The 56,755-nt window shown below is 63.1% G+C and carries 52 protein-coding genes and 2 tRNA genes (2 of these 54 running past the window's edge); 20 read left to right on the forward strand and 34 right to left on the reverse strand.

Annotation, left to right across the window (positions count from 1 at the left end; translation table 11 throughout):
• Positions 1-16, forward strand: the 3' portion of a protein-coding gene (locus tag JAB4_RS19420; RefSeq protein ID WP_070224655.1) for a TonB-dependent receptor. 2,468 nt of this gene lie to the left of the window's left edge; 16 of the gene's 2,484 nt are visible here — the last part of the coding sequence; its start codon lies beyond the left edge, outside the window; its stop codon occupies positions 14-16.
• A gap of 6 nt (positions 17-22) precedes the next feature.
• Here the strand turns inward: JAB4_RS19420 and JAB4_RS19425 are convergent, their stop codons facing one another.
• From JAB4_RS19425 to JAB4_RS19440, 4 genes are all read right to left on the reverse strand, one after another.
• Positions 23-910 (reverse strand): pirin family protein, encoded by an 888-nt coding sequence (locus JAB4_RS19425; protein ID WP_070224654.1) that lies wholly within the window; start codon positions 908-910, stop codon positions 23-25.
• Positions 907-1,305, reverse strand: a complete 399-nt coding sequence (locus JAB4_RS19430; protein WP_070224653.1) for an OsmC family protein — start codon at positions 1,303-1,305, stop codon at positions 907-909. Before JAB4_RS19430 ends, JAB4_RS19425 begins: the two co-directional genes overlap by 4 nt.
• Before the next feature lie 159 nt (positions 1,306-1,464).
• Positions 1,465-3,777, reverse strand: coding sequence for an SUMF1/EgtB/PvdO family nonheme iron enzyme (locus tag JAB4_RS19435; RefSeq protein WP_070224652.1), 2,313 nt, complete (start codon positions 3,775-3,777; stop codon positions 1,465-1,467).
• 19 nt (positions 3,778-3,796) lie between these two features.
• Entirely contained in the window at positions 3,797-6,130 is a 2,334-nt protein-coding gene (locus JAB4_RS19440) for a hypothetical protein (protein WP_070224651.1), read from the reverse strand.
• Positions 6,131-6,430: 300 nt separating this feature from the next.
• Between JAB4_RS19440 and JAB4_RS19445 the strand changes: the two genes are divergently transcribed.
• The 3 genes from JAB4_RS19445 (at position 6,431) to JAB4_RS19455 (ending at position 8,767) form a co-directional block, all read left to right on the forward strand.
• Positions 6,431-6,679, forward strand: coding sequence for a hypothetical protein (locus JAB4_RS19445; RefSeq protein WP_070224650.1), 249 nt, complete (start codon positions 6,431-6,433; stop codon positions 6,677-6,679).
• 188 nt (positions 6,680-6,867) lie between these two features.
• Positions 6,868-7,623 (forward strand): YXWGXW repeat-containing protein, encoded by a 756-nt coding sequence (locus JAB4_RS31065; protein ID WP_343216318.1) that lies wholly within the window; start codon positions 6,868-6,870, stop codon positions 7,621-7,623.
• A gap of 115 nt (positions 7,624-7,738) precedes the next feature.
• Complete coding sequence (locus JAB4_RS19455; RefSeq protein ID WP_175444840.1) at positions 7,739-8,767, forward strand: transporter; 1,029 nt, start codon at positions 7,739-7,741, stop codon at positions 8,765-8,767.
• Between the two features lie 56 nt (positions 8,768-8,823).
• On the opposite strand, the gene rnk is transcribed toward JAB4_RS19455, so the two are convergent.
• Positions 8,824-9,231: a nucleoside diphosphate kinase regulator gene (gene rnk, locus JAB4_RS19460; protein ID WP_162835757.1), complete on the reverse strand. Its 408-nt coding sequence runs from the start codon at positions 9,229-9,231 to the stop codon at positions 8,824-8,826.
• 184 nt (positions 9,232-9,415) lie between these two features.
• Between rnk and JAB4_RS30970 the strand changes: the two genes are divergently transcribed.
• Positions 9,416-9,544 (forward strand): hypothetical protein, encoded by a 129-nt coding sequence (locus tag JAB4_RS30970; protein ID WP_256267358.1) that lies wholly within the window; start codon positions 9,416-9,418, stop codon positions 9,542-9,544.
• 276 nt (positions 9,545-9,820) lie between these two features.
• Positions 9,821-11,713: an EAL domain-containing protein gene (locus JAB4_RS19465; protein ID WP_070224649.1), complete on the forward strand. Its 1,893-nt coding sequence runs from the start codon at positions 9,821-9,823 to the stop codon at positions 11,711-11,713.
• Between the two features lie 92 nt (positions 11,714-11,805).
• Here the strand turns inward: JAB4_RS19465 and JAB4_RS19470 are convergent, their stop codons facing one another.
• The gene (locus tag JAB4_RS19470) at positions 11,806-12,765 is read right to left on the reverse strand and encodes an IS110 family transposase (RefSeq protein WP_121668350.1); all 960 of its coding nucleotides are present in this window, start codon (positions 12,763-12,765) and stop codon (positions 11,806-11,808) included.
• A 280-nt stretch (positions 12,766-13,045) separates the two neighbouring features.
• Positions 13,046-14,722: a peptide chain release factor 3 gene (locus tag JAB4_RS19475; protein WP_070218005.1), complete on the reverse strand. Its 1,677-nt coding sequence runs from the start codon at positions 14,720-14,722 to the stop codon at positions 13,046-13,048.
• Between the two features lie 174 nt (positions 14,723-14,896).
• Between JAB4_RS19475 and JAB4_RS19480 the strand changes: the two genes are divergently transcribed.
• Positions 14,897-16,954: a methyl-accepting chemotaxis protein gene (locus JAB4_RS19480; RefSeq protein WP_070217959.1), complete on the forward strand. Its 2,058-nt coding sequence runs from the start codon at positions 14,897-14,899 to the stop codon at positions 16,952-16,954.
• 282 nt (positions 16,955-17,236) lie between these two features.
• Positions 17,237-17,989 carry a Crp/Fnr family transcriptional regulator gene (locus JAB4_RS19485; protein WP_162995832.1) on the forward strand — a complete coding sequence of 251 codons (753 nt, stop codon included), beginning with the start codon at positions 17,237-17,239 and terminating at the stop codon, positions 17,987-17,989.
• A gap of 64 nt (positions 17,990-18,053) precedes the next feature.
• Here JAB4_RS19485 and JAB4_RS19490 read toward each other — a convergent pair whose 3' ends face one another.
• The 12 genes from JAB4_RS19490 to JAB4_RS19545 form a co-directional block, all read right to left on the reverse strand.
• On the reverse strand, positions 18,054-19,469 hold the full coding sequence (locus JAB4_RS19490) for a CHASE3 domain-containing protein (RefSeq protein WP_070217961.1): 1,416 nt from the start codon (positions 19,467-19,469) through the stop codon (positions 18,054-18,056).
• A gap of 151 nt (positions 19,470-19,620) precedes the next feature.
• Positions 19,621-20,253, reverse strand: coding sequence for a response regulator transcription factor (locus JAB4_RS19495; protein WP_034783185.1), 633 nt, complete (start codon positions 20,251-20,253; stop codon positions 19,621-19,623).
• Positions 20,254-20,463: 210 nt separating this feature from the next.
• Positions 20,464-20,871: a MerR family transcriptional regulator gene (locus JAB4_RS19500; RefSeq protein ID WP_070217963.1), complete on the reverse strand. Its 408-nt coding sequence runs from the start codon at positions 20,869-20,871 to the stop codon at positions 20,464-20,466.
• A gap of 10 nt (positions 20,872-20,881) precedes the next feature.
• The gene (locus JAB4_RS19505; protein ID WP_010399205.1) at positions 20,882-21,229 is read right to left on the reverse strand and encodes an integration host factor subunit alpha; all 348 of its coding nucleotides are present in this window, start codon (positions 21,227-21,229) and stop codon (positions 20,882-20,884) included.
• A 172-nt stretch (positions 21,230-21,401) separates the two neighbouring features.
• Positions 21,402-23,828 carry a phenylalanine--tRNA ligase subunit beta gene (pheT, locus tag JAB4_RS19510; RefSeq protein ID WP_070217966.1) on the reverse strand — a complete coding sequence of 809 codons (2,427 nt, stop codon included), beginning with the start codon at positions 23,826-23,828 and terminating at the stop codon, positions 21,402-21,404.
• 78 nt (positions 23,829-23,906) lie between these two features.
• Positions 23,907-24,923: a phenylalanine--tRNA ligase subunit alpha gene (gene pheS, locus JAB4_RS19515; protein WP_070217968.1), complete on the reverse strand. Its 1,017-nt coding sequence runs from the start codon at positions 24,921-24,923 to the stop codon at positions 23,907-23,909.
• Positions 24,924-25,069: 146 nt separating this feature from the next.
• Positions 25,070-25,429, reverse strand: coding sequence for a 50S ribosomal protein L20 (rplT, locus tag JAB4_RS19520; RefSeq protein WP_010399214.1), 360 nt, complete (start codon positions 25,427-25,429; stop codon positions 25,070-25,072).
• Between the two features lie 26 nt (positions 25,430-25,455).
• Complete coding sequence (gene rpmI / locus JAB4_RS19525) at positions 25,456-25,653, reverse strand: 50S ribosomal protein L35 (RefSeq protein ID WP_038493025.1); 198 nt, start codon at positions 25,651-25,653, stop codon at positions 25,456-25,458.
• A gap of 227 nt (positions 25,654-25,880) precedes the next feature.
• A complete protein-coding gene (infC, locus tag JAB4_RS19530; RefSeq protein ID WP_071650129.1) occupies positions 25,881-26,402 on the reverse strand; it encodes a translation initiation factor IF-3 in 522 nt (173 codons plus the stop codon).
• Positions 26,403-26,453: 51 nt separating this feature from the next.
• Positions 26,454-28,361: a threonine--tRNA ligase gene (gene thrS, locus JAB4_RS19535; protein WP_070218007.1), complete on the reverse strand. Its 1,908-nt coding sequence runs from the start codon at positions 28,359-28,361 to the stop codon at positions 26,454-26,456.
• 215 nt (positions 28,362-28,576) lie between these two features.
• Positions 28,577-28,653, reverse strand: a tRNA-Val gene (locus JAB4_RS19540).
• Positions 28,654-28,742: 89 nt separating this feature from the next.
• Positions 28,743-28,819 (reverse strand) — tRNA-Val (locus JAB4_RS19545).
• A gap of 148 nt (positions 28,820-28,967) precedes the next feature.
• Between JAB4_RS19545 and JAB4_RS19550 the strand changes: the two genes are divergently transcribed.
• Positions 28,968-29,432: a hypothetical protein gene (locus tag JAB4_RS19550; RefSeq protein ID WP_070217970.1), complete on the forward strand. Its 465-nt coding sequence runs from the start codon at positions 28,968-28,970 to the stop codon at positions 29,430-29,432.
• Between the two features lie 3 nt (positions 29,433-29,435).
• Here JAB4_RS19550 and JAB4_RS19555 read toward each other — a convergent pair whose 3' ends face one another.
• Positions 29,436-30,548 (reverse strand): acyltransferase, encoded by a 1,113-nt coding sequence (locus tag JAB4_RS19555; protein ID WP_070218009.1) that lies wholly within the window; start codon positions 30,546-30,548, stop codon positions 29,436-29,438.
• Between the two features lie 147 nt (positions 30,549-30,695).
• On the opposite strand from JAB4_RS19555, the gene JAB4_RS19560 reads away from it, so the two are divergent.
• Positions 30,696-31,649 carry a succinylglutamate desuccinylase/aspartoacylase family protein gene (locus JAB4_RS19560; RefSeq protein ID WP_070217977.1) on the forward strand — a complete coding sequence of 318 codons (954 nt, stop codon included), beginning with the start codon at positions 30,696-30,698 and terminating at the stop codon, positions 31,647-31,649.
• On the opposite strand, the gene JAB4_RS19565 is transcribed toward JAB4_RS19560, so the two are convergent.
• Complete coding sequence (locus JAB4_RS19565) at positions 31,650-31,979, reverse strand: SMR family transporter (protein ID WP_070217979.1); 330 nt, start codon at positions 31,977-31,979, stop codon at positions 31,650-31,652.
• A 23-nt stretch (positions 31,980-32,002) separates the two neighbouring features.
• Positions 32,003-32,323, reverse strand: coding sequence for a quaternary ammonium compound efflux SMR transporter SugE (gene sugE, locus JAB4_RS19570; protein ID WP_070217981.1), 321 nt, complete (start codon positions 32,321-32,323; stop codon positions 32,003-32,005).
• 212 nt (positions 32,324-32,535) lie between these two features.
• Between sugE and JAB4_RS19575 the strand changes: the two genes are divergently transcribed.
• The 5 genes from JAB4_RS19575 (at position 32,536) to JAB4_RS19595 (ending at position 35,636) form a co-directional block, all read left to right on the forward strand.
• On the forward strand, positions 32,536-32,895 hold the full coding sequence (locus JAB4_RS19575; protein ID WP_083287000.1) for a DUF1304 domain-containing protein: 360 nt from the start codon (positions 32,536-32,538) through the stop codon (positions 32,893-32,895).
• A 123-nt stretch (positions 32,896-33,018) separates the two neighbouring features.
• The gene (locus JAB4_RS19580; protein ID WP_070217983.1) at positions 33,019-33,315 is read left to right on the forward strand and encodes a helix-turn-helix transcriptional regulator; all 297 of its coding nucleotides are present in this window, start codon (positions 33,019-33,021) and stop codon (positions 33,313-33,315) included.
• A gap of 57 nt (positions 33,316-33,372) precedes the next feature.
• On the forward strand, positions 33,373-34,437 hold the full coding sequence (locus JAB4_RS19585; RefSeq protein ID WP_070217984.1) for an alkene reductase: 1,065 nt from the start codon (positions 33,373-33,375) through the stop codon (positions 34,435-34,437).
• 83 nt (positions 34,438-34,520) lie between these two features.
• On the forward strand, positions 34,521-34,820 hold the full coding sequence (locus tag JAB4_RS19590; protein WP_139143561.1) for a hypothetical protein: 300 nt from the start codon (positions 34,521-34,523) through the stop codon (positions 34,818-34,820).
• Between the two features lie 204 nt (positions 34,821-35,024).
• Positions 35,025-35,636 (forward strand): 1-acyl-sn-glycerol-3-phosphate acyltransferase, encoded by a 612-nt coding sequence (locus JAB4_RS19595; RefSeq protein ID WP_070217985.1) that lies wholly within the window; start codon positions 35,025-35,027, stop codon positions 35,634-35,636.
• Positions 35,637-35,641: 5 nt separating this feature from the next.
• On the opposite strand, the gene JAB4_RS19600 is transcribed toward JAB4_RS19595, so the two are convergent.
• The 12 genes from JAB4_RS19600 to tssK form a co-directional block, all read right to left on the reverse strand.
• The gene (locus tag JAB4_RS19600; RefSeq protein ID WP_070300510.1) at positions 35,642-36,202 is read right to left on the reverse strand and encodes a HupE/UreJ family protein; all 561 of its coding nucleotides are present in this window, start codon (positions 36,200-36,202) and stop codon (positions 35,642-35,644) included.
• Positions 36,199-36,837 (reverse strand): urease accessory protein UreG, encoded by a 639-nt coding sequence (gene ureG, locus JAB4_RS19605; RefSeq protein ID WP_070217989.1) that lies wholly within the window; start codon positions 36,835-36,837, stop codon positions 36,199-36,201. Before ureG ends, JAB4_RS19600 begins: the two co-directional genes overlap by 4 nt.
• 22 nt (positions 36,838-36,859) lie before the next feature.
• Complete coding sequence (locus JAB4_RS19610; RefSeq protein ID WP_070217991.1) at positions 36,860-37,540, reverse strand: urease accessory protein UreF; 681 nt, start codon at positions 37,538-37,540, stop codon at positions 36,860-36,862.
• A complete protein-coding gene (ureE, locus tag JAB4_RS19615) occupies positions 37,540-38,055 on the reverse strand; it encodes an urease accessory protein UreE (RefSeq protein WP_070217993.1) in 516 nt (171 codons plus the stop codon). Before ureE ends, JAB4_RS19610 begins: the two co-directional genes overlap by 1 nt.
• Before the next feature lie 12 nt (positions 38,056-38,067).
• The gene (gene ureC / locus JAB4_RS19620) at positions 38,068-39,768 is read right to left on the reverse strand and encodes an urease subunit alpha (protein ID WP_070217995.1); all 1,701 of its coding nucleotides are present in this window, start codon (positions 39,766-39,768) and stop codon (positions 38,068-38,070) included.
• A gap of 1 nt (position 39,769) precedes the next feature.
• The gene (locus JAB4_RS19625) at positions 39,770-40,099 is read right to left on the reverse strand and encodes an urease subunit beta (RefSeq protein WP_034751935.1); all 330 of its coding nucleotides are present in this window, start codon (positions 40,097-40,099) and stop codon (positions 39,770-39,772) included.
• A 29-nt stretch (positions 40,100-40,128) separates the two neighbouring features.
• Complete coding sequence (locus JAB4_RS19630) at positions 40,129-40,431, reverse strand: urease subunit gamma (protein ID WP_034751936.1); 303 nt, start codon at positions 40,429-40,431, stop codon at positions 40,129-40,131.
• A 41-nt stretch (positions 40,432-40,472) separates the two neighbouring features.
• Positions 40,473-41,315, reverse strand: a complete 843-nt coding sequence (locus tag JAB4_RS19635; RefSeq protein WP_070217997.1) for an urease accessory protein UreD — start codon at positions 41,313-41,315, stop codon at positions 40,473-40,475.
• Positions 41,316-41,468: 153 nt separating this feature from the next.
• On the reverse strand, positions 41,469-43,679 hold the full coding sequence (locus tag JAB4_RS19640; protein ID WP_070217999.1) for a GGDEF domain-containing response regulator: 2,211 nt from the start codon (positions 43,677-43,679) through the stop codon (positions 41,469-41,471).
• A 175-nt stretch (positions 43,680-43,854) separates the two neighbouring features.
• Complete coding sequence (locus JAB4_RS19645; RefSeq protein WP_070218001.1) at positions 43,855-46,020, reverse strand: ATP-binding protein; 2,166 nt, start codon at positions 46,018-46,020, stop codon at positions 43,855-43,857.
• Positions 46,017-49,082, reverse strand: coding sequence for a PAS domain-containing hybrid sensor histidine kinase/response regulator (locus JAB4_RS19650; protein WP_070308403.1), 3,066 nt, complete (start codon positions 49,080-49,082; stop codon positions 46,017-46,019). The genes JAB4_RS19645 and JAB4_RS19650 overlap by 4 nt, the downstream gene beginning before the upstream one ends.
• 162 nt (positions 49,083-49,244) lie before the next feature.
• Positions 49,245-50,591, reverse strand: a complete 1,347-nt coding sequence (gene tssK, locus JAB4_RS19655) for a type VI secretion system baseplate subunit TssK (protein ID WP_070219426.1) — start codon at positions 50,589-50,591, stop codon at positions 49,245-49,247.
• A 174-nt stretch (positions 50,592-50,765) separates the two neighbouring features.
• On the opposite strand from tssK, the gene tssF reads away from it, so the two are divergent.
• The 5 genes in view from tssF to JAB4_RS19680 are tightly spaced (at most 30 nt apart) and all read left to right on the forward strand, a layout consistent with a single transcriptional unit that may run on beyond the window.
• Positions 50,766-52,571 (forward strand): type VI secretion system baseplate subunit TssF, encoded by a 1,806-nt coding sequence (gene tssF, locus JAB4_RS19660; protein ID WP_070219427.1) that lies wholly within the window; start codon positions 50,766-50,768, stop codon positions 52,569-52,571.
• Entirely contained in the window at positions 52,571-53,560 is a 990-nt protein-coding gene (gene tssG, locus JAB4_RS19665) for a type VI secretion system baseplate subunit TssG (RefSeq protein ID WP_175444701.1), read from the forward strand. The genes tssF and tssG overlap by 1 nt, the downstream gene beginning before the upstream one ends.
• Positions 53,561-53,590: 30 nt before the next feature.
• Positions 53,591-53,845: a PAAR domain-containing protein gene (locus JAB4_RS19670; protein WP_070219429.1), complete on the forward strand. Its 255-nt coding sequence runs from the start codon at positions 53,591-53,593 to the stop codon at positions 53,843-53,845.
• A 12-nt stretch (positions 53,846-53,857) separates the two neighbouring features.
• The gene (locus tag JAB4_RS19675) at positions 53,858-56,452 is read left to right on the forward strand and encodes a type VI secretion system Vgr family protein (RefSeq protein WP_070219430.1); all 2,595 of its coding nucleotides are present in this window, start codon (positions 53,858-53,860) and stop codon (positions 56,450-56,452) included.
• Positions 56,449-56,755, forward strand: the start of a protein-coding gene (locus JAB4_RS19680) for a hypothetical protein (protein ID WP_071650176.1). It continues 1,547 nt past the right edge of the window; only the first 307 of its 1,854 coding nucleotides appear in the window; its start codon is at positions 56,449-56,451; its stop codon lies off the right edge, out of view. Before JAB4_RS19675 ends, JAB4_RS19680 begins: the two co-directional genes overlap by 4 nt.

Here is a 56,755-nt window from a genome sequence, read left to right on the forward strand (position 1 = left end):
GCGCGCGCGCTTCTAAGCCAGCTTATGCCGGAGGACGCAATGGCGCCTTCGGCAACGGGATGAATTCCGTCTCGCCCGGCACTTGTCCCATGCGCTGGGCGCTCCAGTCGTCGGCCGCCTGCGACAGGCGCTCCTTGCTCGACGAGACGAAATTCCAGAACAGGTAGCGGTGGCCGTCCAGCGGTTCGCCGCCGATCACGACGAACTGCACCGGGCCGCCGCCTGCCGTCACCACGGGCACGGCGCCCGCTTGCAGCAAGGCCATGGTGTGTGGCAGCAGCGCCACGCCGTCGACCAGCACCTCCCCGCTGATCGGATAGATCGCCGCTTCCGCCGGCAAGTCCTCCAGCCGCAACTCGCGCCCCGCCTGCAGCGCCACGTCCAGGTACAGCGTGGGCATGTAGGTGCGCACGGGCGAAGTCTGGCCAAACGCCGTGCCAATGAGGACTTTCACGACGGCGCCATCGAGCGTCACGACGGGAATGTCGGCCTGCGGCGTGTGCGTGAAACTCGGCGCATCTTCCTCGTGCGCCTTTGGCAGCGCGGCCCACAGCTGCAAGCCGTGCGTGCGGTGCGGCTGCCCGGCCAGGTCGTGCGGCGTGCGCTCCGAATGCACGATGCCGCGCCCGGCCGTCATCCAGTTGATGGCGCCCGGTTCGATGCGCTGGCAGGAGCCGATGCTGTCGCGGTGGTCGATCGCGCCCTCGAACAGATAAGTGACGGTGGCCAGGCCGATATGCGGATGCGGGCGCACGTCGTGGTTGGCGTCGGGCGCCACATCGATGGGGCCGAAATGGTCGAAGAAGATGAAGGGGCCGACGGCCTGTTTTACTGCGGAAGGCAGCAGGCGCCGCACGATGAAGCCGCCGCCCAAGTCCTTCTCGTGGCTTTTCAGGATGGCCGCGCTCATGCCAGCACCGTCGTGATTTCCGTGGTGACGGCCGTCATCAGCTTGTGGATCGGGCATTTGCCGGCCACGGCCAGCAATTCCTGGCGCTGCGCATCCGTCAGTTCGCCCGTCAGGTGCAGGGTGGCGGCCAGGCGGTACACGCCCTTGCGCTCGTCGCTGGCATCGCGCTCGGTCGACACTTCCACGTGTTCCAGCGCGATGCCCTTGTGTCTGGCGTACCAGACGACGGTGAGCGCCTTGCAGGCCGACAGGGCCGCATCGTACAAGTCGTGCGGCGAAGGGCCGGCGTCGCCGCCGCCCTCCTCCACCGAGGCGTCGGCGGAAATGATGTGATCGCGCACGTGCACGATGTGGCGCATGGGTTGCGACTGGTCGCGGATGGCTTTGATGGTCATGGCGTTCCTTGGTGCGTTTGGAAAGCCACAATTTACACCGTTTGCCCGCTTGGCGCAGCCCGCTCTCCTGCTACCTGGTCATATGATACGGAAGACGGCGTCGGCCATCAGCGCCATTTCTTCCGGGTCCGGCGTGACGACGCCAGGCGCCGTACTTGCCTAATCGAGCGTGCGCGCCACGCGGAAGCCCACGATGTCGTTCGACAGCACGGTGGAAAAACCGTTGCGCAGGGCCGAGCGCAGGTAGCGCGGGTGGTACAGCCACGAGCCGCCGCGCAGGATGCGCCGGCTGCTGTCGCTGCCCTCTTCCCATGCGCTGCCATCGACGGGCGCGCCTTCGTAATTGTCGTGCACCACGTCCTGCACCCATTCCCACACATTGCCATGCATGTCGAACAGGCCCCAGGAATTCGGCGCGAAGGTGCCCAGCGGGCTGGTGCCGCCCCGGTACACGCCGCGCGGGCCGCCGTTGTACACATACAGACCGTCGTAGTTGGCTTGCTCGGTGCTGATCGTATCGCCCACGTTGAAGGCCGTGCGCGTGCCGGCGCGGCATGCGTATTCCCATTCCGCTTCGCTGGGCAGGCGGTACTTGCGCCCGGTACGCTCGCTGAGCCACCCCAGATACAGCTGCGCGTCATTCCAGCTCACGCCCACCACCGGGTGCTGGTCGTTCTGCACGAAGCCGGGATTGTCCCAGTCCGTCTCGGAACCGCCGGCCCAGCCGGTCGCCTTGACGAAGGCGCGCCATTCGCCCACGCTGACGGGATGCCGGGCCAGCGCGAACGGGCGCGAGATGCCGACCCAGTGCTGCGGCATCTCGCGCTCGAGCCAGGCCTGTTGCGAGCCGGCCTGGATGGCGGCCTTGTGTTCCGTCTCGTGCGCGCCCATCTGGAAACGGCCGCTGGGAATGAGCACCAGTTCCGGCCCCTGTCCCGAGCCATCGAGAAAATCGTCGCGCAAGACGCCTTCCGCATTGGGCACCGGTTCCACGTGGTCCGCTTCCGGCACAGGCGCGGAAGCCGGCGCCGGGACAGCGGCCGCGGCGGCGCGGCTGGCCTCTTCGCGGCGCGCGCGTTCCTGCTCGGCGCGGTAGGCTGCCTCCGCCTTGGCGACGATGGCCTTGCGCTGCAATTCCTGGTGTTCCTGCAAGGCGGTGGCGGCATCGGCTTCGCGGCGCGCGCGCAGCTGGCCGCGCAGCGCTTCCTTGCGCAGCTTGCGCGCCTCTTCCGCTTCGAAATGGCGCTGCGCCTCCTGCTCGCGGCGCAGTTTGTCCAGTCGCTGCTTTTCCAGCGCCGCCGCCTGGATTTCCGCCTTGCGGCGCTGGTCCAGTTCTTCCTGGCGCGCACGTGCCTCTTTGAGCGCCGCCTCGCGGGCCTGTTCGGCGGCCAGCGCCGCCTCCTTTTGCTGCTGCGCCGCGCGCGCCTGCTGCTGGCGCGCCTGCTCCGCCAGTTCTTCGGGCGACGGCCCGGCCGCGCGCTCCAGGTTTTCCAGCAAGGCTTGCACCGATTGCGGACGCAATTCCGGCGTCAGCGAAAACCCGTTCTGCAGCACCTGCCACTGCTGCGCGTTGAGCGCTTGCGGCGCCGACGGCAGATGGCTGGCGCTGCGCGCGTCGTCGAACGGCATGCGCCCTTCGAGCATCTGATAGATCATCACGGCCACCGCATACACGTCCAGGCGCGGGCTGGGCTGGCGCTGGTTGGCGCCGGCCTCGGGCGCCCGGTAGCCGTGCGTGCCCGCATTCGGCATGTCCAGTGCCAGGCTGCTGTCCGCATTGCGCACGCGCGAAGCGATGCCGTAGTCAAGCAGCTTGACGTCGCCTTTCGCCGTCAGGAAGACGTTGCCCGGCTTGATGTCGCGGTGCACCAGCTTGTGCTTTTCCCACGCATACGACAGGGCGTCGGCCACCGGCTGCAGCAGTTGCTGCACCGTGGACAGAGGCAGCGCGCCCTCGCGCGCCAGATAATGCTCGAGGTCTTCGCCATCGAGGCATTCCATGATGATGAAATAGCTGGCCGTGGCCGGGTCCTGCGCCCACTCGTAGACGCGCACGATGTTTTCATGCGCGAGCTTCCTCGCCTGGGTCGCTTCCTCGATCAGCAGCTTGGCATGCGTGGCGCTTTGCGTCAGCTGCGGCGGCAAGATCTTCAGCGCCACCATTTCGCTGCTGCCCAGCTCCGCGTGCGTGGCCAGGTCGGTCGCTTGCCATACCTGCCCCATGCCGCCCGTGCCGATCAGCCGTTCGAGCCGGTAGCGGCGGTTCTGCGGGCCGATTTCCTGGCCCGTCATGAAGCCCAGCTCCGTGCCCTGGCGCACGGGCAACGGCGCGGCCACGGGAGCGGCGCCGGGCGGCGCGTACTCGGCGTCGAGGATGGCGTTCTTGCGGCGTTCAAATTCCTGCTCGCTGAGCAGCCCGTCGTCGTGGAGGGCGCGCAGTTCCCGCAGTTTGTCTCGTGCTTTTTGCATCATCTGGGGTGAAACGCTTCCATCAAGGCTGCAGGGCGACACCGCAGGCGGCGCAGAATTTATCTTCCGGGTGACCCGCGCGCTGCGCATGGCCGTTCTTGCAGCGGGCCGGCGCCGATGCCGGTGCGGCGGAAGCCGCACCCGGCTGCAGCGCCTGCGCCACGGCCACGCCCAGCTGCGCCTGCGCCGACAGGCCGTGCGCGTGCGCCGCGTTCTGCAGGTTGATCAGGTCGAGCTGCTGGCGCCGTTCGCGCTCCGCCTGGCCTTCCAGGTAGCTGCGCTCCTGCGCCACGCTGTCCTGCGCCATGCGCAGCACGTCCAGCGGCGCGACGCTGTTCTCGGCCGCCGCCAGCGCCGCCAGCGCGTGGATCTGCTCGGCGCTCATGCCCGCCTGCAGCTGCACCTTGAGCACTTGCGCCAGCGCGGCCGCGTTCTGCCCGGCGGCCATGGCCACCTTGCCCGTGTCGCTCAGCGAACCGATTTTCTCGATGCGGTCGATATCGATGCGCGCCAGTTCGGCCGCATGCGCCTGCTGCGCCAGCAACGCCTCATATTCTCCCTTCCAGCGCGCGTAATCGCTTTCGCGCTGCTGCGCCATGGCCAGCAAGTCGCGCTGCCATTGCGCTTCCTGTTCCAGCTGGCGCAGCTGCTGGCGCTGTTCCTCGATGGCCAGCGCGTCGAGCTGCGCCAGCTGCGATTGCTGCTGCAGCTGGCGCGCGTGCACGCCGTCGGCCTCGATGGTGCGCAGCAGCTTTTCCTGCTGCGCGACGGCCTCCTCGCGCGCGCCGCCGCGCCGCAGCGCCGCCACCTTTTCCGCGATCTCCGCCGCCTGCACCTGGGCCGCTTCATCCTTGTGCGCCTCGGCGCGCAGCAGTTCGCGCTGGCGCGCCAGCTGCATCTGGTCTTCCCACTCCTGCACCCGCTCGGCCTCGCGCTTGCGCGCCGCGTTGGCCAGCATCAGGCCCTGCCAGGCCGCCTGGTGCTGCTCCGCCTCCAGCTGCGCCTCGCGCTGGGCCGCATCCGCTTCCGCCTGGCGCAGGCGCGCCAGCTGGGTGCGGCGGCCCGTCTCGTCGTCGATCAGCAGCGCGCTTTCCACCTGCTGCGCGATCGACTGCAAGTGGACCTGGTGGGTAAAGCGCTGCTGCGCCATCTGGATCTGTTCGCGTCCGTGCAGCTGCGACAATTCCAGCTCGCTGCGCATCTTGATGGCGGCCAGCGCGCGCACGTGTTCCCAGTTGGCCGCTGCATCGGCGCGCTGCGCGCCCTTTTGCGCCAGTTCCTGTTCCAGCTCGCCCAGCGCCAGCGCGGCGCCATGGTCGAGCGCCTGGCGCCGCGACTTCGCTTCCAGGATGCGGCCATACAGGTCGATCTGGCGTCCGCGCAGCGCTTGCAGGCGTTCTGCCTCCTGGTGGCCCAGTTCCGCCTTTTCCAGCGTCGCGTCCTGCCGCAGTTCGGCGCGCCGGTGCGCGTGGCGCGCCGCCAGTTCCTCGCGGCGGATGCGCTGCCATTCTTCCTCGTCATACAGCTGGTCGAGCTGCTTCATGCGCTCCAGGCTGTGCTGTTCCAGTTCCTGCGCCGGCAAGCCGCCCAGCCACAGGGTGCCGATGCTGGTGCCAGCATCGCCCTCGCCCGCGCGCTTGTCGTGTCGCAAACTGAGCGTTTCCACGCGCGCCACGGCCAGGCCGGACGGCGCCAGGCGCTGCGTCAGGGCCGATTGCAGGCGCTCGTTCAATTCGGGCCGCAGGTCGCCATTCGCGTCCATCTCGCGCAGTGCGCGGCTGCCGATGAATTCCAGCGCGATCTGGCGCACGGACGGCAGCAGCAAGGCGTGCAGGTGGGCGCGCGTGACGGCGCCCGGCGCGCGCATGAACTGGCGCGCGAACGCATCGGGCTGGCCCAGCGCGATGTCCACGCGCAGCGCGGCGGCGACGTCCAGCAGCTCCGTGCTGGCCAGGGCGGGCAGATCGAATTCCAGGCTGACGGCGTCGGCGCGCGCGATCAGCACTTCGGCCGGGCGCGCCGGCAGCAGCGCCGGCAGGCGCGCGAAGAAGGCGGCGCTGTCGTAGTCGCCAGCCGGTATCAAGGTGAAAGCGTCCGATTGCACGATCCAGGCGCGCGACTCGGCGGGCACCTGCAGGCGGCGCGCGGCGCTGCCGAACAGCGAGGACAACTCGCGCACGCCGAAGAACAGGGCCAGTTGCCCATCAGCAAGATGCCATTGATTGGCATGCAGCACCGCGTCGCTGTCGGGGGCGCCCAGCGACAAGCCGCATTGCGCGCAGTAGCCGGCGGCAGCGCCGTTCTTGTGCTCGCAGCGCGGGCAGCGGGCGCCGCCAAAACCAAACAATTGGAACATGTGTGACTCCTGATGAGAATGATTGCGTGCGCGCTGGCTACCGTAGCGATTCTAGCAGGAGCGCCGGCGGCGCACGCTACACCGCGCAGTATCAAATAATGCCACGCGGCAAGTACATTCATATGCACGGATACAGGGCTAATTAGGCCTCAATTCAAGCGGTCGCCCGCGCAGGCATTTCAGCGCCGTTTTTTTGCAGGCCATCCCGCCAAAACCACGGCTGGTCGCATGCGCATGGCGGGCCGGCGGGCGCTTGGCTACAGTGCATGCATACCCACCCGCCACACGAAAGGAACGATCATGAACACGCAAAAAAACGCCCTGAAAAACATGGAAGCCATCTTCACCGTCGCCGTCGCCATCGCCTGCGGTGCCAGCTATGCCAGCTTCACCAGGCCACAGGCGGCAGAAACCGGCAATACGGCGCAGGCGAACGCCATCCCCGTCGTCGTCGTCAGCGCCAAGCGCCTGACGGAACAGGAAAAGAAAATCTCGCTGATCGAGGAACGCCAGGCCTTGCTGGGCAACACCACCGCCAGCGCCCTGTGAGTCACCGATGCTGACCCCACGCCGCCTGGCGCCAGTTTGAATGCGACCGCGCCAGGCCGCCATTTGTATCGGCCACGGATACACGGACACACAGCATTGTGTCAATTGTAATAAGTTGAATCAAAGGCGAAAAACCGCCGGCAAGCGCCTATAGTCCATTTCACGCAATCACCGAAATGGAGCACATCATGAAACCCATCACACTCTACGCAGCAGCCATGCTTGCCATCAGCGCCGCAGCCTTCCTGCCCGCGCAGGCCATGGCACAGAATCAGCTCGGCGTCAGCATTGTCGTCGGCAACGCCCCGCCTCCGCCACGGTTTGAAAGCGTGCCGGCACCGCGCGCCGGCTATGTCTGGGCGCCAGGCTACTGGAACTGGGATGGCCAGCGCCATGTGTGGAACGACGGAGAATGGCTGCGCGAACGCGGCGGCAACCAGTACCGCCGCGCCGCCTGGATACAAGAGAACAACCGCTGGCGCCTGGACCGTGGCGGCTGGGTCGCCGCACAGGTGCAGCCGGTGCGCTATGACGACATCCGCATCGCTCCGCCGCCGCCGCGCCGCGAAGCCATCCCGCGCGCCCGCCACGGCTACGCCTGGGTGCCCGGCCACTGGGAATGGCGCAGCCAGCGCTACGCCTGGACACCTGGCGTATGGATCGCCGAACGCCCCGGCTACGTGTATGCGCCGCCCGCATGGAACCAGCGCGACGGCCGCTGGCAGATGGAGCAAGGCCGCTGGTCGCCACGCGGCCCGAACGGCGACCGCGACCACGACGGCATCCCCAACCGTTATGACCGCGACAATGGCAACCGCCACGACCGTGACGGCGACGGCATCCCCAACCGCTATGACCGCGACAACGGCAACCGCCACGACCGCGACGGCGACGGCGTTCCGAACCGCGACGACCGCCGTCCCGATAATCCCCATCGCAATTAATATGCAGCCGTAGTCCGGACAAGGCCACCCATCGCGGTGGCCTTGTCATTTTCCGGACACATCCGTGTATTAACATCGCGCGACGATCAATCACACTGCGCGAGAAAGATTCACGATGGCGATGGAAACTGCCGGTTTTACCTACGGCTCGGACACCTCGGGCCTGGTCTGGGGCTTCCTGTTTGGCCGCGAGGCGCAGCCGCTGGCGCTCGACTCGACGGCCGCGCTGGCCTGGCTGGCCGATGGCGCGGCGCGGCCGGCGCAGGAATTCGTCTGGCTGCATTTTAATTTGTCGCATGCGGCCAGCGAAAAATGGCTGATGACGCACACGCAGCTGGCCGACGAATTCTATGAAACCCTGCACCAGGGTTCGCGTTCCACGCGCATCGAGCAGGCGGAAAATACCCTGATCGCCGTGGTCAACGATGTGGTGCACAATTTCTCGTTCGAAGCGTCGGACATTTCCACCATGTGGGCCAGCGTGGCGCAAAACCTCGTCATCACGGCGCGCCGCGCGCCGCTGCAGTCGATCGAACGGCTGCGCCAGGCCGTCATCAAGAACCACGAACCGATCCGCTCGTCGGTGGAACTGCTGATCCACCTGCTGCGCGACCAGGCCGACGTGCTGGTCAACATCGTGCGCGATGCCGTGGCACGGGTCGACGATATCGAGGATCACTTGCTGGCCGGGCGCCTGGTGCCGAAACGCGAAGACCTGGGCGCCATGCGGCGCGTGCTGGTGCGGCTGCAGCGCCTGCTGGCGCCGGAACCGGCCGCCCTGTTCCGCCTGCTGCAGCGTCCGCCCGCATGGGTGTCGGAACTGGACAGCCTGGAACTGCGCCAATCGACGGAGGAATTTTCGGTGGTGCTCAGCGATATGTCCTCGCTACAGGAACGCATCAAGCTGCTGCAGGAAGAGATCGCCGCCAGCGTCAACGAGGAAAACAGCCGCAGCCTGTTCGTGCTGACCATCGTCACCGTGCTGGCCCTGCCGATCAATATCATCGCCGGCATGCTGGGCATGAATGTGGGGGGTATTCCGCTGGCCCAGCATCCGCAGGGCTTCTGGATCATCGTCGCCATCATCGTCACATTTACGGTCGTGGCGGGATGGCTGGTGGTGCGCGTGCAGCGAAACAGTTAATTTCCGTCCTGGCACGGCCTGGCAGGCGAACGGCAGGCGCCGTCCGCCGTCATTGCTTATCGGTGGTACTCGCCGGCCCGTTCAGGCTGATAGACGATTTCCTCGATCTTGACCTTCACCACGCCGCCCGGCATGGGCCAGGCGATGCTGTCGCCCACGGACAGGCCCAGCAGCGCGCTGCCGACGGGCGCCAGCACGGAAATGCGGTCGGCCTGGCCTTCCACATCCTTCGGATAGACGAGCGTGAGGCAGAATTCCTCCTTGTTTTCCACCGTGAAGCGCACGGTGGAATTCATCGTCACGACGGTCGGGGGAATCTCTTGCGGTTCGAGCACCTCGGCGCGGCCCAGCTCATCGAGCAAGGCGGCCTTGTCCGGCGATAAGTTATTACCCAAGGCATACAACAACGCTTCCAGTCGTTCCAGGTCTTGTGACGACAAAATAATTTTTGGTTTTTTTTCCAAGATATCCTCACTATTGATCATTAGGGCGGCGTCCGGTTTTGCTGGCGGCGACTTGCTTGGCCGCGGCAGACAAAACAAACAGCATCAGAACGTCCATCATCAGCGGATTATGGACGAACTCGCGAAGCAAGGCCATAGCGTTCGCGCATTCTTCATTAAAATTTATTAAAATCAATGACTTGCAATGGCCGATACAGTCAAAAAGTTAATCCGTGCCGGAATGGCCGGGCACATTGAAGTTATTCTTGGCGGTATTTTGTTTACCTTCAGCATGTTTTTAGAGAAAAAAACCGGCAGGCAAAAAAAGGATTAAACTTCAGTATGTATTATTATTAGAAAGACACGCCCGCCTTTTCCGCCTGTCTTGTCGCCTTGTCTACCGCCAGCGGTGCCCGGCATGGATACTAAATTGCCGCACGCCCTGTACTTTCACGCTGCAAAATGACAATATGTCGGCCTTAGCAACACTTAGCAACACGTTGAGAGTTCCGGCTCACTTCGGTTTTCTTCAGACTGGAACGTAAAGTATGGCAGGGCGAGGCGCGATCACACGGGGCGGCGGCAAGCGGGGCCGGCAGGAGGAAGCGTCATGATGACGCCATTGATACTGCCGTCCGTGCAATTACGCGGCGACCGGATAGCCCGGCTGAACTTGCTGGCCGCGGCGGCCATGCTGGCCATGGCCAGCCTGCTGCTGATCCTCTTCCAGTTGTTTTCCCTCCAGGCATCCCTCCAGCGCAGCCTGCAGATCCAGGCCGACATGCTGGCGCCCGCCACCACCGAGGCCATGCGCCAGGACAATCGCCTGGCGGCGCAACAACTGCTCGCTCCCCTCGCCGCCGCCCCGCATATCCGGCAAGCCCTGCTCTACAGTCCCTATGGCGCGCCGTTTGCCCGCTATGCGCGCAGCAGCGTCGATAGCGTGCCTGCGGCGCCGCGCAACGGCGTGCACCTCGATTACCTGGACGGCAGCGCCGCCATCCTCAAGACCTTGCCCGGCGGCGGCGCCCTGTACCTGCGCGCCAGCCTGGCGCCGCTGTACGCCAGCCTGGCACAATTTGCCGCCTTCACCCTGCTCGTCTGCCTGTGCGCATTCGGCCTGACGTTCCTGATGGTGCGCCGCACGCGCACCGCCGCCCAGCATGCGGAAAGCCATTTGCACTACCTGGCCCACGTCGACTCCGTTACGCAGCTGCCGAACCGCCATGAATTCAACGACGCGCTGGCCTACGCGCTGGCGCGCGCCGACCGCCAGGACAGCAGCGTGGGCCTGCTGCTGCTGGACCTGGACAACTTCAAGATCGTCAACGATACGCTGGGCCACCACTGCGGCGACCAGTTGCTCAAGCTCGTCGCCGAGCGCCTCGTGGCCATCCTGCGCGGCACCGACATCATCTGCCGCATCGGCGGCGACGAATTCGTCGTCATCGTCGAACCGGCCGACGACGCCTCGGAAATGGCCAGCGTGGCGAGCAAGATCCTCGCCGTGCTGGCCGAACCGTTCGACCTCGAAGGCCACCAGTTGTATGTCAGCGCCAGCATCGGCGTGAGCCTGTACCCGTTCGACGCGCAGGACGTGGCCACCCTGACGCGCAATGCCGATACGGCCATGTACCACGCCAAGCACCAGGGCAAGAACCGCTACGCCGTGTTCAAGGCCGAAATGGAATTTCGCGCCCAGCGACGCCTGCGCATGGAAGCGAACCTGCGCCGCGCGCTGCAAAACGAGGAACTGTATCTGCACTACCAGCCGCAGATCGACTTGCGCAGCGGGCGCATCGTCGGCGTGGAAGCGCTGGTACGCTGGAACTGCCGCGAGATGGGTCAGCTGAGCCCTGCCGAATTCATCCCCGTGGCAGAGGAAAGCGGCATCATCGTCGATCTGGGACGCTGGGTGCTGCAAAGCGCCTGCCGCCAGGCCGCCGTCTGGTGCAAGGCGGGGCTGCTCGACTCGCTCGAGCACGTGGCCGTCAACCTGTCGGCATGTCAGGCGCGCGACCCGGGCCTGATGGACGACATCCGCGCCATCCTGCACGAAACGCAGCTGCCGCATGGCTTGCTGGAGCTGGAAATCACGGAAGGGGTCTTGATGGACAACGTCCACGCCAACGTGGAACTGATGCGGCGCCTGCAGGAGACGGGCATCCACCTGTCGATCGACGATTTCGGCACCGGCTATTCGTCGATGTCCTACCTGAAGCGCCTGCCGATCGACCAGCTGAAGATCGACCGCAGCTTCGTGCACGACCTGCCCGGCGAGGGCGAAGCCATCGTCACGGCCATCATCGCCATGGCGCACAGCCTGCACCTGAAAGTGGTGGCCGAAGGGGTGGAGACCTTGCAGCAGGTGGAATTTTTAAGAACAGCGGGCTGCGACAACGTGCAGGGCTACTTCTTTGCGCGACCGATGACGGCGGCGCAGCTGACGGCATTGCTGCTGGAGCGGCGCGACTGGAGCACGCGGACGATTTTGCCGGCTTGAGTTGCTGCCAACGATGGTGTCGGATTACGGCCGTTGGCCTAATCCGACCTACGCCATGCACAGGCAGGTCGGCGTAGATACTGTTATCCCCGTCAAGCGGCGTGCAAGGCCGGATCAAATATTTTTCCCGACCTGAGCACGCCGAATGCCACGTGCACCAGCTTGCGCATCATGGCGCCAATGATCAGCTTGGGCGCTTTGCCGGCGTCACGCAGGCGCTGACCGAAGCGCTTGCCCCAAGGCGTCTTATGCACTGCCACCATGGCCGGCATGTACAGTGCCTTGCGCAGGAAACTGTGGCCGACCTTCGACATGCGTGGCTTGCCACGCACGCTGGAACCCGACTCGTGCTGGCGCGGATCGAGGCCCGCAAACGCCACCGCCTGCTTGGCGCTGTCGAAGCGCTCAGGATTGGCGTAGTAGGACAGCAGCACGGGAATCGTGCGCTCGCCCAGGCCAGGGATGCTATCGAGCAATTCGCGCTTGCCGCGTAAATCCGGGTCGTCATCGATATGACGGCGGATCGCCAGGATCAGCGCCTTGATCTCGGCATCGAGCCAGGCAATATGATCCTCGATACCCTGGCGTACCGCCGCGCGCGCCACTTCAAGCCGGTTGCTTTCCTGCTGGCGCATCGCTTGCAAGGCATCCAGGCGCAGCACCAGCGCGCGCAGCGATTGCTCGGCCGGCGATGGCGCCTGCCAGGGCTCTGGCTGGCGTTCATGGGCGAAGTCGGCGATCAGCTGTGCGTCGACCTTGTCGGTCTTGGTGCGCACCAGGCGCGAAGCGCTGAAGGCCTTGATCTGGGCCGGATTGATGACACTGACCACCATGCCAAGTCCAGCGAGATATTCGGCAACCCCTTCCCAATACGTGCCCGTCGCTTCCATGCACACCCTGGGGCTGCCGGCAGCATGCTTCAGCAGCCATGCGTGGAGCGCGGTGAATCCTTGGTGGTTGTTCTCGACAACCTTGTTACGATGCTTGCCGTTGGGCAGGCGCAGCGCGCAGTCGAGCTTGGCCTTGGCAACGTCGATTCCTAAATTAAACATGCTGTGGTCCTCTTGCGATCTACCTTGCAAATGCGGGCTAACCGGCATGCCGGTGCCAAAGATACTGTCCGATCTTGACATGGAGGATGGGTAACTGGTGCGAGATCTACGGAGCTGGCTCGGGGCCTAAGGGCGGATACGGCATCCAGTTACCCGGTCTTGATATGCCTACCAAGATTTTGACAGCGGTCGATACCGTTCGCAATACCACGAACGGCATGAGGGGAATAATACAAGGTCGGATTAGCGCAAAGCGCGTAATCCGACATCACCAGCTACATCAAGCCAATTTCGCCGAATGCTCGCGCGTCGCGTGGAATGTCAATTTCGGCCAGCGCTCTTCCGTCAGGCGCAGGTTGACGCCCGACGTGGCCAGGTAGGCCATGTTGCCGGCCGCATCGTAGGCCACGTTGTGGCCCAGCGCGTTTTCGAAATCCTGCAGAACGCGCTTGTCGTCGCAGCTGACCCAGCGCGCGCTGCTGATGCTGGTGCCTTCGAAGACGGCATCGACGCCATATTCGTTGAGCAGGCGGCTGGCCACCACTTCGAACTGCAGCACGCCGACGGCGCCCAGTACCAGTTCGCCGCCCTGCACCGGCTTGAAGACCTGTACCGCGCCCTCTTCGCCCAGCTGCTGCAGGCCCTTGTGCAACTGCTTGATCTTCAGCGGATTACGGATGCGCACGGAACGGAAGAAGTCCGGCGCGAAGTACGGGATGCCGGTAAAGGTCAGCATCTCGCCTTCGGAAAAACTGTCGCCGATCTGCATGTTGCCGTGGTTCGGCAAGCCGATGATGTCGCCCGCGTACGCCTCTTCCACCTGTTCGCGCGAGGAGGCCATGAAGGTCACCACGTTCGACACCTTGATCTCGCGCCCCAGGCGCAAGTGCTTGACCTTCATGCCGCGCTCGAAACGTCCCGAACACACGCGCAGGAAGGCGATGCGGTCGCGGTGCGCCGGGTCCATGTTCGCCTGGATCTTGAAGACGAAACCGGTGAATGGCTGCTCGGTCGGATCGACGGAACGCACGGTCGCGTCGCGCGGGCGCGGCGCCGGCGCCCAGTCGACCAGCGCGGAAAGAATCTCGCGCACGCCGAAGTTGTTGATGGCCGAACCGAAGAACACGGGCGTCTGCACGCCGGAGAGGAATTCCTCCAGGTTGAACGGGTTCGAGGCGCCGTGCACCAATTCGACTTCCATGCGCAACTGGTCCATCTCCAGCGGGAACATCTCCTGCAGGCGCGGGTTGTCGATGCCCTTGATGATTTCGAAGGCGCCGTCGGCCTTCTCTTCACCGGCCTTGAACAGCATGATCTCGTCGTTCAGCAGGTGGTACACGCCGCGGAAGTTCTTGCCCATGCCGATAGGCCAGGTGACGGGCGCGCACTGGATCTTCAGCACCGATTCGAGTTCGTCGAGCAGGTCCAGCGGATCGCGCGTCTCGCGGTCCATCTTGTTCATGAAAGTGACGATGGGCGTATTGCGCATGCGGCAGACGGCCAGCAGCTTGATCGTCTGCGCTTCCACGCCCTTGGCCGCATCGATCACCATCAGCGCCGAGTCAACTGCCGTCAGCACGCGGTAGGTATCTTCCGAGAAGTCCTGGTGGCCCGGAGTGTCGAGCAGGTTGACGACGTGGTCGCGGAATTCGAACTGCATCACCGAGGAGGCGACGGAAATGCCGCGCTGCTTCTCGATCTCCATCCAGTCCGACGTCGCGTGGCGGCCCGACTTGCGGGCCTTGACGGTGCCGGCCATCTGGATCGCGCCCGAGAACAGCAGCAGTTTTTCCGTCAAGGTGGTTTTACCCGCATCCGGGTGGGAAATGATGCCGAAGGTGCGGCGGCGCTGCACTTCGCGCGCGATCACGGCCGGCGCCTTGCTGCTCGCCGGCGCTGCGGCGTTGTCCGCATTGTCGCTGGAATCGGGGGTAGTGATGTCGTTCTCGTTGGCCATATTGGTGACCATAATATGGCCCTCGCAAAAAACCCTCGATTTTACAGAAGGATCGGCCTTCCGTGTGAACTGCTTCACTGTGGAGAAAAGCAAAATCAGCCACTTCATCAAGGGGTCACAATCCGCAGGCAACATTGCACTGCAGAAATGTTGTCACCCTACCCTGGAAACCCGATGAAAATCCTTCTCACCCCCGCCATCCGACTCATGCAGCGCCTGCGCCTGCTGCCCAAATTCATGCTTGTCTGCCTGGTCTTCCTGCTGCCGCTGGCGCTGGCAACCACCCTGCTGATCTCGGAACTGGGCAAGTCGCTGGCCCAGGCGCAGGACGCGCAGCGGGGCGTGGCCTATGTGCGCCAGTTGCAGGAAGGCACGCGCCTGCTGCAGCAGCGGCGCGGCCTCGAGCACTTGCGGCTGAGCGGCAAGGCAGGCATGGACAACACGGCCCTTAACGCGCGCATCACGGCTTCTCTGGCGGCCCTGGCGCGCCTGCCGGCCGGCGCTGGCCTGCCCCAGGCGGCCGAACTGACGAAACAGTGGCAAGCCCTGCTGGGCCGCCAGGCGGGCCTGGCGGCGCGCGACAGCTATGCGGCGCACACGGCGCTGCTGCGCCAGGCGGCCAAACTGGGCCAGCTGGTGGCCGACCGTTCGCACCTGAGCCTGGACCCGGACGCGGGCGCCAACCATCTGAGCGCCGTCTTCACCGCCACCCTGCCCGACCTGGCCGAAAGCCTGTCGGACATCGGCGGGCGCGGCGCCGCCTACATCGACACGGGCCTGTTCGAAGCGAACGAAGACCAGCTCGTCAACGCCAACGCCCTGATCGCGCGCCACGAACTGGAACGCCTGCCCTCCCGTTTCGACGAGATCCTTGCCGCCAGGCCGGAACTGCGCGCCAGCCTGCAGCCGGCCCTGAAAGCCGTGCCGGCCGCGCTGGCCTTCCTCGAACGCACGAAAAATGAAGTGACGAATTCCTACGACCAGACGTCGGGCGCGCAATTCCACGCGGCCGGCATGCAGGCGATCGACGCCCTGCACGCGCTCTCCGGCGCCTCCGCCACCGCGCTGGACGACTTGCTGGCGCAGCGCATCGCCCGCGACGAGGCGCGCCGCGCCCTGATCCTGGCGGCCATGCTGCTGGTGCTGCTGGCCGCCGCCTACCTGTGCGCAGGCTTTTATACCGCGTTCGCGCGCGACGTGACGCAATTGCGCGTGGCCGTCGGCGCGGCGGCGGCGGGCGACCTGTCGCAGCGCATCACTTCGCAGGCGCACGACGAGATCGGCGACCTGGTGCGCGACTTCGGCGCCATGACGCACGGCCTGGCCGCCCTGGTGCAGGAAATCCGCGGCGGCGCGGCCGTCATCGCGGCGGCCGGCGCCGATATCGCCCAGGGCAACGCCGCCCTGTCCGGCCATACGGCCACGCAAGCGGACGCGCTGGGCGCCACCGTGGACTCGATGCGCGAGCTGACGGCCACCGTGGGCCGCAACGAAGCCCACGTAGGACAGGGACGCACACTGGTGGCGACGGCGGCCGACGTGGCCCTGAAAGGCGGACAGACCGTCGGCGCCGTGGTCGAGACCATGGCCTCGATCAAGGCCAGCTCGCACAAGATCGTCGACATCATCAGCGTCATCAACGGCATCGCCTTCCAGACGAATATCCTGGCCCTGAACGCGGCCGTGGAAGCGGCACGCGCGGGCGAACAAGGGCGCGGCTTTGCCGTCGTGGCATCCGAGGTGCGCAGCCTGGCGCAGCGCTCGAACGAGGCGGCGCTGGAAATCAAGCGCCTGATCGGCGATTCCGTCGCCACCGTGGATGCGGGCGGCGACCTGGTCAATGCAGCCGGCAGCACCATGCGCCAGGTCGTTGACGCCGTGCAGCAGGTGGCCGTGGTGATCGGACGCATCAGCAGCGCCGGCGCCGAACAGAATGGCGAGATCGCCCGCATCAACCAGGCGCTGGCGCAGATCGACGACATGACGCGCCAGAACGCGGGTCTGGTCGACGAGGCGCGCGCCGGTTCGCAGCGCCTGCACCAGGAAGGCGAGGCGCTGACGCAGGCCGTCAGCCGCTTCCGCCTCGGCGAACACGAGGTGCCAGCCACGCGCCAGGCACCGGCCGCGAGCGTGCGCGACGGCTTGCCCAGCGTACGTCCGGCCGGCCTGTGGAGCGCCAACAAGCCGCGCGTCATATCACAAAATCGCGCAGAACGGCGCAAGGCTAGCTAGTCAAAAGTGCGCACGTAGGACAAGGACTACAATTTCGCCTCAAAAGAGACTACAAAGTGGCGACTGCTAATCTTATGTTCGCCACTTACATAAGCTCTTAAAGTAGCTACATCGCGATCTGCACCGCGCGGTCGAACAAAACGCCGTTATCACATGAGCACGGCAGCTTCTTTGACCAGCAACGCGGCAGTCGCACTCCGATGTAAAAAGCCTGTGAGGAATACTATGAACCAAACTCAACTTAGCACCCCGGTCCAGAAGAACCAGCTGCTGCCGCGCGCCATGCCGGCGGCCGGACGGGAAATCAAGCTTGCGTCGCGGGTTAGCCTCAGCAGTGCCCAACAGAATGAATTGCTGGCCGCCCTGCCGCGCGCCGCGCTCGAATCGCTGTTCGAAGACCTGGAACTGGTTGAACTGCCGTTCGGCAAGGAATTGTATGCCTATGGTAACAACCTGGAATACAGCTACTTCCCCACCACCGCCATCATTTCGCTGCTGTATGTCATGGAAGACGGCGCCACGACGGAAATCGCCGTGGTCGGCCATGAAGGCGTGGCCGGTGCCTCGCTGCTGGCAGGCGAGCGCGCCATGTGCACGGCCGTCGTGCAAAGCGCCGGTTACGGCTACCGCCTGAAAACGCAGAGCCTGCGCGACGCGTTCAATCAAGGCGGCGCCCTGCCCCAGCTGCTGATGCGCTACACCAACGCCCTGTTTGCGCAGATGGCGCAGAACGCCGTCGGCGGCCGCCACAGCTCGATCGAGCAAAAGCTGTGCCGCTGGCTGCTGGACCGCCTGGACCGTTCGCCATCGAATGAATTGAAAGTGACGCAAGAGCTGATCTCGATCATGCTGGGCGTGCGCCGCGAAAGCATCACGGCCGCCGCCGGCAAGCTTCAGGAAGAAGGCTTGATCCACTATCGCCGCGGCAATATCACGGTGCTGGACCGCGCCGGCCTGGAATGCTATGCGGGCGAGTGCTACAAGGTCGCCAAGACGGAATACGACCGCTTGCTGCGCGACGTTTCACGCTGCTGATCGGGCAAGATAGTTAGCAAAATGGCCGGGCTGCATGCCCGGCCATTTTTTTATCTCAAGGAAATTACGCTTCGGCATCCACATCGATATCTTCCAGCTCCGGCGTCAGCGGCATGGGAATCACGGCCTCCACACACGTCCCCTTGCCTTCCGGCCCCTGGCGCACGGTAAGCGTGCCACCCAGCAGCAGGGCCCGCTCGCGCATGCCCAGCAAGCCGTGCGACATCGGTTTTTGCAGCGCATCTTCCGTGATGCCGATGCCGTCGTCGATCACGCGCAGCACCAGGCCGTGCTCGTTGCGTTTCAAGGTCACGCTGACCATGCCGGCCCGTGCATATTTGAGGATATTCGTCAGCGATTCCTGCACGATGCGGAACAGGGCGATCGTCAAGGTCGCTTCGCGGTTATCGATATTGATGGCCACATCCGTTTCGCAGCGCACCGAGCTCATGCGCGCAAAATCCTCGCAATAGCTTTCGATGGCGGCGCACAGGCCCAGGTTGTCCAGCAGGCTGGGGCGCAGGTCTTCCACGATGCGGCGCTTCAGTTCCACCGTTTCCAGCAAGGTCGCCTTGGCATGGCGCAGCTGCGCGGCCAGTTCCGGCTGCGTATGCGCCAACTGCTGCGTGACGGCGCCCAGGTCCATGCTGATCGAGGTCAAGTTGGCACCCAGTTCATCGTGCAGCTCGCGCGCCAGGCGCGCTTTTTCCACTTCGTTGACACTGATCAAATGACGCGACAGCACGGATAACTGCTCCGTGCGCTTGCTGACCGTCGATTCCAGGGTATCGTTGGCATTTTGCAATGCATACTCGACGGCTGCCCGGTTCTGGAAGCTGCGCCGCACCAGCTGGTAAAACATGATCAGCACGAGGATGGCCAGGGCATTGATGCCGATGCCGAGCAGCACGGCTTTCTGGTACTCATGATAAAAAGCGGCGCTGCCGGTCGACAGCGCTTCATTCTGCTCGCGCGTCATGATCACCACCTGCAGACGGATCTCGTCCATGGTGGCGCGGTCATCGGTCACGCGGGAAATGTTGACGATCTCGGCCAACCCGCCCTGCTTGTAGACGTCGATAGACTGTTGCAACATCGACATTTTTCGGCGGATCAGACTTTTCAGCTGGCCCAGGTTTTTCAGCTGGGTGGGACTGCCCGCGAGCAAGGTTTGCAGCTCGTTGAATTCGTTGTCGATTTCGGTGGCAGCGGTCTTCGACGGCCCCAGATAGGTTTCGGAGCCGGAAATGAAATAGCCGCGCAAGCTGCTTTCCGCATCGAGCACGAGCACGTTCAGATACTGCAGGCGGTCGGCCACGCGGGCGCTCTGGCTGAGCAAGGCATTCGTGCCCTTCAGCGACTCCAGGTTATGGTAAAGACTGAAACCATTCAATACAAGCAACAAAGCGCACGTCACGCACAGGATCGTCTTGTACAGGGGCAGGCGGTGATTCGGGGCCGGTTGAGCGGTGAAATACATCCTGGTGTGCATCCTTAGCAAGGTTCGGCGCGGGAGAGAGCGCCGGCGCCGGCCAATTATAGTCCTCGCCACAAACTGCTGCACTGCACAACATCAAGTCGTGCCCGGTTAGCTGGCTGAGCGATCATGTTTCCATGATCGCACCGCAGCGCTAGTCAAGCAAATTGTTTTTCATTGCGTAATAGGTCAAGTCGCTGTTCGATTGCAAGCCCATTTTTTCCATGATGCGCGTACGGTAGGTACTGACCGTCTTGATGCTCAGCGACAAGGCCACGCCGATATCGGACACGGTGGCGCCGCGCGCCAGGCGCAGGAAGACCTGGAACTCGCGGTCCGACAATTCCGTATGCAGCGCGGCATTCGTGTCGCGGTCGAACGACTGCGCCAGCAACTCGCCCACGGTGGAGCTGACATAGCGGCGCCCCTGGAATACGGTGCGCACGGCCGTCATCAGCTCGTCGGCTTCGCATTCCTTGTTCAGATAGCCATTCGCGCCCATCTTGAACAGATTCAGCGCATATTGCTGCGCGGGATAGCCGCTGAGGATCAGCACGGGCAATTCCGGCTGGCCCTGGCGGATCGTGCGCAAGGTATCGATGCCGCTCTGATCGGGCATGGCGATATCGAGCAGCAATACATCGCAAATTTCGCGGCGGGCGATATCGAGCGCTTCGCGCCCGGTACCGGCTTCCGCCACCACACTGAAGTCGCTTGACGACGAAAAAATCTGTTTGAACCCAGCTCGTACTATTTGGTGATCATCACAAATGGCAACGCGTATCATTGTTTCCCCTTAAATTTTCCTGGCCTGGGAAAGACTACCGGAACCTGAACGCTGCTCCGGCTTAGCGTCACTAACAAAAACGCAACATTAACATTATATTCAAAATATGGCGCGCCGTACGGTAGCGTCAGCACCAAGGCGGAGCGCCCATGCAGTATAGTCAACTTAGTCAACCGCTACCGGACAACCCGACCTATATTGGTACAAATCTTATTTTAGCAAGTTTAAAATCGCAATTAATTCATTGCGTATCCACACGCGGTCCAGCGGCGCTTCCTGCGGCACGGCAGGCATGGCCGGCAGCACTGGCAGCTCGTCGGCGATGGCATGCGATGCGCCACGGCTGTCGAGCTTGTTGCGCGCGCCGCTGATGGTAAAGCCCTGCTCGTACAGCAATTCGCGGATGCGGCGTATCAGCAGCACCTCATGATGCTGATAATAACGGCGGTTGCCGCGTCGTTTGACCGGCTTGAGCTGGGAAAACTCCTGCTCCCAGTAGCGCAGTACATGCGGTTTGACGCCGCACAACTCGCTCACCTCGCCGATCGTGAAATAGCGTTTCGCCGGAATGGGCGGCAAGGGGGCGATCAACTCGGTTTTACTGATGCGCTCGTTCATCGCCACTCACTCAGGCAGCACGTGCCAGCGGACTGGTCTCTTCGACCATGCTTTTCAGCTTCTGGCTCGCATGAAAGGTCACGACACGGCGCGCCGTGATGGGAATCTCTTCACCCGTCTTCGGATTGCGGCCCGGCCGCTGCGGTTTGTCGCGCAACTGGAAATTGCCGAAACCGGACAGCTTGACGGCTTCGCCACGCTCGAGCGCATTGCGGATCTCGTCGAAAAAGGTCTCGACCATATCTTTCGCTTCGCGCTTGTTCAGGCCCACTTGCTCGAACAACAGTTCGGCAAGTTCCGCCTTGGTCAAGGTGGGTAAATCTTTTTCCGCTTCCTGGCGCACTTTGGCAACCAGCATGGCCCGATGCAAATCGGCGGCCAGTGCGGATTGCAGTACGGCGGAATCAACGTCGCTGTTATTAATTTTCCTGCCCTGCCTTTTCTGTGCGCCCGAGCTCGCCACATGGCAAGCTCGTCTACGATTGACGACGGAAAGGCCGTCACGCAAAAAGCGACGGCCAGTCCGGTAATTACGAACGCAGTTTCGCGTCGTGGCCCTGCTTGGCGGCATCGATCAGGACAGCCATCAGGCCATCGACCACATCGTCTTGCAGGGTGTTTTGAGTATCTTGCAAGCTAATCCGGAAAGCAAGGCTTTTTTCATCCGCTTCCAGACCTTTTCCACGATATTCATCAAATAAAACAATGGCTTGCACGATACGCGCCGCCGGGCTTGCCTTGGCGGCGGCATGGAAGCTGTCGAGCAGATCCTGCACGGCCACCGATTGCTTGACGACCACGGCCAGGTCGCGGCTGGCGCCAGGGAATTTCGAGATTTCCTGGTACACGGGCACGACTCTTTGCGTCAGGGCAGCGGCATCGACTTCGAACAGCACGGGCGCCAGCGGCAAGTCGTACTTTTGCATCCAGCGCGGGTGCAATTCCCCGATGAAACCGATGACCTTGCCATCGAGCTCCACGTTGGCCGAACGGCCCGGATGCAGGGCCGGATGTTCCGCCTTGGTGAAACGCAAGACCAGCGGCGCGAACAGCGCTTCCAGGTCCGCCTTCACGTCGAAGAAGTCGACCGTGCGGGACGGCTGGCCCCACTGTTCGTCGGCCACCGCGCCGTAGGCCATGGCGGCAACGCGCTTGGGCTGGGCATAGCCGGCCACCGACAAGGGGCCGTTTTGCACGCTGTCGTCGCGCTGGTAAATGGCGCCCACTTCGAAGATGCGCACGCGGTTCGTCTTGCGGTTCAGGTTGTAGCGCACGTTGGCGATCAGGCTGCCGATCAACGAGGAACGCATCACGCTCATCTGGCTGGCGATCGGGTTTTGCAATTTGATCGGGTTCGTGTTGCCCGAGAAATCGCGCTCCCATGCCGCATCGACAAAGCTCATGTTAACCACTTCCTGGAAGCCCAGGTCGGCCAGCTCATGACGTACCGCAAACAAGGAGCGGGTATTTTCCGGTGCGATCTGCATCACGTTCGCGGCCACGGGCGGCAAGGTCGGGATGTTTTCAAAGCCGTATACGCGCGCCACTTCCTCGATCAAGTCTTCCTCGATCTCGATGTCGAAACGGTAGCTGGGCGAGGTCACGGAAAACACGCCGTCCGCCAGGGTGAACGGCAGGGCCAGGCGCGTGAAGATGTCGGCGATCAGCGCATCGTTGAGCGGCACACCGATGACTTTTTGCGCGCGCGCCGTGCGCATGGTCACGGGCTGGCGTTGCGGCAAGTTCACCACGTGGTCGTCGACGGGGCCGACGGTGGTGGCCGGCGTGCCGCAGATTTCCACGATCAGGGCCGTGATACGCTCGATGTGCTCGACGGTGGTGGCGAAATCGACGCCGCGTTCGAAGCGGTGCGCCGCATCGGTCGAGAAATTCAAACGGCGGGCGCGGCCCTGGATGGCGTTCGGCCACCAGAATGCCGCTTCCAGGTAGATGCTGTCCGTATCGTCCGAGACCGAGCTGGCGTCGCCGCCCATGATGCCGGCCAGCGATTCGATTTCCTGGTCGTCCGCAATGACGCCGATCCACTCGTCGACGGCAACGGTGTTGCCATTCAAGAGCTTGACGGATTCGCCCGCCTTGCCCCAACGCACGTCGAGGCTGCCGTGGATCTTTGCCAGGTCAAACACGTGGCTGGGACGGCCCAGCTCCAGCATGACATAGTTGGAAATGTCGACCAGGGCCGACAGCGGACGCTGGCCGCTGCGCTCGAGGCGCTGCTTCATCCAGTCCGGCGTGGCTGCCTTGGCGTTCAAGCCGCGGATGACGCGGCCCGTGAAACGGCCGCACAGGTCCGGCGCGCTGACTTTCACGGGCAGGATTTCATCGCTGGAAACCGGCACGGTGCGGAACTGCGGCGCATTCAGGGGCACGCCCGTCAATGCCGACACTTCGCGCGCCACACCCAGCACGGACAGGCAGTCCGCCTTGTTCGGCGTCAACTTGATGGTGAATTTCAAGTCATTGAGGGCAAAGTAATCGCGGAAATTCTGGCCGATCGGCGCGTCGTCCGGCAATTCCATCAAGCCGGCGTTTTCTTCCGACAATTTCAATTCGCGCGCGGAGCACAGCATGCCTTGCGACTCGACGCCGCGCAGCTGGCCCACCTTGATTTCAAACGGCTTGCCATCGGCGCCAGGGGGCAGCACGGCGCCGGCCATTGCGCAGACGACTTTCAAGCCCGGACGCACGTTCGGCGCGCCGCAGACGATGTTGAGCATGGTGCCCGTGCCGACATCGACCTGGCATACATTCAGGCGGTCCGCGTTCGGATGTTTTTCCATCTCCAGGACCAGGCCCACCACCACGTTCGAGAACGGGGGCGCGACAGGATCGACGTCCTCGACTTCGAGACCGGACATGGTCAGCAGATGGGCCAGTTCGTCCGAAGTCATCTTCGGATCGACCATGGTACGGAGCCAGTTTTCGGAAAATTGCATAATCAAGCCTTCAAATGGTCAAAGCTCACAGCGCGAGCGCACGGGCGCTCCAGCGCCATGAATCAAACGGAACAACGCTTAGTTGAATTGCTTCAGGAAACGCAAGTCGCCTTCATAGAACAGGCGCAGGTCGTTGATGCCATAGCGCAGCATCGTCAAGCGTTCCAGGCCGGAGCCGAAAGCAAAACCGATGAATTTCTCGGGATCGAGGCCGAAGTTCTTCACCACGGTCGGATGCACCTGACCGGCGCCCGACACTTCCAGCCAGCGGCCCTTCAGGGGGCCGGAGCCGAAGGCGATGTCGATCTCGGCCGACGGTTCCGTGAACGGGAAGTACGACGGGCGGAAGCGCACCTGCAGGTCGTCCGTTTCGAAGAAGGCCTTGACGAAGTTCAGGTACACGCCCTTCAGGTCGGCAAAGCTGATGTCTTCGGCGATCCACAGGCCTTCGACCTGGTGGAACATCGGCGAATGGGTGGCGTCGCTGTCGACGCGGTAGGTGCGGCCCGGCGCGATGACCTTGATCGGCGGCGTATGCGTGCGCGCATAGCGCACCTGCATCGGGCTCGTGTGCGTGCGCAGCAGCAAGGGCTTGCCGTCGGTGTCGTTGCCATCGATGTAGAACGTGTCTTGCATGGAACGGGCTGGGTGGTTTTCCGGGCTGTTGAGCGCCGTGAAATTGGTCCAGTCGTTCTCGATTTCGGGGCCGTCGGCCACGTCGAAGCCGATCGAGCGGAAGATTTCCTCGACACGCTCCCACGTGCGCATCACGGGATGGATGCCGCCGGGCATGCGGCCACGGCCCGGCAGGCTCACGTCGATCGCTTCGGCGTTCAGACGGCCTTGCATCTGGGCATCAGCCAGCGCATCACGGCGCGCCGTCAGCGCGTCTTCGATCTGCACTTTGACGGCGTTGATCAGGGCGCCCTGCGCCTTGCGCGCGTCCGGGTCCAGTTTGCCCAGGCCCTTCATCATTTCGGTAATCTGGCCAGTCTTGCCCAGGTAGCGGGCTTTGGCGTTTTCAAGTGCGGCAGCGTCTGCGGCGGCGATAAAGTCAGCCTGGGCCGAGACGACGAGTTCTTCTAGGGAGTTCATGCGGCTTTTCCTGTTTTGGAAATCAATCCTGGATTTAGTAATCTAGAACCCAACAATCAAAAACGGAAACGGGGCATAAGGTTCACACCCTTGCCCCGCTCTTTTATAACGTCACCCTACGGATGACGTTGTGCAATGACCGATGCTTACGCAGCGATTTTTGCTTTCACTGCGTTGACAATCGCAGCGAATGCTGGCTTGTCCATCACAGCCATATCGGCCAGGACTTTACGGTCCAGTTCGATATTTGCTTTTTTCAAGCCGTTCATGAATACGCTGTACGTTACGCCATGCTCACGGGAAGCGGCGTTGATACGGGCGATCCACAGGCGGCGGAAAACGCGCTTCTTGTTGCGGCGATCGCGGTAAGCGTATTGGCCAGCGCGCATAACTGCTTGCTTGGCAACACGGTATACACGGCTGCGGCGACCACGGTAGCCTTTAGCTTGAACAAGAATCTTTTTATGACGGGCACGAGCTGTAACCCCACGTTTTACTCTAGGCATAGTAACTCCTTAAATTGAGTGTGAGATTAAGCAGTCGGCATCATGCGCATAACGGATGTGACATCCGATGCGTTGATGTTACGGGTACCGCGCAACTGACGTTTGTTCTTGGTGGTCTTCTTGGTCAGGATGTGGCGCTTGAACGCGTGACCCGACTTGACAGTTCCACCTGGACGCACGCGAAAACGTTTTTTCGCGGAGCTTTTGGTCTTCATTTTAGGCATAGCAATCTGTCCTCTTACGGACAGCTCCATTTATAACAGGATTGCAGGTGGCAACACGACGCTGCGCTTAGATGCCTGCTTTCACATGTTGTGCAGCGGATGCGAGTCCGCTACAGTTCACGCGGCCCGCACATTGCTGAGCGGGCCGCGCAAATTCTGCCTGGGGTTTGACGCCGCGCCAATGCTGGCACGCGCTGTGTCCACCCACAGTAAAACGCTATTGTAACTTACTTCTTCTTCTTAGGCGAAAGAACCATGATCATTTGGCGGCCTTCCATCTTCGGGAACTGCTCGACCTGGCCGTACGGCTCCAGATCGGCTTTCAGACGTTCCAGCATGCGGAAGCCAATATCCTGGTGCGCCATCTCACGACCGCGGAAACGCAAGGTGATCTTGGTTTTATCGCCATCTTCAAGGAACTTGATGAGATTACGCAACTTGATATTGTAGTCACCATCATCAGTCCCCGGACGGAATTTGACTTCCTTCACGAGGATGATCTTTTGCTTCAATTTGGCTTCGTGAGCTTTCTTTTGCTCCGAATACTTAAATTTGCCGTAGTCCATCAAACGGCACACCGGTGGCTGCGCGGTAGGCGCAATTTCCACCAGGTCGACGTTTGCCTCTTCCGCCAGGCGGAAGGCTTCAGCCAAACTTACGATACCGAGTGGCTCGTTATCGACCCCGCTTAAACGCATTTCAGGGGCAGTGATTTCGCCATTGATGCGATGTGACTTGTCAGTAGCTATTGTAATTTCCTTTAAAAATCTTGTAAGACGGTCGTGCAGCGAGTTTCCTCGTCAGGCCTTGGTGTCGACTTCATGTTTGAGTCGCTCAATCAGGGCATCGACGGACATGACGCCCAGATCGACATTGCCCCGCGCCCGCACGGCCACTGTATTCGCATCCCGCTCTTTGTCGCCAATTACTAAGATGTAAGGCAATTTTTGTACGGAATGTTCACGTATTTTATAGGTAATCTTCTCGTTACGCAAATCAGCCTGTACGCGCAGCCCCGCTTTGCGCAGTTTTGTTGTTACTTCTTGTACATAATCAGCTTGGGCGTCGGAAATATTCAACACTGACACTTGCACCGGCGACAGCCACAACGGCATGGCACCCGCATAGTGTTCGATCAGGATGCCGATGAAACGTTCCAGCGAACCCACGATCGCGCGGTGCAACATGATCGGCACCTGGCGCGTGTTGTCCACGGCCACGTATTCGGCACCCAGGCGGCCCGGCATCGACGGGTCGATCTGCACGGTGCCCACTTGCCATGCGCGGCCCAGACTATCCTTCAGGTGGTATTCGATCTTCGGACCATAGAACGCACCCTCGCCCGGCAATTCCGTCCATTCCACGCCGCAGGCGCGCAAGGCCGAACGCAGGGATTCCTCGGCGAAATCCCACGACTCTTCCGTGCCGATGCGGTTATCGGGACGCAAGGCCAGTTTCACGTCGATATTCGTGAAGCCGAATGCCGTGTACACATCCATCGCCTGCTGGTGGAACGCCGTCACTTCGCCGGCGATCTGCTCTTCCAGGCAGAAGATGTGGCCGTCATCCTGCGTAAAACCGCGCACGCGCATCATGCCGTGCAAGGCGCCCGACGGTTCGTTGCGGTGGCATTGACCGAATTCGCCGTAACGCAATGGCAAGTCGCGGTAGCTGCGCATGCCATTGTTGAAAATCTGGATATGGCCAGGGCAATTCATCGGTTTCAGCGCATAGGCGCGGTTTTCCGATTCCGTGATGAACATGTTTTCACGGTAATTATCCCAGTGACCGGTCTTTTCCCACAGGCCACGGTCGAGGATTTGCGGCGCCTTGACTTCCTGGTAGCCGTTGACCTGGTAGACATTGCGCATGTATTGCTCGACTTGCTGCCAGATCGACCAGCCTTTCGGGTGCCAGAAGATCAGGCCCGGCGCCTCTTCCTGGAAATGGAAGAAATCGAGCTGTTTGCCCAGCTTGCGGTGATCTCGCTTTTCCGCCTCTTCCAGGTTGTGCAGATACAGTTCCTGGTCTTCCTTCTTGGCCCAGGCCGTGCCATAGATACGCTGCAGCATCTCGTTTTTCGAGTCGCCGCGCCAGTAGGCACCGGCCAGCTTCATCAGCTTGAACACTTTCAGCTTGCCTGTCGACGGCACGTGGGGGCCGCGGCACAAGTCCGTGAACTTGCCTTCGGAATACAGCGACACTTCCTGGTCGGCCGGGATCGAGCCGATCAGTTCAGCCTTGTACGCTTCACCGATACTGTTGAAGTAGTCGATGGCTTCGTCGCGCGCGACAACCTTGCGCGTGACTTGCTCATCCTTCTTGGCCAGTTCCGCCATTTTCTTTTCGATCGCGACCAGATCTTCCGGCGTGAACGGACGCTTGTAGGCGAAGTCATAGTAAAAGCCGTTGTCGATCACGGGACCGATGGTCACTTGCGCGTCCGGGAACAATTCCTTGACGGCATACGCCAGCAAGTGGGCCGTCGAGTGGCGGATCACTTCCAGGCCATCGGCGTCCTTGTCCGTGACAATCGCCAATTCCGCGTCTTGCTCGATCAGATAGGAGGTATCGACCAGCTTGCCGTCGACCTTGCCCGCCAGGGCAGCCTTGGCCAGGCCGGTACCAATATTGGCCGCAACCTGGGCCACGGTGACCGGACCGTCAAATTGACGGGCGGAACCATCGGGAAGTCGGATTGTAAGCATATTGATCTCCATATCGGCGCTGGCGCCAGGTAAAACTGCAATGAATGGTGTGGACTGAAAAACTGAAAGGAAAACGCAGACGCAAAAAAACGCGGACTAGCCGCGTTTTTCACTTTTTTGAGACAAAGGAAACCCGTTCGACTAGCGTCACTCCCAAAGCTTGGTAGTAGTTCGCGGTGTCATAACCGGTTTTACCTTTCTCTCTAACTGCATTCTGGTGGGCGGTGAGGAATTCGAATCCCCGACCCCTTGGATGTCGACCAAGTATTCTAACCAGCTGAACTAACCGCCCGTAAAACTTTTGTTGATCATTGTATTTCAAATGACCGCTTGCGGCTTGCGCCAGCTTAAAACTCTTTAAAACCACTTACTGCTAAATTCTGGTGGGCGGTGAGGAATTCGAATCCCCGACCCCTTGGATGTCGACCAAGTATTCTAACCAGCTGAACTAACCGCCCCGAAGACCAGCATTATAGAGAGGCTTTCCCAGAATGACAAGGGCTGTTTTACAGGAAACTTTAATCTGTTTTTCATCCGCTTCCCGGGCGTCAGCCTCCTTTATAGAGAGTCGGCCCGGCACACGCGGAATGCCGCTAGAATCGCGGCATGAACTCCACTCTATTCGCCTGGCTGAAAACCCTGAGCCGCATCTGCGGTTTTGAAACGGCCGACTGCTTCCCGCCCAATCATCCCTATGCGCGCACGCGCTGGGAAGCCGCGTATTTCGATATCGCCTCCGACGTGAAGCCCGACGAGATCGAACGGCGCATCTGCGCGGCCATCGCCAACACGCCGAGCGTCTTCGCCTACATCAGCAATCCCACGCCGCGCATGCAGCGCGCGCTGCTGAACGTGATCCACGACCGGCTGCGGCGCCAGCCCGGCGCGGGCGCCACGGACCTGGTCTTGTTATTGATCAATGCCTACGCCAGCCCCCACATCACGGAAGCCGTGCCCGGCCTGCGCACCTTGATCTACAACACGGAACACGAAGACACGAATCTGCGCGTGCATGCGATCCTGGAATTGCTGGTCGGCACGCCACGGGGGCTGGACGTGATCGACATGTAATCGTCATGCATGATTGGCGGGAACGTAGCGCGCCCGCAAGCGCATGAACGGCGTTTCCACCACTCTATACAAGAGCCAGCCCGTCAAGATGCTGACGGCGACACTGACCAGTATCGCCGGCGCGCCGTCCGGCCCATACCCCATATCCTGCAACACCGGCCGCAGCAGGATGCACAGCTGCTTGTGCAGCAGGTAAATCGCATACGACCACAGGGCCAGGCTGGCCGCGCCCGGCACGCGCAGTTTATATAATGCACTGCCGGGACTGAGCGCGGCGATCAGCAGCAAGCTGAAACTGGCGGCCAGGGCCGGATAGCCGAACACGGTCACCGCATAGCCATAATGATCGGTGAGAAACATGTAAAACATCAGCGCCGTGCCGACCATTCCCGCCAGCAAGGTGCGGTTGCCGTGCGATGTCAGGCGCGTCCAGGCGGTCGGGTGGTAATTCTTCAGCAGCGCCAGCGCCACGCCCGCCACCAGTTCGTCAAAACGGCACCACGAGGCATAGTAAATGTACTTGTAATAGCCGAGGCCGCCGCGCGGCAGGTGCACGTATTCATCCCACAGGTAGGCGCGCGCCAGCATGCCGACGATCAAACTGGCGGCCACGGCCAGCCACGCCCACAGCAGCGACTTGCGGCAGGCGGCGATCAACAACGCCACGGCCGGCAGCAGCACGTAGAACTGCTCTTCCACGCACAGCGACCACGCATGGGAAAACGCCGTGCCCGGCGTCAGATTGATGTTTTGCGTAAAGGTCAGGAATTTCCACAGGGGCAGCAGCGCGCTGTCGCCGCGAAACGCGGGCCACACATAATACAAAGCCAGCACGACATAAAAATTGGGCAAGGTGCGCAGGAAACGCCGCGCATAGAAACGGGGCAAGGAAAATCCGTGCTCGCTGCGCAGGGCCGCGAAGATCTGGTTGCCGATCAGATAGCCGCTGAGGGCAAAGAACAGGTCCACACCCGTCCAGCCGATTTCTCCCCAGAAACCAAACGCCCCGCCCTCGCTGACGAACAGCAAATAGTGGTTCATGAAGACGAGCACGATGGCCAGCGCGCGCAAGGTATCGAGGCCATACAGGCGGGAAGGATGGGACGTACTGGACATGGAATCGGCAAGGGAAAACAACGGTGGCGCCGATCATGCCACGCCAGAGTGCGGCATGGCCACATTTTTGCAGGCGTGCACGGCGAATCCCGCTAAAATATGCCGACCCCGCTTTCCCTTCCCGCAACAGCATAGGATATGTCCAGCATGAGCAGCGCACTCCACTTCAAGTCCATCAACTACACGGGCCAGGGCAGCGGCCCGCGCCTGATCGTCACCGGCGCCGTGCACGGCAATGAAACCTGCGGCACCAAGGGCATCCACCGCGTGATGGCTGAACTCGACAGCGGCGCCCTCTCGATTCTGGCCGGCAGCGTCACCTTCGTGCCCATCACCAACCCGCTGGCCTACGCCAAGGGCGTGCGCAGCGGCGACCGCAACCTGAACCGCAATCTGTTTCCGAACGACAATCCACAAGATTTCGAAGACCGCATCGCCAATTGGCTGTGCCCTTTGCTGGGCCAGCACGACGTGCTGCTCGACTTGCACTCGTTCAATGCCGACAGCCAGCCCTTCGTCATGGTGGGGCCGCGCAACAACGATGGCCCGCTGCAACCGTTTCAACACGAAGACAAGGAACGCGCGCTGGCGCGCCGCCTGGGCGTGCGCCGCTTCGTCGACGGCTGGCTGCATGCGTATGGCCAGGGCGTACAGCGCCGCCTGGGCAATAGCGATCAGGTGGGCCTGGTCTTGCGCTATGGCGTGGGCACGACGGAATACATGCGCTCGACGGGCGGCTATGCGCTGACCCTGGAATGCGGCCAGCACGCGGACCCGGCCGCGCCGGACGTGGCTTACCGCGCCATCATGAACACCCTGGCCTTCCTCGGCTTCATCGATGCGCCGCAGCCTGAACCGATCGCCGACACGGACATGGAAGCGTTGAACATGGTCGTCGTGCACGACAAGCTGCATGCAAGCGACCGCTTCATCAAGACCTGGTCCAGCTTTGACAAGGTCAAACAGGGCGAGCAGATCGGCGTGCGCGCGGACGGCACGCCCGTGACGGCCGAATTCGACGCCTACATCCTCTTCCCGGACGTCAACGCGCAAGCCAATGCCGAGTGGTATTACCTGGCGCGGGTGGCCAGCAGCTTCTGATCAATGCCCCACTGATTTGGAGAAAAGATTAATCACCAGCACGCCGGCAATGATCAGCCCCAGGCCGATCAGGGCCGGCGTATCGAGGCTTTGCTTGAACCAGAACCAGCCCACGGCGGAAATGAGCACGATGCCCACGCCCGACCAGATCGCATACACGATGCCGGTAGGAATAACCTTCAAGGTCAGGGACAAACACCAGAAGGCGATGCTGTAGCCGACAACGGTGATGACACTGGGCCACAAACGGCTGAAGCCCTCGGATGCCTTCAAGGCGCTGGTGGCGATGACTTCGGCGATGATGGCGATGGCCAGGTAGAAATACGTCATGGTGAGACTCATGCTGGCATCCTTTATTGCGGGCTGAGCAATTTCAAGCCCAGGATGCCGGAGACGATCAGGGCGATGCAGGCGATGCGCGCGGCGCTGGCCGGTTCGCCCAGCACCATGATGCCGAAGATGGCCGTGCCCACGGTGCCGATGCCCGTCCAGATGGCGTAGGCAGTGCCCAGAGGCAAGGTGCGCAAGGCCAGGCCCAGCATCACCACGCTGCCCAGCATGGACACCGCCGTCAAGACGGAGGGCACGAGACGGGTAAAACCGGCGCTATATTTGAGGCCGATGGCCCAGCCGATTTCCAGCAAGCCCGCCAATACCAGAATGATCCACGCCATCTATTTCTCCCGAGGCGGCAGGGTCGTCCCCGCCATGCAGCCCCCACATCGAGCGGGGTCGTCCCCACAGGAGCAAAAGGAAAAGTATACCATCGGGTGAAAACTCTTGCCGCAAGCACATTTTTTCTAGTGCGGCCGCTCCAATCAAATATTGCCAAAAAACATGCTTGTGGCAGCATAATTGCTACATCCACTCACTCTCGGGAACAATGATGCTGCTACTGGCCCAAATCCTTACCGCCCTCATCCTGCTGCTGCACGTCTATATCGTGCTGCTGGAAACCGTGCTGTTCGATGCGCGCGGGCGCAAGGTGTTTGGCTTGTCCAAGGAAAAAGCGGAGATCGTGCGCCCCGCCATGTCGAACCAGGGCTGCTACAACGGTTTTCTTGTCGCCGCGCTGGCGCTGGGCTTTTTTCACCCGGACGCGGCCGTCGCCCATGCATTCACCGTCTTCGGCCTGGCCTGCATCGCCGTGGCCGGCGTGTGGGGCGCGGCGACCGTCATGACGCGCATCCTCTATCTGCAAACGGTGCCTGCCGTCATCGCCCTGCTGCTGTTCCACTTCGCCTGATACCTGCCTGAAAAATCCGCCCGCCAGCACGTTTTTTATTTATATCGTAAAATTCCGATATTGGAATTCACAAAAGACGATACATATATCGCTTGAAGACGAACATCGACCAGGAGAAACAGCATGGACATCGACGCCATCCACAAGGCGCTGGCCAATCCGGTACGGCGGCAGATTTTGCAGTGGCTGAAGGAGCCGGAGCAGTATTTTTGCGAACAGGACCATCCGCTCGACTTTGGAGTCTGCGCCGGCCTGATCGACCGGCGGCTGGGGTTGTCGCAATCGACGGTCTCGGCGCACTTGGCCACCCTGCAAAAGGCCGGTTTAATTTCCGCCAGAAAAGTTGGCCAATGGAGCTTTTTCAAGCGCAATGAAGCCACCATCCAGGCCTTTCTGGACCACATGCAGCAAGGTTTGTAACAGCACCCCCCATCCATATCGCCGTTCGCGGCATTCTCGACAGGAAAGATAGCAACCATGGCAACTTTATTCGACCCCATCACCATAGGCAGCCTGCAACTGAAAAATCGCATCATCATGGCGCCGCTGACGCGTTCGCGCGCCGGTAATCCTGGCCGCGTGCCCAACGCCCTGATGGCCGAGTACTACACGCAGCGCGCCTCGGCCGGCATGATCATCTCGGAAGCGACGGCCGTCACGCCGCAGGGCGTGGGCTATGCCGACACGCCCGGCATCTGGTCCGACGAGCAGGTGGAAGGCTGGAAACACATCACCAAGGCCGTGCATGACGCGGGCGGCCTGATCGTGCTGCAACTGTGGCACGTGGGCCGCATTTCCGCACCCGTCTTCCTCGATGGCGACCTGCCCGTGGCCCCCAGCGCCGTCAAGCCGGCCGGCCATGTCAGCCTGGTGCGCCCGAAACAGGAATACGTCACGCCGCGCGCGCTCGATGCGGAAGAAATTCCCGGCATCGTGGCAGCCTACCGCCTGGGCGCCGAAAATGCGAAAAAAGCGGGCTTCGACGGCGTGGAAATCCATGGCGCCAATGGTTATCTGCTCGACCAGTTCCTGCAAGACAGCACCAACTTGCGCACCGATAACTACGGCGGCTCGATTGAAAACCGTGCCCGTTTGATGCTGGAAGTGACGGACGCGTGCATCGAAGTATGGGGCGCCGACAGGGTCGGCATGCATCTGGCGCCGCGCCGCGACGCGCACGACATGGGCGATTCGAACCCGCGCGCCACCTTCGGCTATGTGGCGCGCGAGCTGGGCAAACGGGGCATCGCCTTCATCTGCGCGCGCGAAGCGCTCGGTGAAGACCGCCTGGGCCCGTACCTGAAGCAGGAATTTGGCGGCGTGTACATTGCCAATGAGAAAATGGACAAGGCGGCGGCCGAAGCCTTGCTGGCCAAGGGCGAAGCCGATGCCGTGGCCTTTGGCCTGTGGTTCATCGCCAACCCCGACCTGCCCATCCGCCTGCGCAGCGACGCGCCGCTCAACCCGCTGAACCCGGACACCCTGTACGCGCCGGACGCGACCGGCTACACGGACTACCCGGCACTGGCGGCACAAGCCTGAACAGCGCCCTGAGCACGAGCGGCTCTGCGCCGCTCATTCCCCCACGCGGCGGGCGCAACGACACAAACGCAGTTCGCTGCGCAATGATCGTGGCGGCCGCCGTTTTTGCCTGTCTTTCAGCGCCATCGGCGCCGTGCCGGCCGGGCCGGGCGGCGCGCCTGCACGCTGCTGAAGACGCGGCGTATCACTTCGGCCGGTACCGCATGCTCGCGCAAATAGGCCGTCGCCACCGTCCGGCCCAGGGCGTGATGAAACGCCACGCCACGCTCGACGAGCTCGGCCATCACTTTGTCCGTTCGGACATTATTTCCGTGTACATCATCGACACTGTTTTTCATGCCATGGCTCCCTATCGGGTGAATCAACCCTGCATCAAGTTTTGACCACATACCGTGCATTTAGTGCCCGGCACAGGAAGCAAGCATGGTTAAAATGGCAGTACAAACGGCGCCGACACCGCATGGATAGCGGCCTCGGCTGCTTGTCGCCACCGCCAGCCCCGTATAAAATGCCTGCGCAGAATTTTTGCTTCAAGGAAAATGGCCACCAGCGCCATCCCATTAAAACAGTGTCACTGAAGGGTATCAATGGACGATTTATTTGTACAAGCGGGCGACTTGCCGACCTGGCACCAGCGCTGTGCGCTGCGCGTGCTGCACCTGTTCGGCTGGCGCCTGCGCTTCCGCCCCTTGCCGGGGCCGCGCGGCATCGCCGTCGTCTACCCGCACACGTCCAACTGGGATTTCATGGTGGGCCTGTTCGGCAAATGGGCGCTGTCCTTGCCGTTCCGCTGGCTGGCCAAGGATTCGCTGTTCCGCGGCCCCATGGGCAAGGTGCTGCTCTATCTCGGCGGCGAACCCGTCGACCGCAGTACCACCAGCGGCACGATCCAGCGCCAGGCCGAACGCATGCTGGCCGCAGACTGGTACTGGCTGGCCATCACGCCGGAAGCGACGCGCAGCTACCGCCCGAACTGGAAAAGCGGCTTTTATCACCTGGCCGTCGCCGCCAAGGTGCCGCTGCTGCTGGTCTACATCGACTACCCGAACAAGGTGCTGGGCGTCGTCGACCATTTATACTTGACGGGCGACAAGGAGGCCGACATGGCGGCGATTGCCGCCGTGTATGCGGGCCACCAGGGCTTGCATCCTGAAATGGCGGCGCCCATCGTGCTGTCCGACAAGCGCCCCGGCGCGTAAGCCGCTCAAGCAACCCCCATCAGCACCACGCCGGCGGCCGTCAAGGCCACGCCGGCCACACGCAGCACGCGCTCGGCCAGCACCTGGCCGACGACACGTCCCGCACACAGCAGCATGGCCGAGGCCAGCATGAAGCCGCACGCGGCCGAGGCGGCCGGCAATTCCTGGCCATGCGCATTGCCATGCGCGAGCGCAAATACGCCCACCAATCCCAAGCCTAGCCAGTTCGGCAAGGCCAGCGCCAGCGCGATGGCCAGTCCCACCAGCGCCACCGTGGCGGCGATGCCCGTTTCCAGCCCGGGCACCGTCAAGCCCGCCATGCCGGCAAGCGCGCCGAGCAGCATCATGCCGAGAAACGTGACGGGCTGGCCCCAGCCGCGGCGCTGCTGGCCGCCCCAGAGACCCACGCCCAGCATGGCCAGCAAATGGTCGATGCCCGTGAACGGATGGGCGAAGCCGGCCAGAAAGCCCACGCTGTCGCCGTGACCGGGATGGGCCATCGCGGGCAAGGCCAGCAGGCACAGGGCCGCCACGGCGGCTGTTTTCTTCGTCAGTGTTGCGCTCATTGCAGCTCCTTGCCTGGTTGATCGAGCAAACCTTGCTCGCGGATAAAATCGATGACGATCTGCACGCCGTCGCCGCTGCGCAGGTTGGTAAACACGAAGGGGCGCTCGCCGCGCATGCGCCTGGCATCCTGCGCCATCACGTCGAGGTTGGCGCCCACATACGGCGCCAGGTCCGTCTTGTTGATGATCAACAAATCGGAGCGCGTGATGCCGGGGCCGCCCTTGCGCGGGATTTTTTCGCCGCCGGCCACGTCGATCACGTAGATCGTCAGGTCCGACAGTTCCGGGCTGAAGGTGGCGGCCAGATTGTCGCCGCCCGATTCGACCAGGATCAAATCAAGATGCGGAAAATCTGCCTGCATGCGCGCGATCGCTTCCAGGTTGATCGACGCGTCCTCGCGGATCGCCGTGTGCGGGCAGCCGCCCGTCTCCACGCCCATCAGGCGTTCGGCCGGCAAGGCATCGGCGCGCAGCAGGATTTCCATGTCTTCCTTGGTGTAGATGTCGTTCGTGATGACGGCCATGTCGTAGCGCTCACGCATACCCTTGCACAGCATTTCGCACAGGGCCGTCTTGCCCGAGCCGACGGGCCCGCCGATGCCCACGCGCAAGGGATTGGAGGTAATCGAAGTCATGTTTGCTCTCTCATTGAATAGTTCAGGAACGGTACAAGCGGCTGTACTGCACTTCGTGCCGCATCGACAGCAGCGACAGGCCTGGCGCCCAGTTGCCCATCTCGTCGTCTGGTAACATTTGCGCCGTGAGGGCCGCCGCTTCCAGGTCCGGCCGCAGCGACAGCAGCAAACGCTGGCCCGCCACCTGCCCCAGCGGCACGGATTTCACGCAGACGAGCACCTGGTTTTCCGCCCAGGCGAACAGCATGGCCAGCAGCGCTTCCTCGCGCGGAATGGCCAGCGCCGCCACGGCGCAGGCATACGCGGTGGGTAAAGCCACTTCCGGTTCGCCCTGCAGCATGTCGATCAAGACGCCATCGGCCACGCCCAGCTCGGCCAGCAGCTTGGTCAAGGAATAGCCCATCTGGATGGTTTCGGCGCGAAATTCCGCCGTATCGCGCGAAGCGATGAAACGCTCGCTCCAGCGCTGCACGGCGCCCAGGTCCTGCGCTGCAAACGCCTGCATCAAGCGCCAGCACAGGGGCGCTTCCCAACGCGCCACCACCTGCGCCAGATGCTGCACAATCCACTCGCGCGCCGTGGCCGCATCCGTCACCAGGCCCGATTCGAGCGCCGCTTCCAGCCCCTGCGAATAGCTGTAGGCGCCGATCGGCAAGGCCGGGCTGGCGAACTGCAGCAGATGCAGCAGGGCCGACGCCTGCATCACGCAGTGTCACCGGGGCGGTGGATTTTCTGCCGCAGCGGCACTGGCGCCAGCAAGTGCTGGCCGTGGCCGTCATGGTGGCCATGGCCGCCGCCATACGCGCCCGCTTCCGGTTCGAACGGCGCGCTTTCTTCCGTCACGGTCGCCCGCAAGCCTTCGAGCATTTCCTTGAGCACCACATCCTTGCGGATGCGCAAAAAGCCGTCGCCCACCTGCGCCTGCGTGTGGCGGTTCCCCAGGTGGAAAGCGCAGCGCAGCAAGGTGTGCGCATCCGCGCAGCGCACCAGATAGGTCGGTTCGCGCGCGGCGACGATCTGCACCACCTGCCCGCCCGGCCCCGTCATGCGCTCGCCGTCGCGCAGCACCGTGCCGCGCACGGTGAACACGGCCACGTCCTCGCCATTCGACAGCACGGCGCGCAGCCGGCATTTTTCGCGCTGGTCGTAGGGCAGCACGAGTTGGGCAGCGGCGGCGCGAGGATCGTCAGCCGCCAGTTTGGTATGCAAAGTCAGCATGATGTCTCCCGCTTAAAATAGAAAATAGCGCTGCGCCATGGGCAGCACGGCGGCCGCCTCGCACACGAGCAGCTGGCCGTCGGCGCGCACGGCGTAGGTTTCCGGGTCCACTTCCATGTGCGGCGTGGCGCCGTTGTGGATCATGTCGTGCTTGCGCAAGCCGCGCATGTTCTTCACGGCGATGACGGATTTATTGAGTTTGAGCTGGTGCCCGATATCGAGGTCGTAGGCCGCCTGCGAGACAAAGGTGAACGATTTTTTCAGGCCGCCGCCGAAGGCGCCGAACATCATGCGGTAATGCACGGGCTGCGGCGTGGGGATCGAGGCGTTCGGGTCGCCCATCTGCGCGGCGGCGATCATGCCGCCTTTTAAAATCATCGATGGCTTGACGCCGAAAAACGCGGGCTTCCACAGGACGATGTCGGCGATCTTGCCCGCCTCTATGGAACCGACCACGTGCGAAATCCCGTGCGTGATGGCCGGGTTGATCGTGTACTTGGCGACGTAGCGCTTGGCGCGGAAATTGTCGCTGCGTGCCGTGTCGGGCGCCAGGGCGCCCCGCTGCACCTTCATCTTGTGCGCCGTCTGCCAGGTGCGCATGATCACTTCGCCGACTCGCCCCATCGCCTGCGAATCGGACGACATCATCGAGATGGCGCCGATATCGTGCAGAATGTCTTCGGCGGCGATGGTTTCGCGGCGGATGCGCGACTCGGCAAAGGCCACGTCTTCGGCAATGGCCGGGTCCAGGTGGTGGCACACCATCAGCATGTCCAGGTGCTCGTCGAGCGTGTTGACGGTGAAGGGGCGCGTGGGGTTGGTCGACGAGGGCAGCACGTTGGACTGGCCCACGGCGGCGATGATGTCGGGCGCATGGCCGCCGCCCGCCCCTTCCGTGTGAAACGTGTGGATGGTGCGGTCCTTGAAGGCGGCCAGGGTGTGCTCGAGAAATCCGCCCTCGTTGAGGGTGTCGCTGTGCAGCGCCACCTGGATATTCATGCGGTCCGCGACGGACAGGCAATTGTCGATGGCGGCCGGCGTGCTGCCCCAGTCCTCGTGCAGTTTCAGGCCGATGGCGCCCGCGCGCACCTGTTCTTCCAGCGGCAGCGGCAAGCTGACGTTACCTTTGCCCATGAAGCCCAGGTTCATCGGAAAGGCGTCGGCGGCCGTCAGCATGGCGTGCAAGTGCCACGGTCCCGGCGTGCAGGTGGTGGCGGCCGTGCCCACGGCCGGCCCCGTGCCGCCGCCCAGCATGGTGGTCACGCCGCTCATCAGGGCTTCCTCGATCTGCTGCGGGCAGATGAAATGGATGTGCGTGTCGACGCCGCCGGCAGTGACGATCATGCCTTCGCCGGCGATGATTTCCGTGGCGCCGCCGATGGGGAGCGTGACGCCGGGCTGGATATCGGGGTTGCCCGCCTTGCCGATGCCGAAGATCAGCCCGTTTTTCAGGCCGATGTCGGCCTTCACGATGCCCCAGTGGTCGAGGATGACGGCATTCGTGATGACGGTGTCCATCACCTCGGCCGCGCAGCGCTGCGACTGGCCCATGCCGTCGCGGATCACCTTGCCGCCGCCGAATTTCACTTCTTCGCCGTAGATCGCGTAGTCATGCTCGATCTCGATGAACAGTTCCGTGTCGGCCAGGCGGATGCGGTCGCCCTTGGTGGGGCCGAACATCTCGGCATACGCGCTGCGGGGAATGCTGGCCATCTCAATCCTTTCCCGGTGGTGTGTCTTGCAGTTCGCCCATCACTTCGCCGTTGAAGCCGTAGACCTTGCGTTCGCCCGCCAGCGCCACCAGTTCCACCGTGCGCTGCTGGCCCGGTTCGAAGCGCACGGCCGTGCCGGCCGTGATATTGAGGCGCATACCGTAGGCACGCCAGCGCTCGAAGGCCAGCGCCGGATTGACTTCAAAAAAGTGAAAGTGCGAGCCGACCTGGATGGGCCGGTCGCCACGGTTGGCCACCACCACGGTGGCCGTGGCGCGCCCCGCATTCAAGCTGATTTCGCCTTCTTCCAATTGGTATTCGCCTGGGGTCATGAGGGGCTCCTGTCAATGTCGCTTGTAGGTTACGGTATCGGGTGGTGCACGGTCACCAGCTTGCTGCCATCGGGGAACGTCGCTTCCACCTGGATGTCGGGGATCATCTCGGCGATGCCGTCCATGACGTCGGCGCGCGAGAGTATCTTGGTGCCGTCCGACATCAGCTGCGCCACCGACTTGCCGTCGCGCGCGCCCTCCATGATGGCGGCGCTGATCAGGGCCACCGCTTCCGGGTAATTCAATTTCAAGCCGCGCGCCAGGCGCCGTTCGGCCAGCAGCGCGGCCGTAAAAATGAGCAGCTTGTCTTTTTCGCGGGGAGTCAGATCCATGGTTTTCCTTGCGCTTCTTTCCTGATTAAGTGTTCCAGATGCTAAGTGTTCCAGATGCGGGGCACGACGGCGTCGCGTCCCAGCATGGCGGGGCGCAGCAACTGCCAGGCGGCCAGCATGATGCGGCGCGCCGCCTCGCTGTCGCCGCACAGCAGGCGCACCACCACCAGCGATTTCATGTGCGTGGCGCCAAACGCGGCTCCTTCCGGCACGGCGATGTCGCGCACGGCCGCCAGCACGGCGGAAGAAACGGGCCGGCCGACGGCGATCAGGGTGGCGCATACCGTGTGCCCGCCCAATCCCAGCGGGCTGGCCATCAGGGCGCCGCCGGCAGCCAGCACACCCTGCTCCCACCACAGCAGCTTGCCGCCGCGGCGGATCTGCACCTGCTGGCTGATGCTGCCCGTGTTAAAAATTTCGCCTGCGGCGCTGCGGCCCAGGCAAACGATGTCGCAGCCGATGTAGCCGGCGTCCGCCGCCAGGTCCACCTCATGGCGCAGGCGCACGCAGGCCTGGTCGAAGAAAATGCTTTCCTGCGGCAGCCACTCGATGGCGGCGCCGCTGCCCGCGCGCAGCACGATGTGCTGGCCCGAGACATGGCCGTTGGCGCGGTACCATTTGGCGGCGCCCGGCGACGTGAGCAAGGCGTGTGCGCCCTCGCCCGCCGTGGCGTCGACGGCCAGCTGGTCGCCGCCCACCACGCCGCCGGGCGGATGGATGATGATGGCGTGGCAGACGGCATCGCCTTCCGGATACAGGGGCTTTTGCACGCGCAGGGGGCCGCTGTGCGTGCGTTCGACGAGGCGGCTGACGCCATCGTGCAGCGCGAAGCCCAGGCGCAGGTGCGCCTGCCAGGCGCCGTGTGCGCTGGCTGGTGGAGGCATGACTGGGTGGCTGCTGTCTGGCATGCGGGCAATCGCGTAAATAAGCGATTACCTAAGCAGGATATGTGCCAGCATCAGGTGAAGGAAACGTGAGAATTGTGCACCGCGTTGCAGCGAATGCACCGCCATAGTGCAGCGACCGCACCGCGGCGCTTATGCCTCGGCCATGGCCAGGGTGCGCCGTTCGCGCAGCAAGGCCGTAAACAGTGCGGCGCCCAGGGGGCGGCTGAAATAATAGCCCTGCATTTCGTCGCAGCCGTGTTCCGTCAGGAAGGCGACCTGCTCGCGCGTTTCCACGCCTTCGGCGATGACGCGCATGTCGAGGTTGTGCGCCAGCGAGATGACGGAACGGGCGATGGCCGCGTCGCTGCTGCTGGTGGTGACGTCGTCGACAAAGGATTTGTCGATCTTCAGCACGTCGATGGGAAAGCGCTTCAGGTAACCGAGGCTGGAATAGCCGGTGCCGAAGTCGTCGAGCGAAATGCCTACGCCGATGTCCTTCAGGCGCGTGAGGGCCGCCACGGCCTTGTCCGGGTCGCCCATCACCGTGCTTTCCGTGATCTCGATGCCCAGGCAGGCGGGCGCGATGCCGTACTTGCGCAGGGCCGCCTCGACGAAGGGCACCGTGCGGTCCTGCGCGAACTGCTTGCCGGACAGGTTGACGGCCACCTTGATGCTGCCCAGGCCCGCATCGTGCCACACGCGGATCTGCGCACACACGCTTTCAAGCACCCATTCTCCGATAGCCGTGATCAAGCCATATTCCTCGGCCAGCGCGATGAACAGGCCGGGCGGCACCTTGCCCAGCACAGGATTATTCCAGCGCAATAACGCTTCCGCGCCCAGCATGGCGCCCGTGCGCAAGCACATCTGCGGCTGGTAATGCACTTCGAATTCATCGCGGCCGATGGCGCCGCGCAGCTGCTGCTGCATGGCCAGGCGGGCGCGGATATCGCTGCCCATGCGCTCCGTGAAGAAGGCGTAGTGGTCGCGCCCCATTTCCTTGGCGCGCACGAGGGCCGTGTCGGCGTGGCGCAGCACGTCGTCGAGGCTGTCGCCGTCTGCCGGGCACATGGCGATGCCGATGCTGGTGGTCAGCGCCAGGCGCTCGCCGTCAACACTCAATTCTTCGCGCAAGCCGGCCAGGATGGTTTGCGCCAGCCCCAGGGTACGTCCCAGCAGGGCATCGTCCTGCAGCAGGATCTGGAATTCGTCGCCGCCCTGGCGCACCACGGTGTCACCCTCGCGTACGCAGCCGGACAGGAAGCGCGCCACCACCTGCAGCGCCTTGTCGCCGACGGCCTGGCCGTGCGAATCGTTGATGTTCTTGAAGCGGTCCAGGTCCAGGCACATCAGCACCACCTGCTGGCTGTCGCGCACGGCGTTCGCGCGCGCCTGTTCGAAGCGCTCGCGCAGCAGCACGCGGTTCGGCAAACCCGTCAGCGCGTCGTGGTAGGAAAGGAAATCGATCAGATGCTGCTCGGCCTTGCGCTCGCTGATGTCGAGGAACACGCCCACATAGTTGACGACGGCGCCATCGGGCCCGTGCACGGTGGAGACGCTGAGCAGGCAGGGATAGGTGTCGCCGCTCTTGCGCCGCGTCTGCACCTCGCCCGACCAGCAGCCGCTGCTGCGCAAGCCCTGGCGCAGGGCCAGCAGCACCGCTTCGCCCGTGTATTCGGCATGCAGGCGCATGATGTCCGTGCCCACCACTTCCTGCGCCGCGTAGCCGGTGATGCGGGTAAAGGCGGGATTGGCCGTGACGATGATGCCGGCCGGATCGGTGATCAGGATGGCGTCCTGGGTCGCTTCGAAGACCTGGCCCGACAGGCGCAGCAATTCTTCATTGGCGCGGCGGATCTGCACTTCGCGCGCCAGCGTGCTGGCCACCTGTTCCAGTTCGGCCGTGCGTTCGGCCACCCGGCGTTCCAGGTTGGCGCGCTCCTGCGCCAGCTGCAGCTGCGCCCGCGCCAGACGCACGTGGGCATCGGTGCGGGCGAGGATTTCCTCGGCCTGGAAGGGCTTGGCGATGAAATCGACGGCGCCCAGCGCAAAGCCGCGCACCTTGTCGTCCGTATCGTACTGGGCCGACAGGAAGATCACCGGCACCTGCTGCAGGGACGGTATCTCCTTCAGGCGGCGGCACACTTCAAAGCCGTCGAGGCCGGGCATGCGCACGTCGAGCAGGATCAGCTCCGGCGGGCGCGCCTGGGCCGTCCACAGAGCCAGTTCGCCGTTCGGCGCCTGGCGCACCGCGTAGCCGGCGCCGCCCAGCAAATCGCTCAACAGCTTCAGCGAAGCCGGCGTATCTTCAACGATCAGTACTTCGCCCTTCGAATTCACTTCCGAAAAATCGCGGTGCATGTAGCAGTTCTCTCAGCTTTGGATGAGGCGCGGCGGTCCGTTGCCACGCTGGACAAGACATTTTCTTTGCGATGAACTACGTACTATCATCATAATCTTTATTGCAATTTAGCACCATCCATCGGCCCTACTTAGTCCGTCTTTTCAGCGAAACCGATGTTGTCAGCCCACACTTTTACGTGTGCGCCAGCGCCCCCTCATTTTCCAGCAAGCCGCACAGCTGGCGGTACTGATGCTGGTCGAGCATGGCCTGCAGCGGCGCCAGCAACGGCGCCGCCACCGCTGGCAAGGCCGCCAGCAGCAGGGCCACCCTGGCCAGGTTCAATTCGCGCAGCGCCACCAGCAAGGCGGCGCGTTCTTCCCCCGTCAGCAGCAGCAAGTCTTGTGCCTGCAGTGCCGGCAACGCCTCGGGCGCCGGCGCCACGGGCAGCGGCACAGGCGCCGGCACGGGCGCTTCGGCCGCCTGCGCGGGGATGCTGAAGCGGAAGGTGGCGCCCTGCCCCGGCGTCGACTCCACCGTCAGTTCGCCGTTCATCAGCTGCACGAATTCGCGCGAGATGGCCAGGCCCAGCCCCGTGCCATCCTTCGGTCCCGCGCTGTCGGCCTGCACGAAGGGCTCGAAGATGCGCTGCTGGTCCTCCGGGGCGATGCCGATGCCCGTGTCGCTGACGGCGAACGACAGCCCCCATTGGTCGCCAGCGCGCCGCTCGCCGCGCACGCGCAGGGTGACTTCGCCGCCGCCGGCGAACTTGACGGCGTTCGACATCAGGTTCAGCAGCACCTGGCGCAAGCGTGTCGCATCGAGCAGCACGGCCGCCGGCAGGTCCGCGCAATCGAGGCGCAGGGCCAGCCCCTGCTGCTCGGCGCGCATGCCCAGCATGTCCATCACTTCCTGCAGCAGCGGCGCCAGCGCCACCACGGCCGTCTGCGCCTGCAGGCGCCCCGCCTCGCCCTTCGACAGTTCGAGAATTTCATTGATCAGGGTGAGCAAATGGTTGCCCGAGCGGTGGATGATGGCCAGGTTCCGCTTCTCATCGTCCTGCATGTTCGGCGAGGCGGCCATCAGGCGCGAAAAGCCGATCACGGAATTCAAGGGCGTGCGCAGTTCATGGCTCATGTTGGCCAGGAAGGTGCTCTTGGCGCGGTTCGCCGCCTGCGCCTGGCTGACGGCCACCGACAGGGCGCTCGTGCGCTCGGCCACCAGCTCTTCCAGATGATGGCGGTGGCGCAGCAGTTCCAGTTCCGCCTCGCGGTGCGCCGTGATGTCGTAGTTCGAGCCCACCAGGCGCATGGGGCGGCCCTGGCCGTCGCGGAAGATCACGGCATCGGCCTTGATGTAGCGGATGGCGCCATCGGGCCACAGGATGCGGTACTCGTGCGTGAACGCCTGGCCGGCACCCAGCGCGGCGCGCAGGGCCTCCTTGGCGGCGGGCACGTCGTCCGGCACCAGCGCCCTGCGCCAGATCGCCGCCGGCGCCATGCCGCTTTCCGCGTCGGCCTTGAACTGCGCATACATCTGTTCATCCCACTGCAAGGCATCGCTGCTGACGTTCCAGTCCCAGATGCCGATGCTGGCCGCGCCGGTGGCCATCTGCACGCGCTCCTCGCTGCGCTGCAGGGCGCGGTAGCGGCTGTCGAGCAGCGCCACCATGTCGCGGATGGAACGGTACAAGGTGCGCAGCTCGCCCAGGAACCACGCTTTCGGCGGCGTGCCGGGCGCTTCGCCCTGCCCCGCCTGGATGCCGGCCGCATACTGGCCGATCGCCTTCAGGGGCTTGAGCATCAGACACCACATCAGCAGCCAGATGCTGGCCACGAGGATCACGTCGAGCGCCACGATCATGGCGCCGATGCCCAGCGCGCGCTGGCGCAGCTGCGCGTGCAGCAGGGCCGGCGTCGCATACACGGCCACGCTGCCGATGACCTGTCCGCCCATCGTCACGGGGCGCCGCTGCACCAGCCAGCCCGGTTCCGCGGACAGCGAAGAAAAGCTGCCGATGGCGCCGGACGCAGTGCGGCGCAGGACCAGCGCTTCCTTGCCGATGCCCGGCGTGAGGGAACTGGCCACCAGGTCGCGCTTGCCCAGCATGCTGCGCATGATGGCCTGCATCTGCTTTTCATCGAGATTCCACAATGGCAGTTCGATGGCCACGGCCAGCTGGTCCGCGCTTACGGACAGGCTGCCCTGCAGCTGCTGCCAGCGCTGCTCGCGTTCGGACTGGTAAAACAGCACGGCAAACACCAGCAGCAGCGCGGTGACGACAAAGGTCAGCGCCACGCTGACGGCCAGCACGATGGAGACGCCGCCCAGGCGCGCATCTTTGGGGGCGTATGGCGTCATGCACCTTCGCCCTGCGGCTCGCTGCTTGGCTGCGCCAGCAGGGCGCACAGCGGCTGGTACTGGTACTGCTCCAGCATGGCGGCGATGTGCGCGGTCAGCTGCGGCAGGCTGGTCGCCACGCCGGCCAGCACGATGGCGCTGCGCCGCAAATCGAGGGCTTGCACGGATTCGAGCAGCGCCTGCCGCTGGGCGGCGCTCAGCTGGCCCAGCGCCTTTTGCAGGTCGAAGGCGGCGGCCGGCACGCGCGGCGCTTGGGCGGCAGTGCGCTGGAAGCGCAGGCCCAGTTGCTGCTCCAGCATGGCGAACAGGTGTTCCTGTTCGATCGGTTTGCGCAGGAAGCCGTCGGCGCCGGCCGCCAGCGCCTCCTGCTTTTCTTCCTCGAAGGCTGAGGCGGTCATGATCACCAGGCGCGGCTGCACCAGCGCCGGCTGCGCGCGCAGCCAGCGCGTCAGCGCCAAACCGTCCATGTCCGGCATGCGCCAGTCGCTGAGCACGATGTCGTAGCGCTGCGCCGCCAGCATCGCTTGCGCCTGCACGCCGCCCGCCGCTTCCTGGAGCTGAAAGCCCAGCGGCGCCAGCAAGCCGGCCAGCAGCTTGCGGCAGTTGTCGTCATCGTCGACCAGCAGCACCATGCGCCCGCGCTGGGATGGCGGCAGGCGCGCCACGCGGCCCGGCGCCTGCGCCGCGAGGGCCGGCTGCCGCAGCGCGGGCGCGTGCAGCTCGAAACTGAAGCGGGAACCGGCGCCCAAGGTCGATTCGACGCGCAACTCGCCGCCCATCAGGCGCACGAATTCGCGCGAAATGGTCAGCCCCAGTCCCGTGCCCGCCTGCGCCACGGCGCTGTCGGCCTGCACGAACGGTTCAAAGATGCGTTCCAGGTCCTCTTCCGCGATGCCGCTGCCCGTATCGCGCACGGCAAACGCCAGCGCCATCTGCCCGTCGCCGTCCGCCTGGCAGCTCAGCGACAGGGTCACGCTGCCCTGCTCGATGAACTTGAGCGCGTTCGACAGCAAATTGAGCAGCACCTGGCGCAGCTTGGCGCCGTCGAGGCGCACCAGCGGGGGCACGCCGTCGCGCTCGAGCCGCAGCGCGATGCCCTGGTCGCCCGAGCGCATGCGCACCATCTCGAGCACCTCGTCGAGCAAGCCGTTCAAGTCCACGGGCCCCGCCTGCAGCTGCATGCGGCCCGCCTCGATTTTCGACAATTCCAGGATATCGTTGATCAAGGTCAGCAAATGGTGGCCGGCGCGGTTGATGATGGCCAGGTTGTGTTTTTCTTCCTCGAACATGCTGCTCGAATCGGCCATCATCTGCGAAAAGCCGATCACGGAATTCAAGGGCGTGCGCAATTCGTGGCTCATGTTGGCGAGAAAAACGCTTTTCGCGCGGTTCGCCGATTCGGCCTCGGTGACGGCCACCGACAGGGCGGCCGTGCGCTGCTGCACCAGTTCTTCCAGGTGGTCGCGGTAGCCGAGCAGCTCCTGCTCGCTTTGCTTGCGCTCGGAAATGTCGACGATGCCGCTGCGCACCAGGCGCCGCCCTTCCATCGGCAAGCGCACCAGCCGCACTTCGCAGGGAAAGACGCTGCCGTCGGCGCGCCGCACATGGCGCTCGACCAGGATGGGTTCACCCAGCATGGCGCGGCGCAGATGCTCTTCCATCATCAGGCCCAAAGGCATGCCGTCGGGCTGCTCCGTGCTGTACAGGTCGAACGGCCCGCGCGCCAGCAGCGCTTCGCGCGACATGCCCAGCATGCGCTGCGCACTGCTGTTGGCGTCGATGAAGCGGTCCTGGTCCAGGTCATACACGACGATCGCTTCAGGCGCATGCTCGACGAGGATGCGGAAGCGCTGTTCGCTTTCGCGCGCCTCGCTCTCTGCGCGGCGCAAACGCCGCCGCTGCAGCAGCAGGGCGCTCAGCAAGCCGGCCATCACGATGAAGACGCCGGCCGCCAGCAGCACGGCGGCGCGGTGTTCGTGCCACAGCTGCGGCGGGCGGTTGAAGAACAGCGTGTCCGGCGGCAGCTGGCTGATGTCGGCATCCCAGCGCTGCAGCTGCTCCCAGTCGTACATGGGCACGGGGCGGACCGGCGGCAGCAAGGCGCCCGGCGCGGCTGGCGCCTTGCCGGCCAACACGGCCAGCGACATCTGCGCCACCTGCTGCGCGGCCCCTTCGATGTGCAGGAGGGAGCCGCCCAGGATGCCCTTGCCCACGTTCGTGTTGTACATGCCGAAGGCGGGCACGTTCGCCAGCCGCGCCAGTTCGCCGGCAAACTGCACGGGTGTGGCGATGGCGCCGGCCACGTCGCGGTTGACATTGCCGGCCACCAGCAACGTATCGGCGGGCAGGTGCGCCACCTTCACGCGCATCTGCGCCAGGGTCAGGCCGTCGAGATACTCGACATAAACCCTGCCCTGCCACGCCTGCGCCGCCTGCTGCAGGCTGCGCTTCAATGCCTGGTCGGCCTCGCTGACGCCAACGGCCATGACGATGGTTTTGGTCTCCGGGAACAGCGCCATCGCTTGCGCCAGGGTGCCGGGAAAATCGACGTTCGCCTTTTGCTGCCAGATGGCCAGCGGACTGCCGGCCGGCAAGGCCTTGCCCGAGGTGTTAATCGCCAGCACGGGCACGCCGCGCGCCAGCGGCGCCAGGTCGGACAACAAAAAATCGAGCGCCGGCTGCTGCATGGCGATGATCAGGTCGGCCTTGCGCCCCATCATCTGGGTGTATCTTAAAAGCAACAAATCACGCATCTCGTTGCGCAACGCCGGGTCGCCCTGGGTATTGAGGTTCAGGTGCTCGACCATGATGTCTTCGCTGGCCAGACCCGCGGCGGCCATGGCGGCCACGTAGGTGCGCGTGTACGATTCCACGCCGGCGCGGCCGTAATCGTAGGCGTTGAGGACCAGCACGCGCTGGCCCTGGTGCGGCGGCGCAGCGGCTGGCGCCGCTGCCGGCACGGCGGCCGGGGCCGCGGCGACACAGAATGCCAGCAGCAATGCGCGGCCGCAGCGGTACACCGCTGCCCTGCCCGTCCCGCCGCCAGGCACATCACGCATCATTCGCCATGCCCATGCTCACCCTCGCCTGTCACCATGTTTCAACTATGCGCCGGCCATTCAGCCACCGACACTTACAAAAACATGATAACGTCAACTGCTGGGACAAGTCTATTCCTTAGGGCAATCTTTTGACAATACCCCGGCGCGTCAGGCCAAGCATCGTTACGCGGCGGTGCTACTGATACCGAACAATTCCAGCTTCAGCCCTTTTATGCCAGACGGCACATAAATCGCAATCGCCTGGGCCTTGATCATGCTGTCATAGATACTGCCCTTGTTATCGATCGAAAAGTAATACGTATTGGGCCGTACTGGCACCTCGGCGGGAACCTGGGCCATATGGCGCAACTCGGCACCCGGCAGCGCCCTGCCCAGTAGCAGTTCGATATTGTCCGGAGATGAAATCTTGAACTGCAACGGCACCGTGGCGACCAGTTCCAGCGCCGGCATATCGGCGTTTACCGCAAGACAGAGTTCGGTCTGACGGTCAATCCGCTTGGCATCGAGCAAGCCGTAATAGTGGGTGTTCTGTTGCGCGTCGTTCGATAGCGCGATCGGGAAATAGCGCGACAGGAGCACAGTATCGATCAGATCACGAATGATGCCATCGAGCTTGCCGAAGCCGGCAGCCGCGTCATCGTGACAATAAGCGGGCAAGTCGCTCAGTGTGTATTTCTTCGAAAACGTCATCAAGCCACCGGCCAACGCCATCAATTTTTCAAACAAATACACGGGATGGTGGCGCCGGTAACTGGCGCAATGACTGAGCGTGGCGCTGGCCATGCTCAAGGTATGGAGCATCCAGAACGAGGCAACATCCCCGCCATGAAATTCCACCGTATTGTTACCAGGCTGACGGTGGCGGCTGTACAGCGCCTCAATTTTCGCCCCCATGCGATCGATCAGCGAATCGAGCATTTTCTGCAGCGAGGACTCGGCACTGATGGTCAGGCCAGGTGGGATGAAGGAGGCATCGATGTCAAAGCCGCCATTGCCAGCGCGGTACAAACGGATCACCGGGATGGCAAGGTAATCATTCAGAGGGTCCAGTTGGGACAGCAGATACACGCGTTTCTTCAGGTAAGCCACGTCTATGCTGACCGCCTCGCTGTACAGATCCGGTGTTTCGATATCCGCCTGGACATAGCGCGCACCGGCAGAGCTCACATTGCCGCCATGTGCCTGCAGCGCGGGCAGCGCGGCATAAAAAGTAAAGCTATGTTCGCTGGAAGGGAGTTTGGACAGGTCAACCGCACTGGGCAATACATCGCCCAGCGGCGCTTCAAACAGCTCTCCATCCTGAAAGACGAGCGACATGGCATCTGCCCGCAGGCTATTGTTGGCCAGCGCATCCGCATTCCAGCTGACGCCGTGCACGCCCCATAAATGTGGATTAATGAGCGAGGCCAGACGTTGCAGGCGCGCTTCATGGTAGCGGTCCAGCTGCTGGAATTGCTGGGGACCGATGGCCAGGCCTTCGGACCAAAGTAATTTGGATGGCAATGTCATTGCGTTCTCCGTGTTGACCGTTGGAATCTTTCTGCTTGCCAGTCTGATGTTGCCAGCGTGGAAGTCCTTGATGTTGCGCAGTAACCCTGTTCAATTATTTGCGCAAACGCAATTTTCCTTGGAGCAAACGCTCGGATACTGGCCATTCCGCCGCGAAGACACAGGAAAAGAAAGATGGAAGACTTGCTGCCGTATTTCGAACGCGAACTGGTGATGCTGCGGCGACATTGCCGTGAATTCTCCGAGCGCTATCCGAGAATCGCCGGCAAATTGCATATGTCCGGCGAATCTTGCGAAGATCCGCACGTGGAACATTTGATCGAATCGGTGGCCATGCTGGCGGCACGCATCTCAAAACGGCTCGATGACGACTATCCGCAATTTACCGAAGCCTTGTTCGAAGCCCTCTTCCCGCACTACCTGCGTCCCTTTCCATCCTGCAGCATCGTGCGCCAGTGCGCCCCGGCGGCCGGAGCGGGTGCTTTGCAGCTGCCTGCCGGCAGTGAAATGGATACAGCGCCCGTGCGCGGCGTGCGCTGCCGCTTCAAGACGGCCTACGATATGACGACCGGCGCATCGGTACTGGACAGCGCCGTTTTCGATGCGATGATCAAGGCGCCACCGGGCGTACGCCTGCCAGCATCGGCCAGCGCCTCGCTGAACATCGGCATCCGGCATCTCGATGCGGCGCCCGCGTCGCTGCGCGTTTTCATCGATGGCGAGGCTTCTTTTTCCGCCGCATTGCGCGATGCCTTGTTCATGCATACCGTCTGTGCTTTTGTGTCGACCGACGCGGCGCAATGGACGGCCTTGCCCGCCGTCCCTTTGGCCCCCGTCGGCTTCGCCGACGCGGATGCCTTGATACCTTTTGGCGCCCGTTCGCAGCCGGCCTACCGCATCCTGAGCGAGTATTTTGCGTATCCGGAAAAATTCAATTTCTTTGACATCGATATCGCGGCGCTGAGTGCCGCCTTGCCGCTTGCTTGCCAGCGCTTCACCCTCCATCTGTGCATGGCCGGTTTGCGGCCCGATTCCGCGACGGCGCGCATGTTGTCCAGCATTTCCAGCGAAAACTTGAAGCTGGGCTGCAGTCCGGCGGTCAATCTCTTCCGCCAGGAGGGCGTGCCGATCTCCGTCACCCGGCAGAAAACCGACTATCCCGTGCTGGCCCATGCCACCCATGCGCATGGCTACGAAGTCGTTTCCATCGACTCCGTGCGTTTGCTGCGCCAACGCGGCGGCGAAAGCACGCTGAGCGAATTCCGCCCGCTGTACAGCCTGCGGCATGGCGAGGGGACGGCGCAACAAGGCCATTACTGGATCATGCGCCACGACACGGCGTTGGCCATCAAAAGCCCTGGTCATGAAAAGAAAATCACGCTGATCGACAGCGACTTCAATCCCCTGATCCATGAAAAGGCCAGCTTGTCGCTGTCGCTGACATGCAGCAACCGCGATCTTCCCCTTGCACTCAAATACGGCCAGCCGCAAGGAGACTTGCAACCGTGCGCTGGCGGACCCACGCTGCACATGCTGCGACGCCCCAGCCAGCCGCGACGCTTTTCGCCAGGCGCAGGTCTGCACTGGCGCCTGATTTCGCATCTGGCGCTGAATCATCACGCACTGGTCCAGGAGGGACTGCCGGCGCTGCGCGAAATGCTGACGCTGTACGACCTGTCCCAATCGGCAAGTTCGCAACGCCAGATAGGCGGCATCGTCGCGCTGGCGCACTCGCCAACCACGACATGGCTGCGGCACCGGCGCGGCACCTCGCTGGCGCATGGCGTGGAAGTGCGCATCACGCTGGACGAGGAAGCCTTTATCGGCAGCGGCATGCACCTGTTTGTACAGGTGATCGACCACTTTCTCGGGCTGTATGTGCAAATCAACAGTTTCATCGAACTGGTGGTGCTGTCACTGCAAAGCGGAGAGGAGCTGATCCGATGCAAACCAAGAAGCGGATTGCAGAATCTGGTGTAATGCAGCACTTGCTCGCCGAGCCTTACCGCTACCAGTTCGTGCAGGCGGTGCGTATTCTGCTGTGCTGGCTACGTCAGCAGAACGTGTCCCATGCACAAGCCTTCAGCCAGGTGCTGCGCTTCAAGAACAGCCTGTCCTTGAACTTTCCAGCCAGCGAAATCGAGCAGCTCTCGCTCGACGAGCATGAACAACTGATCCTGACACCGACTTTCATGCGTTTTCTGGGCGCCAGCGGCACCTTACCCTTGCATCACTCGGAACGCATCGCCGCCTGCCGTTTGTCGGGCAAGGACGCCGGCGTCTCGGCCTTCCTCGATATCTTTTCGCACCGCATGGTCTCGCTGTATTGCCAGGCATGGGAAAAATATCGCCTGGAGTCCGCACGCGAGACCCATGCAAAAGATGCGCAACTGCCCTTGCTGACGGCACTGGCCGGCGTACCGCGCGATGCGCTGCCATCGAACGGCGAAGCTGGCGCCGTGACGCAGGACGTCGCAGCCTGGTACGCTGGCCTGCTGCGCTGCCGCCCCGTTTCAGCTCAGGCGATAGGTCCCGTGCTGGCCGAATACTGCGGCGTACCCGTCACCCTGCAACAATTTGTCGGGGGCTGGGACTATCTGGAAAAAAACCGGCGCAGCCTGCTGGGCAGTGTCAACTTCGTTCTGGCGCGCGGCGCAACGCTTGGCCTGCGGCTGTGGCGCCAGGACATGCGCGTCTGCCTGCATATCGGCCCGCTGGATACTGCCGGCCTGCAACGCTTCCTGCCGCACAGCGCAGGTGCGGCGGCACTGGCAAAGATGCTGGCGCTGTTCGGCGTACCGGATGTGCAATACGAAGTGCGGCTGATACTGAGTCCGCCGTGCATCCGGCCCCTGCTCCTGAGTTCCAACCCTTCGGAAAGACGGCGCCTTGGCTGGACGACGTTCTTGCAGACGGCACAGGGCAAGGTACGCGGCGCGCAGGTGCGTTATTTGCTGCAGCTGGATTGAACAATTCATCCCTGGAAAAGCGAGGCAAGCATGAAACATGCGGGACGCGGCGTCATCCGGCTAGGAGACGCAACCGATCACGGCGGCAAGGTCACCAGTGCATCGTCGGGCAGCACCGTGATGGGGAAGACGGCGGCGCTGGCCGACGACATGACTTTCTGCCCCAAGTGCAAGGGCAGCTTTCCCATCACGCCAGACGGCGCCGGCGCAAAGCACATGGGCAAGCCGTACGCCTATGACGGCGATGCCACCGCCTGCGGCGCCCGCCTGATCACATCGCTATAAGGGAGGCAGGCCATGCATGCAAGCATACAGGCGGCGTTATCGGCCTTTGACCTCGCCGCGCAAGAGCGGCGCCTGCTGAAGATCGACTTCCCCCATGACGATGGGCCGGCCGGCGCCATCCTGCTGGTCAATTCGCTGACCGCCAGGGAAGAAGTATCGCGCGATTTCCGTTTCGAAACCGAGCTGCTGTCGGACGACGCACACATCGCGCTCAAGGCCATGATGGGCCGCATGGTCACCATTTCCATGGTGCGCGACGATGGCACGCTGCGCCACTTTAACGGCTATGTGGGCGAATTCTGCCTGCTGCGCGCAGACGGCGGCTTCGCCTGGTACCGGATGGTGCTGCAACCGTGGCTGGCCTTTGCCCGGCTGCGCCAGGACAACGTCTCCTTTCATGGCCAAAGCGTCATGCAGCTGACCGAAACAACGTTTGCGCACTACGGGCAGCGCGACTGGAAAACCAGCATCCATGGCGACGATCCACAGATCACTTGCGCCAACCAGCATAATGAAACCGATTACAACCACCTGCACCGGCGCTGGGAAGCCCTCGGCTGGCATTACTGGTACGAGCACCGCGCCGATGGCCACACCTTGTGGCTCGCAGACAACAGCACGCTGGCGGACATGATCGCCACGGCATCCGGCGACGGCGCCATGCGCTTTCACGCCGAGTCGGGTTCCCTGGAAGACGATGGCCTGCAACAATGGCAAGCCGTGCGCAGGATCGGCTCCGGGCAGCTGACCTTGGCCAGTTTCGACTATAAAAATCCGCAGCCACGCCTTGCCAGCGGCTACTCGCTGAATCGCCAGGGCGACGTATTTGCCCACGAGTTGTATGAAGATACGGGCGCCTATGGCTACAGCAATGTCGATGATGGAGAGTCCCTGGCACAGCGCCGCATGGAAGAAAGCGACCATCTGCGCCAGTATTTCGAGGCGGCAGGCAATCACCGTGGCGCGCAGCCCGGCCTTTGTTTCCGTCTCGATGGACATTTCAGCGCCGAGGAAAAGCGCTATCAGCCTGGCCAGGAACGCCCGGACAGTATTGCCGATCGCGAGTACCTGATCCTGTCAGCCGAGCATATCGCCAGCAACAATTATCAGGTTGGCCCCAGCGCGCCATCGGATTATGCGAACACGCTGGTGTGCGTGCGGCGGGACATCCGCTGGCGCCCGGGCCGCGGCTACAACAGCACGCCGTGCGTGGTTGCCGGCGTGCAGACGGCACTGGTGGTCGGGCCGGCCGGGGAAGAAATCCATACCGATGCCCTGGGACGCATCCGCCTGCAATTTCACTGGGACCGCCTGGGCAAATTCGATGAGCGCAGCTCGCCATGGATACGGGTCATGATGCCGATGGCGGGAGCGCAAATGGGACAGATCGCCTTGCCCCGCGTGGGCCAGGAAGTGGTCGTGCAATTCCAAGACGGCAATATCGACCACCCCATCGTCATCGGCGTCGTCTACAACAGCGCCAATCCGCCGCCATGGCAATTGCCCCAGCAGCGTGCCCTGTCCGGCGTGCGCAGCCGCGAACTGGGCACCCGCAGCGCCAACCACCTCGTGCTCGACGACACCAAGGGCGCCATCCAGGCACAGCTGCGCAGCGAGCACCAGGACAGCCGGCTGTCATTGGGCAACATCACCCGCATCGACGACAACGCGGGCCGCAAGGAAGCGCGCGGCGCGGGCTTTGAATTGGCCAGCAACGCCTGGGGTGCCCTGCGCGCCGCCAAAGGCATGCTGATCACCACAGAAACATCAGCAGGAACTGGATCGGTCAAACAGCTCGACGAAACGCAGTCCCGCCTGGCGCAGGCACGCCAACTGCACGAGGGACTGGCCGGCATGGCCGTGGACGCGGGCGCGCAGGACAGTACCGCACAACAGGGCGCCGTGGCCGACGCCATCCAGCGGCAAAACGCCGCCATCAAGGGAGGCGGCGGCGATTTCCCGGAACTGTCCGAACCACATCTGGTGCTGGCCAGCCCGGCCGGCATCGAACTGAGCACGGCCCAGTCCATCCACGTGGCCGCCAGCGAGCATGTGGCACTCACCAGCGGCAAGCATATTTCACTCGCCAGCGGCGACAGCATGTTTGCCAGCATCGCCAAAACCTTCAGCCTGTTCGTGCACAAGGCCGGCATGAAGCTGATCGCCGCCAGCGGCAAGGTGTCCATCGAGGCCCAGAGCGACGAGGTGGAAATCCTCGCCCGGAAAGTGCTGTCGCTGATCAGCGAAGCGGACTGGGTCAACATCAAGGGCAAGAAAGGCGTGCGCCTGCACGGCGCCAACCACATGCTGGAAATCAGCGACAAGGTGCAGTTCTTCACCTCCTCCCCCGTGCTCTTCAACGGCAACCTGGAAACCCTGGCGCCGAAGAGCGTGTCGCAGGAATTTAATGAACGGCCACACAGCAGTTTTGACCAGGAAGTGTTGCTGGTGAATGTCGACGATACACCGGCCGTTGGCCTTGCTTTTGAAATCCTGCGCGATGACGGCAACATGGCTGGCAAAAGCGCGGAAGACGGTTCCACGCAACTACAAAAATCTACGGGCATGGACAGCTACATCATTCGCTATAAGGGAGAACTGCCATGAGCAAATGTGACGACTTGAATAACCGTGGCAATCATCCTGCAAAATTTAGTCAGGGCGTGGGAGGCTGGGCGGAACTCGCCGTTTCGATGACGGAAACAAAAGATACTGCCCGACACGACGTCACTGTGCCGCCAGGCAAAGTCATTCCTGTCATCTTCCTGCCAGGCGTGATGGGGAGCAATCTAAGGATGAGCAAGGTTCGCCAGGAGGAATTGCGCCGTCCAGACAATCGGGCTTGGCGGCCAGACGATATGATGGGTGCGGGAGGCAAGGCAGCTGTCCTCACAAGCAATGGCCTGGGTG

Origin of the sequence: Janthinobacterium sp. HH102 (assembly GCF_001758625.2) — a bacterium.
In the GTDB taxonomy this organism is placed as follows: Bacteria; Pseudomonadota; Gammaproteobacteria; order Burkholderiales; family Burkholderiaceae_D; genus Janthinobacterium.

Coding starts and splice junctions, on each gene's coding strand:
- JAB4_RS19425 (WP_070224654.1), bottom strand. CDS start 910: ATGAGCGCGGCCATCCTGAAAAGCCACGAGAAGGACTTGGGCGGCGGC.
- JAB4_RS19430 (WP_070224653.1), bottom strand. CDS start 1,305: ATGACCATCAAAGCCATCCGCGACCAGTCGCAACCCATGCGCCACATC.
- JAB4_RS19435 (WP_070224652.1), bottom strand. CDS start 3,777: ATGATGCAAAAAGCACGAGACAAACTGCGGGAACTGCGCGCCCTCCAC.
- JAB4_RS19440 (WP_070224651.1), bottom strand. CDS start 6,130: ATGTTCCAATTGTTTGGTTTTGGCGGCGCCCGCTGCCCGCGCTGCGAG.
- JAB4_RS19445 (WP_070224650.1), top strand. CDS start 6,431: ATGAACACGCAAAAAAACGCCCTGAAAAACATGGAAGCCATCTTCACC.
- JAB4_RS31065 (WP_343216318.1), top strand. CDS start 6,868: ATGAAACCCATCACACTCTACGCAGCAGCCATGCTTGCCATCAGCGCC.
- JAB4_RS19455 (WP_175444840.1), top strand. CDS start 7,739: ATGGCGATGGAAACTGCCGGTTTTACCTACGGCTCGGACACCTCGGGC.
- JAB4_RS30970 (WP_256267358.1), top strand. CDS start 9,416: ATGGCCGATACAGTCAAAAAGTTAATCCGTGCCGGAATGGCCGGGCAC.
- JAB4_RS19465 (WP_070224649.1), top strand. CDS start 9,821: ATGATGACGCCATTGATACTGCCGTCCGTGCAATTACGCGGCGACCGG.
- JAB4_RS19470 (WP_121668350.1), bottom strand. CDS start 12,765: ATGTTTAATTTAGGAATCGACGTTGCCAAGGCCAAGCTCGACTGCGCG.
- JAB4_RS19475 (WP_070218005.1), bottom strand. CDS start 14,722: ATGGCCAACGAGAACGACATCACTACCCCCGATTCCAGCGACAATGCG.
- JAB4_RS19480 (WP_070217959.1), top strand. CDS start 14,897: ATGAAAATCCTTCTCACCCCCGCCATCCGACTCATGCAGCGCCTGCGC.
- JAB4_RS19485 (WP_162995832.1), top strand. CDS start 17,237: ATGCCGGCGGCCGGACGGGAAATCAAGCTTGCGTCGCGGGTTAGCCTC.
- JAB4_RS19490 (WP_070217961.1), bottom strand. CDS start 19,469: ATGTATTTCACCGCTCAACCGGCCCCGAATCACCGCCTGCCCCTGTAC.
- JAB4_RS19495 (WP_034783185.1), bottom strand. CDS start 20,253: ATGATACGCGTTGCCATTTGTGATGATCACCAAATAGTACGAGCTGGG.
- JAB4_RS19500 (WP_070217963.1), bottom strand. CDS start 20,871: ATGAACGAGCGCATCAGTAAAACCGAGTTGATCGCCCCCTTGCCGCCC.
- JAB4_RS19505 (WP_010399205.1), bottom strand. CDS start 21,229: ATGCTGGTTGCCAAAGTGCGCCAGGAAGCGGAAAAAGATTTACCCACC.
- pheT (WP_070217966.1), bottom strand. CDS start 23,828: ATGCAATTTTCCGAAAACTGGCTCCGTACCATGGTCGATCCGAAGATG.
- pheS (WP_070217968.1), bottom strand. CDS start 24,923: ATGAACTCCCTAGAAGAACTCGTCGTCTCGGCCCAGGCTGACTTTATC.
- rplT (WP_010399214.1), bottom strand. CDS start 25,429: ATGCCTAGAGTAAAACGTGGGGTTACAGCTCGTGCCCGTCATAAAAAG.
- rpmI (WP_038493025.1), bottom strand. CDS start 25,653: ATGCCTAAAATGAAGACCAAAAGCTCCGCGAAAAAACGTTTTCGCGTG.
- thrS (WP_070218007.1), bottom strand. CDS start 28,361: ATGCTTACAATCCGACTTCCCGATGGTTCCGCCCGTCAATTTGACGGT.
- JAB4_RS19550 (WP_070217970.1), top strand. CDS start 28,968: ATGAACTCCACTCTATTCGCCTGGCTGAAAACCCTGAGCCGCATCTGC.
- JAB4_RS19555 (WP_070218009.1), bottom strand. CDS start 30,548: ATGTCCAGTACGTCCCATCCTTCCCGCCTGTATGGCCTCGATACCTTG.
- JAB4_RS19560 (WP_070217977.1), top strand. CDS start 30,696: ATGAGCAGCGCACTCCACTTCAAGTCCATCAACTACACGGGCCAGGGC.
- JAB4_RS19565 (WP_070217979.1), bottom strand. CDS start 31,979: ATGACGTATTTCTACCTGGCCATCGCCATCATCGCCGAAGTCATCGCC.
- sugE (WP_070217981.1), bottom strand. CDS start 32,323: ATGGCGTGGATCATTCTGGTATTGGCGGGCTTGCTGGAAATCGGCTGG.
- JAB4_RS19575 (WP_083287000.1), top strand. CDS start 32,536: ATGCTGCTACTGGCCCAAATCCTTACCGCCCTCATCCTGCTGCTGCAC.
- JAB4_RS19580 (WP_070217983.1), top strand. CDS start 33,019: ATGGACATCGACGCCATCCACAAGGCGCTGGCCAATCCGGTACGGCGG.
- JAB4_RS19585 (WP_070217984.1), top strand. CDS start 33,373: ATGGCAACTTTATTCGACCCCATCACCATAGGCAGCCTGCAACTGAAA.
- JAB4_RS19590 (WP_139143561.1), top strand. CDS start 34,521: ATGATCGTGGCGGCCGCCGTTTTTGCCTGTCTTTCAGCGCCATCGGCG.
- JAB4_RS19595 (WP_070217985.1), top strand. CDS start 35,025: ATGGACGATTTATTTGTACAAGCGGGCGACTTGCCGACCTGGCACCAG.
- JAB4_RS19600 (WP_070300510.1), bottom strand. CDS start 36,202: ATGAGCGCAACACTGACGAAGAAAACAGCCGCCGTGGCGGCCCTGTGC.
- ureG (WP_070217989.1), bottom strand. CDS start 36,837: ATGACTTCGATTACCTCCAATCCCTTGCGCGTGGGCATCGGCGGGCCC.
- JAB4_RS19610 (WP_070217991.1), bottom strand. CDS start 37,540: ATGCAGGCGTCGGCCCTGCTGCATCTGCTGCAGTTCGCCAGCCCGGCC.
- ureE (WP_070217993.1), bottom strand. CDS start 38,055: ATGCTGACTTTGCATACCAAACTGGCGGCTGACGATCCTCGCGCCGCC.
- ureC (WP_070217995.1), bottom strand. CDS start 39,768: ATGGCCAGCATTCCCCGCAGCGCGTATGCCGAGATGTTCGGCCCCACC.
- JAB4_RS19625 (WP_034751935.1), bottom strand. CDS start 40,099: ATGACCCCAGGCGAATACCAATTGGAAGAAGGCGAAATCAGCTTGAAT.
- JAB4_RS19630 (WP_034751936.1), bottom strand. CDS start 40,431: ATGGATCTGACTCCCCGCGAAAAAGACAAGCTGCTCATTTTTACGGCC.
- JAB4_RS19635 (WP_070217997.1), bottom strand. CDS start 41,315: ATGCCTCCACCAGCCAGCGCACACGGCGCCTGGCAGGCGCACCTGCGC.
- JAB4_RS19640 (WP_070217999.1), bottom strand. CDS start 43,679: ATGCACCGCGATTTTTCGGAAGTGAATTCGAAGGGCGAAGTACTGATC.
- JAB4_RS19645 (WP_070218001.1), bottom strand. CDS start 46,020: ATGACGCCATACGCCCCCAAAGATGCGCGCCTGGGCGGCGTCTCCATC.
- JAB4_RS19650 (WP_070308403.1), bottom strand. CDS start 49,082: ATGATGCGTGATGTGCCTGGCGGCGGGACGGGCAGGGCAGCGGTGTAC.
- tssK (WP_070219426.1), bottom strand. CDS start 50,591: ATGACATTGCCATCCAAATTACTTTGGTCCGAAGGCCTGGCCATCGGT.
- tssF (WP_070219427.1), top strand. CDS start 50,766: ATGGAAGACTTGCTGCCGTATTTCGAACGCGAACTGGTGATGCTGCGG.
- tssG (WP_175444701.1), top strand. CDS start 52,571: ATGCAGCACTTGCTCGCCGAGCCTTACCGCTACCAGTTCGTGCAGGCG.
- JAB4_RS19670 (WP_070219429.1), top strand. CDS start 53,591: ATGAAACATGCGGGACGCGGCGTCATCCGGCTAGGAGACGCAACCGAT.
- JAB4_RS19675 (WP_070219430.1), top strand. CDS start 53,858: ATGCATGCAAGCATACAGGCGGCGTTATCGGCCTTTGACCTCGCCGCG.